At 37.9% G+C, this 51,059-nt stretch carries 55 protein-coding genes and 1 pseudogene (1 of these 56 cut by a window edge); 21 read left to right on the forward strand and 35 right to left on the reverse strand.

The window, feature by feature from the left end; translation table 11 throughout:
- From JCM14932_RS02280 to JCM14932_RS16905, 14 genes are all read right to left on the reverse strand, one after another.
- On the reverse strand, positions 1-162 hold the 5' portion of the coding sequence (locus JCM14932_RS02280) for a hypothetical protein (RefSeq protein WP_003678268.1). Its footprint begins 60 nt before the window's first position; only the first 162 of its 222 coding nucleotides appear in the window; its start codon is at positions 160-162; the stop codon falls past the left edge of the window.
- A 111-nt stretch (positions 163-273) separates the two neighbouring features.
- Complete coding sequence (gene dcm, locus JCM14932_RS02285) at positions 274-1,311, reverse strand: DNA (cytosine-5-)-methyltransferase (RefSeq protein WP_025023436.1); 1,038 nt, start codon at positions 1,309-1,311, stop codon at positions 274-276.
- Between the two features lie 16 nt (positions 1,312-1,327).
- The gene (locus JCM14932_RS02290) at positions 1,328-1,651 is read right to left on the reverse strand and encodes a hypothetical protein (protein WP_034542383.1); all 324 of its coding nucleotides are present in this window, start codon (positions 1,649-1,651) and stop codon (positions 1,328-1,330) included.
- On the reverse strand, positions 1,626-2,831 hold the full coding sequence (locus tag JCM14932_RS02295) for a replication initiation factor domain-containing protein (RefSeq protein WP_025023438.1): 1,206 nt from the start codon (positions 2,829-2,831) through the stop codon (positions 1,626-1,628). Before JCM14932_RS02295 ends, JCM14932_RS02290 begins: the two co-directional genes overlap by 26 nt.
- 243 nt (positions 2,832-3,074) lie before the next feature.
- Positions 3,075-5,645 carry a DEAD/DEAH box helicase family protein gene (locus tag JCM14932_RS02300; RefSeq protein WP_025023439.1) on the reverse strand — a complete coding sequence of 857 codons (2,571 nt, stop codon included), beginning with the start codon at positions 5,643-5,645 and terminating at the stop codon, positions 3,075-3,077.
- Between the two features lie 127 nt (positions 5,646-5,772).
- On the reverse strand, positions 5,773-7,128 hold the full coding sequence (locus tag JCM14932_RS02305; protein ID WP_174520313.1) for an FtsK/SpoIIIE domain-containing protein: 1,356 nt from the start codon (positions 7,126-7,128) through the stop codon (positions 5,773-5,775).
- A 42-nt stretch (positions 7,129-7,170) separates the two neighbouring features.
- On the reverse strand, positions 7,171-7,431 hold the full coding sequence (locus tag JCM14932_RS02310) for a hypothetical protein (protein ID WP_025023441.1): 261 nt from the start codon (positions 7,429-7,431) through the stop codon (positions 7,171-7,173).
- A 93-nt stretch (positions 7,432-7,524) separates the two neighbouring features.
- A complete protein-coding gene (locus JCM14932_RS02315) occupies positions 7,525-7,908 on the reverse strand; it encodes a YdcP family protein (protein ID WP_025023442.1) in 384 nt (127 codons plus the stop codon).
- Positions 7,909-7,943: 35 nt separating this feature from the next.
- Positions 7,944-8,264: a DUF961 family protein gene (locus tag JCM14932_RS02320; protein ID WP_025023443.1), complete on the reverse strand. Its 321-nt coding sequence runs from the start codon at positions 8,262-8,264 to the stop codon at positions 7,944-7,946.
- A gap of 55 nt (positions 8,265-8,319) precedes the next feature.
- The gene (locus JCM14932_RS02325) at positions 8,320-8,568 is read right to left on the reverse strand and encodes a hypothetical protein (protein ID WP_051528053.1); all 249 of its coding nucleotides are present in this window, start codon (positions 8,566-8,568) and stop codon (positions 8,320-8,322) included.
- Between the two features lie 40 nt (positions 8,569-8,608).
- Positions 8,609-8,881, reverse strand: a complete 273-nt coding sequence (locus JCM14932_RS02330; RefSeq protein WP_153018166.1) for a hypothetical protein — start codon at positions 8,879-8,881, stop codon at positions 8,609-8,611.
- A 28-nt stretch (positions 8,882-8,909) separates the two neighbouring features.
- Positions 8,910-9,101, reverse strand: a complete 192-nt coding sequence (locus tag JCM14932_RS16895) for an LPXTG cell wall anchor domain-containing protein (protein WP_025023446.1) — start codon at positions 9,099-9,101, stop codon at positions 8,910-8,912.
- A complete protein-coding gene (locus JCM14932_RS16900; protein WP_235700506.1) occupies positions 9,098-10,828 on the reverse strand; it encodes a SpaA isopeptide-forming pilin-related protein in 1,731 nt (576 codons plus the stop codon). The genes JCM14932_RS16895 and JCM14932_RS16900 overlap by 4 nt, the downstream gene beginning before the upstream one ends.
- Before the next feature lie 2 nt (positions 10,829-10,830).
- Positions 10,831-12,825: an MSCRAMM family protein gene (locus JCM14932_RS16905; protein ID WP_235700502.1), complete on the reverse strand. Its 1,995-nt coding sequence runs from the start codon at positions 12,823-12,825 to the stop codon at positions 10,831-10,833.
- Between the two features lie 525 nt (positions 12,826-13,350).
- Here JCM14932_RS16905 and JCM14932_RS02345 point away from each other — a divergent pair.
- From JCM14932_RS02345 to JCM14932_RS02365, 4 genes are all read left to right on the forward strand, one after another.
- Positions 13,351-14,007 carry a hypothetical protein gene (locus JCM14932_RS02345; protein ID WP_025023447.1) on the forward strand — a complete coding sequence of 219 codons (657 nt, stop codon included), beginning with the start codon at positions 13,351-13,353 and terminating at the stop codon, positions 14,005-14,007.
- A gap of 153 nt (positions 14,008-14,160) precedes the next feature.
- The gene (locus JCM14932_RS02355; protein WP_025023448.1) at positions 14,161-15,054 is read left to right on the forward strand and encodes a YitT family protein; all 894 of its coding nucleotides are present in this window, start codon (positions 14,161-14,163) and stop codon (positions 15,052-15,054) included.
- Between the two features lie 203 nt (positions 15,055-15,257).
- On the forward strand, positions 15,258-15,449 hold the full coding sequence (locus JCM14932_RS02360; protein WP_025023449.1) for a type II toxin-antitoxin system HicA family toxin: 192 nt from the start codon (positions 15,258-15,260) through the stop codon (positions 15,447-15,449).
- Positions 15,450-15,483: 34 nt separating this feature from the next.
- Positions 15,484-15,882 carry a type II toxin-antitoxin system HicB family antitoxin gene (locus tag JCM14932_RS02365; protein WP_025023450.1) on the forward strand — a complete coding sequence of 133 codons (399 nt, stop codon included), beginning with the start codon at positions 15,484-15,486 and terminating at the stop codon, positions 15,880-15,882.
- 31 nt (positions 15,883-15,913) lie between these two features.
- Here JCM14932_RS02365 and JCM14932_RS02370 read toward each other — a convergent pair whose 3' ends face one another.
- Positions 15,914-16,573, reverse strand: coding sequence for an HAD family hydrolase (locus JCM14932_RS02370; RefSeq protein WP_025023451.1), 660 nt, complete (start codon positions 16,571-16,573; stop codon positions 15,914-15,916).
- Between the two features lie 174 nt (positions 16,574-16,747).
- Here JCM14932_RS02370 and JCM14932_RS15835 point away from each other — a divergent pair, with 174 nt between their 5' ends.
- Positions 16,748-17,746, forward strand: coding sequence for an Lreu_0056 family protein (locus JCM14932_RS15835; RefSeq protein WP_025023452.1), 999 nt, complete (start codon positions 16,748-16,750; stop codon positions 17,744-17,746).
- 87 nt (positions 17,747-17,833) lie between these two features.
- Here JCM14932_RS15835 and JCM14932_RS02380 read toward each other — a convergent pair whose 3' ends face one another.
- Positions 17,834-19,213: an SLAP domain-containing protein gene (locus JCM14932_RS02380; RefSeq protein WP_025023453.1), complete on the reverse strand. Its 1,380-nt coding sequence runs from the start codon at positions 19,211-19,213 to the stop codon at positions 17,834-17,836.
- Between the two features lie 313 nt (positions 19,214-19,526).
- Here JCM14932_RS02380 and JCM14932_RS02385 point away from each other — a divergent pair, with 313 nt between their 5' ends.
- Positions 19,527-19,751, forward strand: coding sequence for a hypothetical protein (locus tag JCM14932_RS02385; RefSeq protein ID WP_025023454.1), 225 nt, complete (start codon positions 19,527-19,529; stop codon positions 19,749-19,751).
- Here JCM14932_RS02385 and JCM14932_RS02390 read toward each other — a convergent pair.
- The gene (locus JCM14932_RS02390; protein WP_025023455.1) at positions 19,746-20,057 is read right to left on the reverse strand and encodes a helix-turn-helix domain-containing protein; all 312 of its coding nucleotides are present in this window, start codon (positions 20,055-20,057) and stop codon (positions 19,746-19,748) included. The genes JCM14932_RS02385 and JCM14932_RS02390 overlap by 6 nt on opposite strands.
- A 198-nt stretch (positions 20,058-20,255) precedes the next feature.
- Here JCM14932_RS02390 and JCM14932_RS02395 point away from each other — a divergent pair, with 198 nt between their 5' ends.
- The 4 genes from JCM14932_RS02395 to JCM14932_RS02410 all read left to right on the forward strand — a co-directional run bounded on the left by JCM14932_RS02395 (position 20,256) and on the right by JCM14932_RS02410 (position 23,173).
- On the forward strand, positions 20,256-20,801 hold the full coding sequence (locus tag JCM14932_RS02395) for a hypothetical protein (RefSeq protein WP_025023456.1): 546 nt from the start codon (positions 20,256-20,258) through the stop codon (positions 20,799-20,801).
- Positions 20,802-20,834: 33 nt separating this feature from the next.
- A complete protein-coding gene (locus JCM14932_RS02400) occupies positions 20,835-21,605 on the forward strand; it encodes an SLAP domain-containing protein (protein ID WP_025023457.1) in 771 nt (256 codons plus the stop codon).
- Between the two features lie 120 nt (positions 21,606-21,725).
- A complete protein-coding gene (locus JCM14932_RS02405; protein WP_025023458.1) occupies positions 21,726-22,319 on the forward strand; it encodes a type IV toxin-antitoxin system AbiEi family antitoxin domain-containing protein in 594 nt (197 codons plus the stop codon).
- Positions 22,316-23,173, forward strand: a complete 858-nt coding sequence (locus tag JCM14932_RS02410; RefSeq protein ID WP_025023459.1) for a nucleotidyl transferase AbiEii/AbiGii toxin family protein — start codon at positions 22,316-22,318, stop codon at positions 23,171-23,173. The genes JCM14932_RS02405 and JCM14932_RS02410 overlap by 4 nt, the downstream gene beginning before the upstream one ends.
- Positions 23,174-23,222: 49 nt before the next feature.
- On the opposite strand, the gene JCM14932_RS02415 is transcribed toward JCM14932_RS02410, so the two are convergent.
- From JCM14932_RS02415 to JCM14932_RS02430, 4 genes are all read right to left on the reverse strand, one after another.
- Complete coding sequence (locus JCM14932_RS02415) at positions 23,223-24,164, reverse strand: helix-turn-helix transcriptional regulator (protein ID WP_025023460.1); 942 nt, start codon at positions 24,162-24,164, stop codon at positions 23,223-23,225.
- Between the two features lie 2 nt (positions 24,165-24,166).
- On the reverse strand, positions 24,167-25,405 hold the full coding sequence (locus JCM14932_RS02420) for a hypothetical protein (protein WP_025023461.1): 1,239 nt from the start codon (positions 25,403-25,405) through the stop codon (positions 24,167-24,169).
- Between the two features lie 116 nt (positions 25,406-25,521).
- Complete coding sequence (locus JCM14932_RS02425; RefSeq protein ID WP_025023462.1) at positions 25,522-26,118, reverse strand: uracil-DNA glycosylase family protein; 597 nt, start codon at positions 26,116-26,118, stop codon at positions 25,522-25,524.
- Positions 26,119-26,202: 84 nt separating this feature from the next.
- Positions 26,203-27,363, reverse strand: coding sequence for a hypothetical protein (locus tag JCM14932_RS02430; protein ID WP_025023463.1), 1,161 nt, complete (start codon positions 27,361-27,363; stop codon positions 26,203-26,205).
- Positions 27,364-27,532: 169 nt separating this feature from the next.
- On the opposite strand from JCM14932_RS02430, the gene JCM14932_RS02435 reads away from it, so the two are divergent.
- The 3 genes from JCM14932_RS02435 to pepI are packed head-to-tail and all read left to right on the forward strand — an operon-like array spanning position 27,533 to position 29,673.
- A complete protein-coding gene (locus JCM14932_RS02435; RefSeq protein WP_025023464.1) occupies positions 27,533-27,985 on the forward strand; it encodes a LytTR family DNA-binding domain-containing protein in 453 nt (150 codons plus the stop codon).
- Between the two features lie 2 nt (positions 27,986-27,987).
- A complete protein-coding gene (locus tag JCM14932_RS02440; protein ID WP_025023465.1) occupies positions 27,988-28,731 on the forward strand; it encodes a LiaF transmembrane domain-containing protein in 744 nt (247 codons plus the stop codon).
- 57 nt (positions 28,732-28,788) lie between these two features.
- Positions 28,789-29,673: a proline iminopeptidase gene (pepI, locus tag JCM14932_RS02445; protein ID WP_025023466.1), complete on the forward strand. Its 885-nt coding sequence runs from the start codon at positions 28,789-28,791 to the stop codon at positions 29,671-29,673.
- Between the two features lie 45 nt (positions 29,674-29,718).
- Here the strand turns inward: pepI and JCM14932_RS02450 are convergent, their stop codons facing one another.
- The 3 genes from JCM14932_RS02450 to JCM14932_RS02460 all read right to left on the reverse strand — a co-directional run bounded on the left by JCM14932_RS02450 (position 29,719) and on the right by JCM14932_RS02460 (position 30,830).
- Entirely contained in the window at positions 29,719-30,072 is a 354-nt protein-coding gene (locus JCM14932_RS02450; RefSeq protein WP_025023467.1) for a type II toxin-antitoxin system PemK/MazF family toxin, read from the reverse strand.
- A complete protein-coding gene (gene mazE, locus JCM14932_RS02455; RefSeq protein WP_025023468.1) occupies positions 30,072-30,293 on the reverse strand; it encodes a type II toxin-antitoxin system PemI/MazE family antitoxin in 222 nt (73 codons plus the stop codon). Before mazE ends, JCM14932_RS02450 begins: the two co-directional genes overlap by 1 nt.
- 78 nt (positions 30,294-30,371) lie before the next feature.
- Positions 30,372-30,830: a nitroreductase family protein gene (locus tag JCM14932_RS02460; protein ID WP_025023469.1), complete on the reverse strand. Its 459-nt coding sequence runs from the start codon at positions 30,828-30,830 to the stop codon at positions 30,372-30,374.
- A 372-nt stretch (positions 30,831-31,202) separates the two neighbouring features.
- Here JCM14932_RS02460 and JCM14932_RS14290 point away from each other — a divergent pair.
- From JCM14932_RS14290 to JCM14932_RS02485, 4 genes and pseudogenes are all read left to right on the forward strand, one after another.
- Positions 31,203-31,981: pseudogene (locus JCM14932_RS14290) on the forward strand (zinc-binding dehydrogenase); the annotation flags it as partial.
- 527 nt (positions 31,982-32,508) lie between these two features.
- The gene (locus JCM14932_RS02475; protein WP_025023470.1) at positions 32,509-33,390 is read left to right on the forward strand and encodes a LysR family transcriptional regulator; all 882 of its coding nucleotides are present in this window, start codon (positions 32,509-32,511) and stop codon (positions 33,388-33,390) included.
- 86 nt (positions 33,391-33,476) lie between these two features.
- Positions 33,477-33,848 (forward strand): nuclear transport factor 2 family protein, encoded by a 372-nt coding sequence (locus JCM14932_RS02480; protein WP_025023471.1) that lies wholly within the window; start codon positions 33,477-33,479, stop codon positions 33,846-33,848.
- Positions 33,849-33,942: 94 nt separating this feature from the next.
- Entirely contained in the window at positions 33,943-34,986 is a 1,044-nt protein-coding gene (locus tag JCM14932_RS02485) for a zinc-dependent alcohol dehydrogenase family protein (RefSeq protein ID WP_025023472.1), read from the forward strand.
- Between the two features lie 41 nt (positions 34,987-35,027).
- On the opposite strand, the gene JCM14932_RS02490 is transcribed toward JCM14932_RS02485, so the two are convergent.
- The 3 genes from JCM14932_RS02490 to JCM14932_RS02500 all read right to left on the reverse strand — a co-directional run bounded on the left by JCM14932_RS02490 (position 35,028) and on the right by JCM14932_RS02500 (position 36,247).
- Positions 35,028-35,312, reverse strand: coding sequence for a hypothetical protein (locus JCM14932_RS02490; protein ID WP_025023473.1), 285 nt, complete (start codon positions 35,310-35,312; stop codon positions 35,028-35,030).
- A gap of 361 nt (positions 35,313-35,673) precedes the next feature.
- A complete protein-coding gene (locus tag JCM14932_RS02495; RefSeq protein WP_025023474.1) occupies positions 35,674-36,021 on the reverse strand; it encodes a hypothetical protein in 348 nt (115 codons plus the stop codon).
- On the reverse strand, positions 36,008-36,247 hold the full coding sequence (locus JCM14932_RS02500) for a helix-turn-helix transcriptional regulator (protein ID WP_025023475.1): 240 nt from the start codon (positions 36,245-36,247) through the stop codon (positions 36,008-36,010). Before JCM14932_RS02500 ends, JCM14932_RS02495 begins: the two co-directional genes overlap by 14 nt.
- Positions 36,248-36,386: 139 nt before the next feature.
- Here JCM14932_RS02500 and JCM14932_RS02505 point away from each other — a divergent pair, with 139 nt between their 5' ends.
- From JCM14932_RS02505 to JCM14932_RS14295, 3 genes are all read left to right on the forward strand, one after another.
- Complete coding sequence (locus tag JCM14932_RS02505; protein WP_025023476.1) at positions 36,387-36,623, forward strand: cytochrome b5 domain-containing protein; 237 nt, start codon at positions 36,387-36,389, stop codon at positions 36,621-36,623.
- Between the two features lie 557 nt (positions 36,624-37,180).
- Positions 37,181-39,715 (forward strand): M1 family metallopeptidase, encoded by a 2,535-nt coding sequence (locus JCM14932_RS02510; RefSeq protein ID WP_025023477.1) that lies wholly within the window; start codon positions 37,181-37,183, stop codon positions 39,713-39,715.
- 107 nt (positions 39,716-39,822) lie between these two features.
- Positions 39,823-40,203 (forward strand): hypothetical protein, encoded by a 381-nt coding sequence (locus JCM14932_RS14295; RefSeq protein WP_155832057.1) that lies wholly within the window; start codon positions 39,823-39,825, stop codon positions 40,201-40,203.
- A 70-nt stretch (positions 40,204-40,273) separates the two neighbouring features.
- Here JCM14932_RS14295 and JCM14932_RS02520 read toward each other — a convergent pair whose 3' ends face one another.
- From JCM14932_RS02520 to JCM14932_RS02555, 8 genes are all read right to left on the reverse strand, one after another.
- A complete protein-coding gene (locus JCM14932_RS02520) occupies positions 40,274-40,972 on the reverse strand; it encodes a Bax inhibitor-1 family protein (RefSeq protein ID WP_025023479.1) in 699 nt (232 codons plus the stop codon).
- Between the two features lie 76 nt (positions 40,973-41,048).
- Positions 41,049-41,696, reverse strand: a complete 648-nt coding sequence (locus tag JCM14932_RS02525) for a hypothetical protein (RefSeq protein WP_025023480.1) — start codon at positions 41,694-41,696, stop codon at positions 41,049-41,051.
- A gap of 141 nt (positions 41,697-41,837) precedes the next feature.
- Positions 41,838-42,920 carry a YdcF family protein gene (locus JCM14932_RS02530; RefSeq protein WP_025023481.1) on the reverse strand — a complete coding sequence of 361 codons (1,083 nt, stop codon included), beginning with the start codon at positions 42,918-42,920 and terminating at the stop codon, positions 41,838-41,840.
- Between the two features lie 116 nt (positions 42,921-43,036).
- Complete coding sequence (locus JCM14932_RS02535) at positions 43,037-44,878, reverse strand: FAD-binding protein (protein ID WP_025023482.1); 1,842 nt, start codon at positions 44,876-44,878, stop codon at positions 43,037-43,039.
- A gap of 161 nt (positions 44,879-45,039) precedes the next feature.
- The gene (asnA, locus tag JCM14932_RS02540; protein WP_025023483.1) at positions 45,040-46,047 is read right to left on the reverse strand and encodes an aspartate--ammonia ligase; all 1,008 of its coding nucleotides are present in this window, start codon (positions 46,045-46,047) and stop codon (positions 45,040-45,042) included.
- Between the two features lie 544 nt (positions 46,048-46,591).
- Positions 46,592-47,272, reverse strand: a complete 681-nt coding sequence (locus tag JCM14932_RS14300; protein ID WP_051528054.1) for a matrixin family metalloprotease — start codon at positions 47,270-47,272, stop codon at positions 46,592-46,594.
- A 73-nt stretch (positions 47,273-47,345) separates the two neighbouring features.
- On the reverse strand, positions 47,346-48,485 hold the full coding sequence (locus JCM14932_RS02550) for an ArgE/DapE family deacylase (RefSeq protein WP_025023484.1): 1,140 nt from the start codon (positions 48,483-48,485) through the stop codon (positions 47,346-47,348).
- A gap of 115 nt (positions 48,486-48,600) precedes the next feature.
- Complete coding sequence (locus JCM14932_RS02555) at positions 48,601-50,007, reverse strand: C69 family dipeptidase (protein ID WP_025023485.1); 1,407 nt, start codon at positions 50,005-50,007, stop codon at positions 48,601-48,603.
- Between the two features lie 318 nt (positions 50,008-50,325).
- Between JCM14932_RS02555 and JCM14932_RS02560 the strand changes: the two genes are divergently transcribed.
- A partial coding sequence (locus JCM14932_RS02560; protein WP_025023486.1) for a class I SAM-dependent methyltransferase occupies positions 50,326-51,059 on the forward strand: 734 nt, incomplete at its 3' end.

Consider the following 51,059-nt stretch of genomic DNA (forward strand, 5'->3'; position numbering starts at 1 on the left):
AAATACCAACCCAACGGCGATCAAAGCAATGATCAGAAAGCCGATCAGTTTAGAAAATTCACGTTTAAAGCCCAAGAAAACACCGATCACGGCAATTGCCATCAGCACTAAAGACTGGGCGTTGCTAGTGAACCAGTTAAAGAGATTTTGTCCGAAGTTCATAGAAGTTCATCCTTTCATTTAGAAAATATAGTCAGATTAAGATTGTTATGGAAAACTCCCTTGTAGATTGCACGTTTTTTGTCAGGGTAACGCACGACCATTCATAGATTATTATTGTTGTTGGTCACTCAATAGTTGAAAGCGTGATGCGATTGCTTTGATAATTGGCACCGTCACGCTATTACCGGCTTGCTTATAAAGCTGGGCATCAGATAGGCCAGAGTCCTTGGCCTTATAAAATACTGCATCGGGGAACCCTTGTAGACGCCAGTATTCAAGTGGCGTTAAACGGCGGATACGTAATGCTGGATCAACTACTGCTTCACTGCCATCAGTTAGTAAGGTATGGGCCTTTTTATGAGCAACGCGGCCACGGCGAGTTTGACTGGTGGGATAAGTCAAACTGATGCCATCACCACTATGTGCATTAGTGTAACCACGGTGAGTGGCATCTGATACCTTAAGTGATTTTTGTGTTGGTGTGATGATCTTTGTTCTAATGCCAGAGGTTGCAACCAGAGTTGGTGCGATACCATCAGGGTCATAAACGCGTTCATATTGATGCGTCACATTTGGATTGACTTGAGCTAGTCCTTTAGTAGTCGTTGTTCCATTGTCTGGGATAGGAAATACTTGTCGCTGACGTTTTGTTCTAAGATGTCCGACAATGAATAAACGCTCGCGGTGTTGGGGAACGAGGGCGGCAGAATCGAGAACTGACCATTCAACGTCATACCCCAATTGGTCCAATTCAATTTGCACTCTAAGGAAGTCAAGTCCGCCGTTAATACTAAGAAGGTTTTTAACGTTCTCAATAAATAGAATTGTGGGTCGGCGATTATCGGGTAGTTGCTTAATAAGGTTTGTAACTGTGAAGAACAGACTTGAACGATGGCCTGCGGTGAATCCTTGCAATTTTCCAGCAAGGCTGATGTCTTGGCATGGAAATCCGAAGCACCAAATATCTGCGGTTGGAAGTTCAGCAATTCTAACTGTTGTGATGTCATGGGCGGTCCATTCTCCTTTAGTATCAAAAATTGCTTCATAGCTTTTACGCGAAAATTTATCTATTTCGCAATAGCCAACACAAGTGTGCCCGGTACCAAGCCTAAAGCCACCAATGCCTGAAAATAGGTCTAAAAATTTCATGATGATACCTCAAAGTTCAAAAATATTTGCGAAAAGATTTGATGGTCAGTAAAGGCCAACCAGTTTTATCTGAAACCTGATAGAGCAATTGCAACAACTTTTCATTTTTAAGTGGCTTGCCGTACACATCTAAAATCGGTGCTGGCCAATGTACAGAAAAACGCCAATCAATATAGTCGGTTGGCGTTAGATACTTATCTAGTTCATGTAATTGTAGAAATTTGGGATCTTCGATAACACCGACTAATTGTAATCGGTAGTAATAAACATTGAAAATGTAGTCTTTAATGCCCGCGGGAAAGGTAGCGAGTGGCTTATTCAGTTCCTTGGTCGTTTTCAAAATAATCACCTCCGACTTCACTAATACCAAGGGTTTGTTGTTCAAGTATCGTTTGATGCTTTTGTTTTAATTCAGTGTTCTTGATCATGGCTATCGTGCTATTATTACCGTTATAGCCGTCAATGTTAAGCAGAACTTTAAGGGTTGGGGCGACTTGTTTTTTAATCCACGCGCGAGTACGGCGAAGATCAAAGGGCTCGGGGTCAAGGGTCAGTCGTAGCGGCTGCCGGCCTTTGCCACAAAAAGCAACCCAGGTTGGATTAAGCGGCCATTTAGCCCTGTCTTTATTTTTGCCCCGATTAACAAAACGAATATAGCGAGTAATAATGCCAAAAGCGGTTCGCTCAACGTCACGATAGGCGAGTAAATCTTCAATAGCTATTTTGGCGCGATCATTTTTCAAACGTATTTCAAAGCGATTTTTGATGCCAACGGCTTGATAGTCCGCACCAAATTTATGTTGCTGTTCAGCTTCCTTTTCATAAATACAGAAATAAATATCACTTTTCATCGACCCGACATATAAACTTGCACCATGATCTTCTGCTTGTTCGTCAGTCATGGCACCAGACTTTAAGCCTTCAAATCGTCGCATTACCGAAATACATTCGTTCTTTTCACACTTGGTAATGAGTTCAGGAATGCTGAGAATACCTGCATGGTCATTGATGGCTAAATCTAGTCGTTTAAAAACGGCCTTAATTTCTAAACACCGTCTAAAAAAGTCAAACCAAGTTTCATCGTTAGCCAATAAGATACCTTCAAACTCACGACACCCTTGACCTTTAAGTTCTAATAGTGTGCCAATTTTTTCAGTCGGGGTAGAGGCCATCACTTGAATATTGCTAAAAACGTAGCTAGAAGAATAACCGTACAGGCCCCAATCATTGAATAGCATGAAGTCCATTTTTAAATTGAGTACCTTTTCAATCAAGGCCTCCACATCATGGGTGGGGAAGCGAATCCGTACATAATCAAAATTGAGCGTTAATTCTGGATCTTCACCCCAGTGAGCTAATACATAGTCAATTTGCATTTGTAAAGAACTACTAGGACTACGCGTTCCGTTTTCTAAACGTTGGACGTGTCTCACGGTAATTCCGATGCGCCGAGCTAAGGTTGTTTGCGTGATATTCAGTTGCTTACGCTTAGTCCGTATTTGTTCACGCCAAATCGGCATTGAATCAGCTCCTTTCTTTTCGGAATACAAAAAGGCGACCTTACACAAGCTGGTCGTCTTTAGGTAAAACTATTAAGTTGTAGGTACGGCGACGTTTTTACGTTATTTTCGGCCGTGACGTGTCAGTTTTCTACCCCCGTGTTACATACCGGGGGTTGATGCGGCCGGCTTGCGCCGACCGCCGCCTCCGCTCGCGCTTTTCGCGCTGCACAGCACGGCGGGGCGAAGGTACTCATACCAAATTTAACTATGGAGTTCTGAGTAGGTTTCAGCAAAATGGTCAACTTCAAAATGATGAACTTTTACGAATTCAGCCATTTTTTCTGTCGATAGACTTTCAAAGTCTAACCCTTTAAATTCTTTCGCAAAATTGGTTAGATTTCTCTTTAGTGATTTTAAAGAATTTTTGCGTATTATTCTTACATTATCATTAAAACCACCTGCTGGATCTGGATATAGAGTGGGGATGACAAGGAATGATTCGAATTCTGATCCAGGGTAATTTTTTTTGAACCAAGCGGTAGAATTGTTCATTTGACCAGTCTCTGACTTATAAATTTTGTCACGAGTGGTGCTAGTTTCGCTTTTGTCTTCAATTACAAAAAATAAATTATCTTTAACTAGCCATAAATGATCAGGTCCTTTTTTGTAATATTTATCTGGTCGGTCAGTTATAAATCCCAATATTTTACCAAGTTCATCCATGGATTCTTCAAAGCGCTCAGATTCTGTATCAAACGATAAACTGCTGCAAATTTCTTCGACAGAGTTATATAAGTTCTCATACGTTCCATATGTTTTAATTTGAGTAGTCATATTATCTAAGCGCTTATGTGCAATTAGAGAATCTATTTTTTCTACCGGATTCCAATCATTGGGTAATAATAAATTATGGTTTTTCTTGTAAGCAGCCACTTGATATAACTTTGAACGACTTTTTGATGATCTATAGTTTACTTGAGCCATTAACTGTAGATACCATCCTCGTTCTTCTTCAGAATGACAATATTTATCGATAAATTCTTGTACTTTAGTGTCAAACTTTCTAATTTCTATAATGGGATCAGTGGCCATTTTCATCAATTTACTTTTTGCGACGATAAGTTCTATGTTTTGAGGTGTATTTTGAGAATAATCAACTAACGCCATTTGTTCCTGATAGTATTCTTTCCAATTATCATCACGTCCCAATGATTGATTAATGAGAGTTATTAACTCTCCAAAAGAAAGTTCTAATGGGCTTTTATTATCCGATTGTGAGAGATCACTTTCCTTTTTTGCTTCTCTTGAAATATCAACTCCAAGCTTAATTTGTTTTAAAGTTTGATTACTAAAGTATTTTTGCAGTTTTGGATTTCGAATGAAACGAACTAAATCTGGACCGACAAATAGGATTACTGAATAATCGGTATCTGCACGGACACTTCTTCCCATACCTTGTTCAATTTTTTGTGCTTTTCTTAGCAGTGATTCCGAGCTGTTGGGTACTACAGAATCTACATATCTATCGTAAAGAGATGTTGCATTAGGTAGGGAGTCTAATAATAGGATTCTTGTGTCATTATCAGGTAGGTCGACACCGTCGTAACGATTAACTAGAATAAGTGTGGAATCGAAAGTCCCTGAATGAAATTTTGCTAATGCTTGTTGTAATTTGTCAGTGGTTCCAACTGTTGAACCGTACGCTTCCCAATCCTTAGTTTTATAATAAGATGGAACAATAGCTGTTGTTCCAAAATTTCGTTTCTTTGATTTTCCAAAATTTTTAACAATTGTCGATCGATCGAGTTCTTCGGAAATCAAAGAGGGTATAATTACCATCTTTTCACCTGACCATTTTTCTTCAGGATCAATTAGTGGGTGCCGTACACTTTGTTCGTCAATATTTAAATCATTGATGAGGACAGAATCTGATGCAGTAGTTGCTGACATTAATATTCTTTGATTAGCGTTAGCAAAACTCGTGTAAAAGTTCAGAGGATACTTTAGCGGAGTAATTTCTATAGCCTTTGAAGAAACGATACAGTTACACATATTTAAATAGTCTCTTAATAACGGCCAAACAAACTTAATTTCGTTAGATTCATCACTTCTTGCAGAAATAAGTCGCGTGATATCTTGACACTTGTCTATCCAAGTCCAATATGGAACAGGAAGAAATGCTTGTTCATACTTAGTAGTAGATTTATCATTCTTTAAGTCTTCAAAAGTTCCTTCGCCTTGACTTGATAATCCATCACTCAGCAGATTAAATAAATCTGTATATAGTTGATTGTTATTGTCTTTAGTGATTTTTATTGTACATGAACGCTTAATTAATTCAGCACTTGCGTGGGCATCATCAATAACCATAGTATCAATTTCGGATGAATTGGCATGTTCAAAAACTGATCTACCATTGAATACTTTCTGTACTGATGTAATGAGTAGTTTTTCTCCGTTAATAACTTCAGGAGGTATATTCTTATCCACATCCATCTCAACTGGATGAATTCCGAACAAATTAGCTTGGTGAATTGTTTGACTGATTAAATTACTATCGTTGCAAAGAAAAACCTCAATACCGTGATTTTGCCGGCGCTTTGATTCTAGCATGAGAAGTCCTACTAGAGTTTTACCCGCTCCAGTATTTAACTTAAGAATTACGTCCTTATCTTCTAAACGTGAATCAAACCATTCTTGTAAAATTTTTTGTTGTGGTTTTCTTAATGGACCAACTTTTTCCGTCTGCCGATCTAGTGATTCATATATTTTGATTGGATTAGTTACAACTTGCTTTACTTGGTTTTTTAACTTTTTTGAGAAATCTACCATAAATTAATCACCTCATAAGATGTTTTAAACCAAGTATATAGCATAGGAAGTAATTAAATTCAAAAAAATAAAAATGGTGTCAAGAATAAATAATATCTTGAAAATTAATCTATTTAAAAATTGTTTATTATTTAGTATTACTTCCAATATAAGCTTGAGCAATTTCACCAAGAAAATCATAGCCCTTCGGTACCAGTGGCGTGTAAAACTCACTAATAACGCCAATACCAGTATCCACATAACCACGGCCCTTGATAGGTTTTAGGAAGAAGTCTTTATCGGTTTCGCCAAACATCATGGTATAACCAAGGTCTGACATACGACCGAGTGCGGCACGGAACATAAATTGATCACGAATGCCGTCACCTAGATATTTTGCATCAGGGCGCTGGCAGGCTAAGATAAGAAAGAAGCCTGACTGACGGCCAAGCATAACGATTTGTTTAAGCTTACTCATGACTTGTACCGCTTCACGTCCAATCATATCCATGAAAGCCACATACTCATCAAAAACTAGAAAATGGGCGGGAAGTCCGAGCGCGGCATAGTTATTGCCCGTTTGGTAACCGGCCATTTTTTTCATCTCTTTATTCCGTTCCATCATTTCTTGATAAAATTGACCTACAGCGGCAATCATATCGTCTTGTTCATAGTGAACATCTGGAATGACATCGGTTAAATCGGCTAGGTCAGAATTTTTTGGATCAAGAATGGTCAACTGATTACCATCGCGAATCAGCGCTTGGATCAACGTGAGAATAAAATAGGTTTTCCCACCACCAGTACCACCGGCGATTAGCATATGGGGCAAAACATCGTATTCCCAAGCAACATTGTTCATTAAATTGACGGCACCGTTTTGGCATTTCACATGTTCAATCGAGATTCGATTGCCAATCGTATCATAGAGTAGGGTATATTCCACAAATGAATCATGGAGGATTTTATCAACGATCTCACAGTATAAGCCAGATTCAAGTTTCTTTTCCAAATGAATCAATTGATCTTGATAAGGACTCATCACAATTTCCACTTGCACATGGATCAGACCATTTTTTAAACGGTAGTAAACTCGTGGGAACCGTGAAATGCGTTCTTTTGAACTGCCAAAGTCTAAGTCTTTGAAAAAGCCATCATTTTGCCTTGATTCACTCTCGTACCAATTATTGGTCATGAACATTCGCGCAATTTTTTGTCGATGTACCAATTTGCGGTATTGATCGGGAAATCTGATTAAAACTAGCAAGATAATCATTAGTGAAACTAGCAATGTAATGATGGAGCTGATAATCAATCCGTTAAACGACCAGGGCAGATCATGAATTGTCGGCCATGAAACTGTTTTAAGATTGATTTTAGACAGTAACGGCAAATAAAAGAAAATAGTCAATGGTAGCCAGATGAATAGAATCACGCTTAGCAACGATTGAAAAACTAGGTTCTGATCACGTGGATGGATTTGAGTGCCACGATACTGGAACATTGCTTTCAAATTATCACCTCATTTCAATGGCTTTAGGATCAACTAGGCGGCATCAGCTACGCCAATATAAATCATTGTTAGACCTTCTTCGGCCTGCATACTCTTGAAGGCAAATTCTTTAGCAACACCATCTTTAGTCACTTCCGGTAGAGCAGTTAAACTAAAACCAGAATCGGGTGATTCAATCGCAACTTCATGAGCTTCTTGGAGCTTTCGCTCGGCTTCATTAACGGAGCCTTCCTTGATATTGGCTACAAAATCATCCATAAAGCCGATTTCATTAATACAGACAAGTACATTCATAAAAAATCTCCTAACATCTTTTTTGTGACTACTAAGAAATTCTTAAACCGTCACAAAGACGGCGGGGAGCGTTGGGATGAAAGCTTACGATGATTACTTTTTGTCATTCGCATTTTTCTCTGTAGTTACTGGACCAGTCTTAGATTGATTGTTTTTGACTGGGACAATATCAGTTGCTTTGAGATACCAAGAAACAGTCACACCACGAAAATCTGCATTGGCGACAGTATCGATTTCCGGATTGACTAGTGCTACTTCTTGATCATATTCAAAATTCTTAGTCCCAGCTTCGGCCGGAATAGAGACCTGGACCATTTGACCTTGTACCGTACTCTTTAAATCAAAGGTACGTGAACGAACATTTGTTGTTTGGTTGCCTTCACCGTCTTCGATAAAGCGTTCACGGCGCTGAGCGGAGAATAATAATTTACCAAACGTTTTTGGTGTATCTAACTTAATGCCTTCTGGTAATCGCATATAAAGTTCCTTCTTTCTTTAATTTTGCTAAGTGGCTAGATTTTGACAAAGTCATCAGCCAGACAGGTATAATTTACAAACGCTGCTTCGCCAATTCGATAACCGACTGCGGCGATGCGTGGATTAATTAATTGAACTCGATCAAATGGTTCGAGCGTGTCGTTTTTTTCACCGGCCGCTACTGGAATCGTCACTTGAATGTTATCGGCACGTTGAACATTGGAGTAAAGGTCATAAGTTCGCGAGACAACTTTACGATTGGCACCAGAGCCTTCGCGAGTTTCACTGAAATTACCAGCAAAGGTGAGCTGACCGAAAGTTTCACGTACTTCGGGAATTACATATTTAAGATCCATAATTGGGTCCTCGCTTTCATTTTTTGAATTTTGGGTAAACTAAAAGCCAGATAATTTAACTATCTGACTTAGAATGTGCATAATATTCGATGACTTGGTTGAGCAAATATTGATATAGATCAGTATTGAGAGGATAAATAAGCCGCTGATCGCGAACTTGGGGGAAGTTTAAGAACAAACGATGGTGTCCTTGAATGAGTTGTACTTGTTTGATGATCAGACTGTGATTCAGAATGATCTCACCTTCAAGCAAAACATTCGGTTTCCCACTGGATGACATTTTAATGGAAGATACGTAAATCATTTGACCTCCTAAATTGTAATAACGATGATCCTGATATCACTCACTCGAGGAAAACACCGCGATAGCTCAAAAAAAGTTTATGTTCAATGAATCCTGAGCCAAACGTAAAGGACATGTTCGCGCCTAAAATACATTCATCTTTAGAAATTGGAAAATTGACTGATATTTCAGGTGTGGTCTGAACTTGTTGTTGAATGTTCTTTAGGATTTCTTTTTCAGTGGGTGAGGTAGGAAACATAGGATTAATAAATTTATTGAAATCATGATGGAATTCGGACAAGTTAAAAATAGGGTCAGTCTGTAATTCTGGCATACAACCATCCTTTCTTATTGCAAAACGATTAATCATTCCAAGTATCATCTTCATCATCGTCGTACAGATCATCACTAGATTTTCTTGAATGATGTATCCACCACACAATTAAGCCAGTAATTAATAGTAGAAACACACCAACAACGCTTAATAATTGATTGCGTTCTTCACCGGTTTGCGGTAGGCGGAGTAGTGGTGTATCGACAGCTTCATCTTTCATTTGGCTTTGACGATTTCACCATCTTTAGTAATCTCAAAATCAACTGGTGTTTCGTTGATCTTATAACCTTTTGGTGCGTCATACTCCACAAATTGGTATTTGCCAGCAGGCAGGTTGGCAAAACTGAAAATGCCTTTATCATTGGTTCGACCGGACACAACGATTTTACCGTCTTGATCAAGGATCTTGATACCAGTGCTTGGCAAGACTTTACCGTTGCTGACATCAGTCTTGGTTAATTCACCAGTACCTTTGATTAAACTATTTTGTAGCGTGAAACTAATTACCGGTGTTTCGGTGGTTTCCTTAGTTTCAGTTGCTGCTTTTTCGGTCGCCTGTTTTTTATCCTGACTAATTAATTTACCTTTAGCATCATAGGCGGTAATACCAGCTTTGGATGAAACAATTTTAGTTAAATTCTTAGTCAAAACGAGATTAGTCGCGGAAGGCGTCTTTTCCCATAAATAGAAGGTGCCGACTGGTACGTTCTTGAAAGAACCGATGGATTTATCATCAATTGTAGTGGTTTGAATGACTTTCTTATCCTTATCTAGTAATTCAAACACTGCACCTTTGGCGTTGCCATCAAAAGTAAATTGATAGCCTTTGTTCTCAACTAACTTAGCGGTCTCGTTGATTTTCTTAAAGGTAAATTCGTTGAAGTGTAGTTTATTTAGAATTGGGGCGTTCTTATCACCGTTGATTGTGAAATTTTTAGTTGCGGTGTTGTCAGTTGCCTTAAATTCAAAATCATAAGTTTGGTCATCAAGCTGGTAAGCTTCACAGGCATCTAGTTCTTGCACATAATAGCTACCTTCAGGCAATTGAATGTCGGCAAAAGTTGCTTTACCATTTTTGACGATTGCAGTTGCGACTAATGCCTTTGCCGGAACCTTGATGTCGCCATTTGTGTAGCCAGCTTTACTGAACAGTCCGAAGACTTGACCATTAGCAGCTTTATTTTCAATCGTGGGTTTGTTCTTATCCCAACTCTTGATTTGTTCTGCTTGTTTGTTAACAGTTACGTTCAACTTCTGGAAATTGTTAGTCGCTTTGAGCGAAGTTGAAGTGACTTCAACATTTTGACCAGCGTATTTCAATTCAAAATCAATTGGCTTGTCGTTAAGAATGAAGCCATTTGGTGCGGCGACTTCTTTAACTGAGTATTTACCGAGATAAAGTTGTGGTGTTTTGATTTGCCCACTAGCATTAGTTGTAGCAGTGGCGACAATTTCACCCTTTTTGGCATGGACGGTACCATCAGCGGTGGTGATGTTTTCGCTGGCAGTAAATTCAAACTTGGCACCGGCCAGTGGGGTGTAGTCATAGTTAAAACCGTATTGTTCGCCGTACTTGGTTGACTGTTTAGTCACTTCAACTGGCGTGGCACCAGTCTTATTCAAAGTGACAATACCCTTTTGCGACTTATCCGTAAATTTGACAGTCACAATACCATCACTATCTTTGCCAGTGATCGAAAATTTGGCTGGGTCTTTAGCAAGAACATAGCCTAATGGTGCTTGTGTTTCGACTAATTCATATTGACCATAGGGGAGCGCTTCGGTTGTGGTCAAGTAGCCCTCTTCATTAGTCATAAAAGTATCAGTTATTCCATCGTGATTGAGATTAGGCATGGAAACATATTTACCAGTTTGCAATGATTTGATTTTAAAACCGGCGTTAGCGCGCGGAATTGTTTTACCGGATTCGGCGTCAGCCTTGACCACTTTCAAACGTTCTTCCAATACATTATTGACGACTGAATAATGATGGGTCTCGTTTTGTTGATGAATCGTGACTTTGAATAGATCGGCGGTTTTATAGCCTCTGGTGTTTTTGTTTCTGTCACGGTATAAGTGTCATAGGGTAGATCAGTAAATTTGAGGTAACCTTCTTTATCGGTTGTCCCTGTTGTGACGACCTTGTTTGTTGTGTTGCTAGTAACCGTAAACTCAACGTTAGCCAGTGGATTAGACTTATTTTCTTTACCAGTTAAATGGCTAGAAAGTGCGGTGTGCCAATCATAGTTACCAATTTTGATTAAGTCGAAACCACCCGTAATAACTTGTTCCTTAACCGTTGTTGATAAGGTGGTCGTTTTAGTATTTTGACCGGCATAGGCTAGTTTAAATGCATGTTTTTCGATGTCTTTAATATAGCCAGTTGGTGCTGTCTTTTCGATCCAGTAGTAGTCATCCAATTTTAAATTGGCGACACTCGCTTGATTATTTTTAATTGTAACGGTATCAATCAGTTCATCATTTGAAGTTCGATGCAATTCATAAATGGCACCATCAAGTGAAGCAGCGCCCTGTGGTGTTTTACCGGTTTTAGTATCTTCCTTGATCAAAGTGGCAGTACCGAATTGTTCATCATCGGTCGCTTTAACCGAAGTAGCAGTGACCGCAACGTTTTGACCAGCATATTTCAACTCAAAAGGTACTTTCTCGTTGTTAAGGATATAACCGGCTGGAGCCTTTTCTTCAACGGCGTAGTAATTGCCAAGTTTCAGATTTTGTAGCGTGCCTTTGCCGGTGCTATCGGTAGTAATCGTTCCAACTTTTTTACCATCGGTTGAATAGATGCCATACATGGCGCCATTTAATGAATAGTATTTGTTAAACATATTGGTGCCAAATTGGCGGCCAATCTTCGTTAGATTTACATTACCAAGTTGTTCTTTGTTGCCAAGAACGACTTCGATGGTTTGATTAGGTGCGATCGTTGCCGTTTTGATTTCACCTTTATTAACGTAGCCATTAGGTGCGGTTACTTCGGAAACTTTGACTTGCGTACCCGCCTTGATGTCGTTTAAAGCGGCGTAGCCATCAGCGCCAGTGGTGACTTCTTTGATTTGACCATTGTACTCAAATTTGAGTTTCGCACCTGGCAAAGCTTTATTGGTATCCGCATCAACTTTCTTAGCTTTCAAATTACCATTAAGATTGACTTTAACGTTTAGATCAAAGTTATTTCCGTTTGGTAGTTTGAAATAGGCAATTTTCTGTTGATTACCTTTACCATAAAGGAGGGAAGTACCAATATTAGCAGCCTTAGCTTTAGCAAAGGAAACTTTACCAGATTCCTTGGAATTAGCTGTGGCAGTCAAAGTTAATTTATTACCAGATTTTGTGATGTTCAAGTTGGCAGTATTAGCAGTTTGTTCAATATATGAAGCCAAAGTGCCGTTAGTGTCGGTTAGAGTGATTGAATCACCAACATTTAAGGTGATATTTTGGCCATTGAACGATGGTTTGGTATTGAACGCTGCAACTTTTGTCATCACAGATGCTTTCTTATTTTGATAATCTGGATAGTCGGTGGTCAATAGTTCATTACCTAAGGCTTCCCAGATCATGATTTGTGCTAGCCCATAATTGGCGTCGGTCGGGTTTTGTTGATAAGCAAAATAGGCAATTTCGGCTAGCTTGTCTTTCTCAGCCGCTGAATAATCAGTTGGTGTCCAACCTGAACCAGAATTTTCAATATCGATCCCATGTTCGACACAGAAAGTGATTTGTCCATCAACAACTTTTTTGTAAATACCGGTGTCAGTCCAATGAAGACCATTCAACAAGCTGAGATGCCAAGTTGAAACCCAGTCGCCAGCTTTAATGTTGGTCATGTCGGCCGCAAAAGCACTTGTGATCGGGGTCATAAAAATTGAAGTGAATAAGGTCAGCAAGGCTAACCAGACAGAAACTTTAGGGGTTGCTGTTTGCAAGTAGATTACCTCCATCTTGATCAAATGGATTAGCCAGCAGTGAAAAATATAGAACAAAAAATGGGTACAAAAAAGGTAGACCAATATATATATCGGACTACCCGTAACTGTGGTTTTGAAGTTTAGATTTCTCAATACTGCTGGCACTAAAATGGCACATCGCATTTGATTTTTTAGTTTTTTATTGCTAATATTTGGTTAGATAAACGCCTTAAACACGCTGATTCATCCTGATACTGTTAAGGCGAAGTATAGAGTGGGAATAGTATTTTCAGTTATTGCTTGGGTGTATTAAAGGCGTAAGTCTTTACACTTATGGTGACTGTTCACTGATTTGATAGTGTTTCTAATTAAATATGATATTTGATACCTTAGCCTGATTTTGGGTTAAGGTATTTTTTTTATTTGGTATTTAGATGAATTATTTATAAAAGTATTTTCATAATTTTTCGTATACGACATATAGTGACGTGTGTGTTTGCTAAAATACACTTAAAGTTGTTTTTTATGAAATGGGGAATAAATATGAGAATGGGAATTAATAAGCTTTACAAAAAGGTTGCTTGTAGCTCATTGGTAGCTTTATCTTTGTTAGGTGCTGGGGCTGTGGGTATTACGGGTGTTTTGAGCAATCCGACAAATGTTGAGGCTCAGTCACTTGACTATGAGATTGGCTCTGATCAAGGACCAGTTACTGTTGGTATTTATGTTAACGTTGATGGTCAGCAAAAAGAAGTATGGACACAACATATAGTTTGGGCTAGAAATGTTGGTGATATTGCTACTCAAGATGCTCCATTGGTTGATGGACACATTGCTACTCCAAGTAAAATATCATTCCAAAAGACGGAAACTGGTTATAAATTGTTGCAAGTTCCAACTTATACCAAGAGCGGTGCTGACGCTAGTGTTGCAGCAAAAAATGCTACTACCCAAGTTTTCTATGAGAATGTAACTGTCAAAAACAAGAACGGTTCATATTGTCCAATCGTTGCATTTTCAAAAACGACCGGTGTAATTTCTAACGTAACAAATCGTGCTTTGTTGAATAATACTGTATGGTACTCTGACAAAATCAAGACTTACGATGGTGCAAAATATTATCGTGTTGCTACCAATGAATGGGTCAAAGATACTTACTTTGCTGGGGCTGAAAGTGGTGGGAATATCGGACCTCAATAATTAAAATGATAAAATTAATCCCTTAGTTTGGATATAAAATTCAAGCTAAGGGATTTTTCTTATGGTTAAATTTAATTTAGATTTCAAAATCAAAATAGTAATTCAGTGTACACTAGGATTAATAATAAAAATTATTATATTGGAGGGGCAAATATGAATTTCAAATGGTGGACCAAATATAATAGTTTGGAAATATTGATGATTACCCTGGGGTGTGCCATCTATTCGTTTAGTTTGGATATGATTTCTATTCCTAATGGTTTGGCCGATGGTGGTTTGAGTGGTATTACGTTGATCATTCGATATTTTTTACACATTAATCTTGGTGTTAGTACTTTAATTCTTAATATTCCGCTGATACTAATTGGTATTCGTTTCTTAGGTAAGCGTGCTATGCTCTACACGCTTTATGGAACAGTTTGTTTGTCGTTATTTTTAATACTGTGGTCGAAGCAAACCTTCATTAAGCCGTTACCATTACATCATGACTTGTTACTGTCATCAGTTGCGGCCGGAATATTATCTGGATTCGGTATTGGATTAGTCTTTCGTTTTAACGGAACGACAGGTGGTAGTGATATCATCGCTCGTGTGGGACAGGTAAAGTACGGTGTGTCGTCTGGTAAAGGGATTCTAATTATGGACTATGTTGTATTATTCTTGTCACTGTCATATTTGGACTTCTATCACATAATGTATTCGTTGATCGTTAGTTTTGTACTCGCAAGAGTGATTGATGCCGTACAAGAAGGTCCCAATCGTGCCAAAGCTTTGTTTATTATTTCTGATAAATACCAAGAGATTGCTCAGATAATTGATATTACGTTCGATCGTGGCTGGACATATCTGAATGCTGAAGGTGGCTATCAAAATGATGAAAAGAAGATTATTTATCTGATTATTCAGCCGCGTGAAGTGCCGCAATTAAAGCAGCTGATTCGATCCGTTGACTCCAAAGCCTTTGTTACAGTACTCAACGCTCATGAGGTGATCGGTGAAGGATTTAGTTATGAGCGGAAGAGATATCACATTGGTTTACATAAATGATTAAATTTAAAGTTAAGACATCTAAATCGTAATTGGTTTAGATGTCTTTTTAGATGTTCTGACAAATTAGTTATTTAAAAGAATAGAATCTTTTTTCCGTAATTTAATATATAGGATAATTTAATTCATAAAAAAATAAAAAGTTAAATAAATTGACGGTACGCGCTAAATGCGTATAATCATAATTGCTTATAGGAGTTAATATGGAGCATACGGCAAAGGAAATATTAAAATTATTGGGTGAACATGGTTTTTATGAAATACGTATAATTGGTGATCATCATAGATTGACGGATGGTAATGGCAGGTTCGCTACTGTTGCGTATTCTAGATTAAAAGACAGTATTCCTCCGAAGACATATAACTCGATTTTGAAACAGTCAGGATTGAAATGATATGAATCCAATAACAAAAATATGGAGAAGAAAAATGAAAAAAAGATTGGTAGTATACCCAGCTATATTTGATGATTCGGAAAATAAAAAGGGAGTTTACAGTGTAGAGTTTCCCGATGTACCTGATGCATTAACATACGGCAATAGTTTGGCTGAAGCACTTGATAGAGCGCCTGAAGCTCTCGGATTATCGCTGTATGAATTGGAGAATCTTCCTGATCCGTCTGATATAAATGATATTAGAAAAAAGAATCCTCAAGCAATCGTCAATTTGGTTAGTGTGGATCTTGAAAAAATCAGATTAACGGTTAAAGTGCCGTACGTAAGAAAAAATACTACTTTGCCCGCAGATATTGCTCAACAAGCGGAAGAAAGAAATATTAATTTCTCGGAGACTTTGCTTGAAGGCCTCAAACAAAAATTAAAGCCCTGACAAATGTCAGAGATTTTTTAGTATTTAAAAATTATTCAAACAAACTCGCAGCCTGATTCAAACTATCTAACACCGCAACAGCCTGTTCAGCCAACTCATCTTTTGGCTGTAACGAATCAGGCACAATCACGACATCGATTCCAGCAGCCAGTCCAGCTCGAATACCACTTTCAGCATCTTCGAACACAACTGCTTCTTCAGGCTTGGCATGAGTAACGTCCAGAGCGTGCAAGTATATATCAGGTGCAGGTTTATTATTCTTGATATCATCCCCACTGATCAGAGCAGTGAAGTAATCTTCAATCCCAACGTTTTTGACATTGGTCATCAGAATTTCATGTGTGGAAGATGATGTAACGTATCTATCAATCTCATGATCCTTCAAGAATTGAAGAAACTCAATTGCGCCAGGTTTAAGAGTCACTTCACTAGCCATAACTTTATCGTGATAGAGTTGCATGGATTCGTCGAACATTTTTGCACCAAGTTCCTTATCACTAGCGAGTTCTTGAAGTCGGCGCTTAGTATCTGGGAAGCCCTTGGCAATGTAATGTTGATTATCTTCTTTGGTGAATGAGAAGCCATACTTAGCCAAAACGGTTTTGCGCGTTGAATAGTACAGACCTTCCGTGTCGATCAATAGTCCGTCCATATCGAAGAAGACGAATTTTTTATTATGCAGATTTGTCATGAGTACACCCCTTATGATCATGTTATATCTTGATTGTACACTAATATCCACCTGCTTAATTGCCAAGTTATAATGCTGGTTTGCCCAATAATTCCATTGATAAAAGGCAGAGAAGTAATATGATGTAACTGTGAGTTACATTAGGGAATTATCATATATTACAGGGGGATAGGTATGAAAAGTAAAAGAATAAAATTGGCAACTTTGTTATTCACAGGGGCGCTAGTTTTGGCGGGATGCAGCAGTCAAAACGAAAGTAAAAGTGATACATCTAGTAAGAAGCCAACGACGACAACGGCAGTAAATTCTAAGAAGAATCACAAGACTCAAACGACTACAGCTAAAAAGTCAGATACTCTTTGGGATACAAACAAAGATAATCGCTTGAAGAGTTTCATTGATCAATGGGCTCCAACTATGAAACAGTCATATGTTAAATATGATGGAACACATTCTCTAAAGACATCGACTGGGACAGTGTATCCTGACGATTTGTCTAAGGTAAATGTTGAAGGTTCTAATGCTTCGATTGGTTGGAGTAAAGATGGTAGTGGCAATAATGAATATAACGTTGTTGCTATTTATAATTACAATGGTACAGTTCCACCATTGCCAAACCACATTACTTATTTCTTCGCCTTTCACGATAATCAGCCGATCGTCTTAGTTGACCAAAGCCGTGATGGGACCCCTGACTTGACTGAAACCGAGAATTCCAAAGTTAAATTGAGCTTTGCGGCTATTGTTGCAGGTAAGAAGATCAATGCGGGAACAAGTACAAACTCAAGTAGTGATCGGTCGAAGTCTAATAGTAGTTCTTCTGTAGAAACTACTGATCCTAAGCTAATCGGAGTTATGGTTCGTCAACTAGCTATGCCAAGTGATGACTTATCTAAAGAAATCAATCTTGGTATTTTTATTAATGATGGTAGATATTGGATTGGAACAGGTACAGCTATTTCTGATGTTGGATATAAGATTAACGGTGATACTGTAAGTTACTATATGTTGGATCCTAATAGTGGTGATTCTACTGCTGATGAAAGTTACATCGAGCATAATATCAGTTTGAGTGAGTTGGAGAGTAAATATTACTCAACTAATGATCAAAAGCAGACAGTGCAATCGGTAGCTGGTAAAATACCTGCAATTGAAAGCGAAGATAACGAATAAAACGTATTACTTAACACCTCAACCTAACAATGGGTTGAGGTGTTTTTGTGCAAAAAAAGAACTCCCGAAGGAGTTCTGTAATAAATTCTAAATCGAATCTTTAGAAATAAATTGAGTATTAGGATTTGTACCAGTGTAATTGTAAAGCTTGTTTTGTGCGTTCAATGAACCGTCATTCCAGTCAGCATCGAAGGCGGCATCACTGTTAGTAATACCTAGACCAACTGTAGGACCAGAGTAGATCAATGCAGCACGGTGACCGAAGTGACCTGCTTGCCCTAGAGGAGCATAGTTGTTAGTTTCGTCATACCAATCTTTCAATAGGAAGTATGCAGCATCCTTATCAGACTTAACACCAGCATAATTCATGTAGTTGAATCCGGCGCTTGTTAAGTTTTCGGAAGTATCTTGTTCAGCGGTTGAGTGATCCAAGTTACCACCATTTTGTTGACCGGCACGTTGTTGAGCATAACTGATCATAGAAGCTGATGAGTGTACTGGTGCAGTGCCGTTAGCTCTGTGCAAAGCATTGAGGTATTCAACGAAGTACTTGTTGATGTTGGCAAGATTTGGTTGATATGAACCAGTGTTGTCAGTGTTATTTGTGTTTGTATCTGTCGATGTATTGTTATTCGTATCAACAGTTGTAGAACCATTGTATCTAGTTGGGTTCTTACCATATTCAGTACCATCTAGTAGGGCTGGTCCGAATGAATTAACAAAGTCAGGATTTGGTCTCTGACTAACCTCAGCGTGACCGCCCTCGATCCATTGATGTGATCCAATCTTGAAGTAGTATGGACCATTGTTAACCGTTACTACACGGCTGACTTTCCATTGAGAACCTTCTGGAACAGTATTAGAAGTTGCTAGACCGGTTCTATCATCATAAATGTTAGCAGCACCGGCATGAATTGTTACTACAAGTCCATTGTTGCTCTCGTTAGCTGGGCCGAAGCTTCCAGTAGCGATTGGATCATTGTCGGATGTAACACCGAAATCGGCGTTATATGTGGCACTGATAGGGTAGTTAGTCATCATATTTTCAGCGAATGCCCATTGGTTCTTAGAGATTTGATAGAATGTTTGTCCATTCTTGTTTGTGACAGCTTTTGATACGAGCCATTCACTTCCACCATCTAGCAATGTAGGGCTAACGCTGTTGGTTGCTGTGTTGAAAACTCGATCAGAACCCATGATGACACGTCCGACCATCTTACCCTTGTTAGGATCTACGGCTGTGTATGGATTAATGATTTTAACGTCGTTATTCTTTACATATTCGTTAGTAGCAACTTGTGTGTAAGATTCACCACCTAGAGAGATGACCTTACCAGTCAGCCAATCAGTATTAGGTGCTAATGCACGATTGGTTACCAAGTTACCTTTCTTATTATAAATACGCGTTGTTCTAGAAGTACGTGCGATTGGAGAAGCTGAAGCTTCTGCCTTTTGAGGCGTTGCCAATACTCCTGCTTAGAGCAGTGTGATTGCGGCCAAACTAGTGACGGCTGACTTTGTAAATAGATTCATAATAATCCCCCTAGATTTATTTGATAATTCCCTGTGTATTAGATGTTGATAATGCATACACACCTATAATAGTATTACTTTTTTGCCGTATATCAATGCTATTACCGGGCAAAAAAGCATTGTTGATGAATCGGCTAATTTTTCAATAAATATATTTTGGGATTATTATAATACGACGTGATGTGTCGTATTAGAATGCTAAAGTAACCTCATGAATATTGAATAAGAGATATGAGGGGGGATATGTATGGAAGCAGATGATGAGATTTTCAATAATATGAAGAAGTTACAAGATCTGAAATTCCTGATATATGAATTAAGTCATCATCGAGTAGATTTTCATAATTTTGATATTTTAACGTTAAATCATCTACCGGATCCAATCAAATTGGACGATGAATATAAGGCATTAAAAAAAGACCACACAATTGAACAAATTGCATGGTCGATCATTCAAAAATATAAGCTATAGATTTTTGAGTTTCATGATAAGCTTGGCCAGATTCCTACGTTTGTCCTCCGGAAGAGTCGACAAGTAATTGATCAGGTTCAGCGTATCAGGATCTTGGAGATTTTCGTTTAAGAAGAAGTCTGACAATTGAAGATTGAGCGCTTGGGCAATATCACTTAGTTTCTGCATTTTGATATTGTCTAACTTGCCACGTTCGATGATTGAAATCAAACTTGGTGATGATCCTGATTTTTCAGCCAGTTGCTCGATCGTCATGTTCAGAGCTTTTCTTTGTTTGCGAATGGTTTTGCCAATTTCTTCAAGCATGAACTTCCTCCAATCATTGATTCTTATATGTAAGTTCAACTTTTTATTCTTATGAAAGATTAACACATATAAGTTTATATGAAAAAGTGGAATGACATGTTATTGATGAAATTTGGCAAAACTGTCTTGATTATATGTAATTGCATATATATAATTAAGACGTTTTAAATATATAATTACATCTAGGGAGATTTTATTATGAGAAAAAGTACTTTGGGAAGTCTAGTAATTGCCGGATTCGCTGCCGTTTCAATCGGTGCCTTCAGCAATATGACTAATGTATCAGCTGCAGGTGTCGCAACCACACGTAGCAGCATTGTTAGAATCTATAATCCACAAGGCAATTTGGTAACAAATCGTGCTTTGATGCCACATACACCTTGGAGAGTTGGTAAGACAAAACTTATCAATGGTGAAAAGATGTATCAAGTTGCTACATACGAATATGTTAAGGCCTCAGAAACTGACTATGATGGACCAGCTAGTTCAGTTGTAACTAAAGAGGATGTTTATGCAAGATGGATAGGATCTAATTCTACTTTATCCTTTGATAATATGGGTGTTTATAGCCTAGAGAACGGTAAATTCCAAAATGGTGAGTATAGTATCGCATCTATTAATGGTGATCAAGTTACTATTGCTTTCGAAGGTGGTAGCTATTCTGGAAATAATAGTGTAAGTACATTCACTTTGACAGGGAATAAACTAGAGTCAAACTCTACTCATGAAGTTTGGTACAAATAAGCTTAATAAAAATACATACTATGGGGAAAACAAATGAATAAAAAACTAATCGGTAGTTTAGCAATGGCAGGATTTGCGGCCATTTCACTAAGTGCTGTAAGCAACTTAACAAACGTGTCAGCTGCAGGTGTCGCAACAACAGGAAGCAGTATTGTTCGTATCTACAATCCACAAGGTAGCTTGGTAACAAACCGTGCGTTGATGCCAAATACACCTTGGAGAGTTGGCAAAACTAAGACAATCAATGGCGTATCAATGTATCAGGTTGCAACTAGTGAATATGTTAAGGCTAGTGAAGTTACTTATGATGCTAATGCGGGAAGCTCTAACAGTTCTAATACCTCTAGCAGTACTAGCAACAGGGGCGTAGTTATTTATGCTAATAATGCTGTGGTTTGGGATGACAGAACCGGAGTTGTGGAACCTCAAACCATAACCGGTGAATTCCAAATGGGAAAGGCCATCACTGATGGTCAATATACCTTCTATCAAGTTTCTAATCATGGTTGGGTAGAAGCTGGTGGAGACATTGTCAAAACTAATATGGCACCAAAGAACTTACAAACTGATGCTAACTTTGTGCCTGGTAATGGTTATGTAAATGGTATGAGTATTAAGGAACTTAGGGATATGTTGATTGATCCATATAACTGTGATCCCACTATATTAGCAAGTATTCCAGATCATAATTTGTTGCTCTCATATGGTAGAGCAGTAGGACTTAAAATGACCAATCTTTACTATGTAAGTACCATTTTGGAAAATGATTATCCTGGTGTTTGGACAAGTCGTAATAGTCTTTAATCAAAATGTATTTATAAGCACATCGAAAGATGTGCTTTTTTAATACCATTTTATTCCTTGTCATACACGCTATATGGTATTATATGTGCACAGTAAGGAACTACGGAGGTGATAAGTATGATAACTCAGACAGAAATAATCGATGAATTCTTGAAACAAAATCAAGGACAAATAAATACTAAAGAGGCTAAGGAGAACGGCATCTCCACCAAAATGTTGAGTTGGCTATATAGTAAAGGTAAGTTGGATAGGATAGCTCGAGGAGTATATATTAAACCTTATGAGTTTGGGGATGACGTTTCTGCACTGCAGTTCAGATTTTCCAAGGGGGTTTATTTCAAAGATACTTCTTTATTTCTTCATGGAATGATTGATCGAACACCTGACACGTACGAAATGAATTTTCCTTTAACATACAGCTACAGTGCTGATTTAGATGTACCGTTAAAAATTTATCGACAAAAAAATGAGTTGTACGATATTGGAATCGAAGAAATTAAAAGTCCTGGTGGACATTATGTAGTTGCATATAATGTTGAAAGAACTTTGTGCGATATTCTGAGAAGTAGAGACCGCTCTGATGCTGAAACCATTAAACAGGCTATGAATAGCTATGTAAAAATATCTGACAAGAAACTAGATAGACTGACTGAATATTCAAAAATCTTCAAAGTTCAAAAAGAAATTAGTAATTATATGGAGGTTCTACTTTGAAACTCGACTTTTCTGATAAAAAGCAATTTTTGTATAATGTTAGGAAGATAGCCAAAGAAAAGAAAGTAACGCCACAAATAATGTTGCAGGAAGTAATACTGGATGACTTATTGGATCGAATTTCATGTTCTAAATATTGTGATAATCTCATATTAAAAGGTGGGTTTTTAATTGGATCTATATTAGGTATTAGTACCAGATCTACCCGTGATATTGATACTTCCGTTACAGGTATTTTAGTCAGTAAAGAAAAAATGAAAGAAGTATTTACGGAGATTTGTGCAATAAGGGTTCCAGAAGATATTATTAATTTGAAAATTAGAAAAATTGAAGATATTCGTGAAGAGGCAGAATATTCCGGATATCGTATCTATATTGATGCGTCTGTGTATTCCACAAATGTAGATATTAAAATAGATATTTCTACAGGAGATGTAATTACAGAGCATGCGATTAGTTATGGCCATAAATTGTTACTAGAAGATAGAGTAATTAATATTATGACTTATAATGTTGAAACAATCATTGCAGAAAAATTAGAAACTGTTGTTAGTAGGATGGATCTTAATACCAGGTTAAAGGATTTTTATGATTTATATTTATTTTGTACTAGCGATAAATTGGAGATTGATTTCAATTTACTACACAAGGCTCTAGTAGCTACGAATAATAGTAGGAATACTGGTATTCTTTTGGATAAGTATTATGAACGATTAAATATTTTAAAGAATAACGAAGAAATGAATAAAAAATGGAAGTTATATCAGGCAAGGAATGTTTATGCCCAGGGAATAAATTTTAAAGATACATGTGATGCATCTATGAAGTTGATTTTGAGAGCTATAAAAAAATAACACATTAGAATTAGGAATTTTGATTTCCGATATTCTTAATGTGTTATTTTTATTCGTAATACTTCATAGTCTTCTCCAACTCATCCTTAACAGCACTAACAAGTGAAGCTGGTGACTTAACCCGAGCTCGGGAACCTTGTCCCATGATCCAGAGGACTAATCCTTGAGTATAAGCATCCCCCTCAATGAGAACTTCATTATCCAAGGTTTGCTTGATCTTAGAATTAGGGAATCGATCGAGTGCAGTTTGCGGATAACCAGAATAATAGAATTCGAAGTGGACGTTATTGCCAAAGCTCAACAAGTAAGTATTGTTACGTTCGGTTCCGTCATCCTTTTTTAATTGTTGCGGCATTTTGATTTTGTTAGCCTTTGAAGCGTTGTATGATTCGAATCGGTCAAGTCGGTAAGGGCGGCTCTTGTTGGATTCTTCACTGTACATGACAACATAAAAATAAAAAGTGTCGAAGTAGATACTTACAGGTAAGGCTAGTCCTTGCCCTATGATTCCAGTACTACTGTGGTATTTATAGTCAATGGTAAGATTACCGTCGATGTAGTTTGAGAAGTCCTTGATACGACTTAGCAAGTTATATTTGGATTTAACAGGTATATATTTGGCGACGGTACTATTAGTTAAACGAGTGGCTTTATTACGATCTTCTTTTGAGAGCTGACCGAGCAGGCGATTACGTAATTGAGCAAATTCTGGTTTATTGAAGGAACGGGTTCCAATGATTATTTTTAGGATGGCAAGAATTTCTTCAAAGGGAATATCGGTATTCTTAGTAATGTAGTAGCGAGCAGGCTCAATCTTTCTGACGAAGTTAACATTTGCACCACTATCTTCGATGTACTCCCGAATGGATTTCATATCTCGTCCGATGGTAGTAGGGGTTTTGCTGTAGCGAGACGCTTCTTCATCACGATAAAGCGTCTCGCCTTGAATCATACGGATGAACATTGAAGCAACACGGTCATTTACACTCATATTTATTCCTCCAAAGATGGGTAATCTAATGACACGATGTAGGAGAATAGTTGACCTATTGTCATATCATACATAACCTGATTTTTAGTATCTTTTTCAATAACATTGAAGACAGATTCGATCCAACAATTATTTCCGTAGTCCTGGACTAGTTCGCTGTCGTATGAAGTTAATTTTTTATTCTCGAAGTCAATATGGTTGATTTGACTGATAGTTGATTTACGACGTAATTGACGTTGAATTGACAAGTTATGCTTATCGGCAATATCAATTAAGGCGTTGGTTAACTTGTGCTGATCAGCGTTCAGCTCAGGATCGTATTCTTTGTGGTAGATATAAGTTAATGCGGAATCGATATCGTCGTGGGCTATTAATGTAGTTAGCTCCTCACTGTCAGGGTTGTAGAAGTAACAGTCATATGTAGCAGGATTGGAATCATCATCATCAGGAGCGTAATATCCAATGTCTTCAATAGCAGTTATTTCATAGACTTCAAATAACTTTGTGTGTATATCCTTTGAATATATTAGTTTCACATTAGCAAGTTCGTCTGGAGTAAGCGTAGGATATAGAATTAATTTCTTGATATTCTCAGCATTAATACCTAAATCAAGAGCGTAGAGTACTGCACTTAAAGAATTAGGTGTTACGATATTAAAATTTTTGTTATTAAATGGTGGGATAACGTAGTATAGCTCTCTGAAACAAGCCATACGATGATACATTTGTTTCATTACTTTATTGTATTCAAGGTCAACAAGGAATTTGTCATCGTCTTCTTTAACGGGCACTAATTGTTGGTAATGATTAGTTTTGGCTTTTTGTAATGCCGTAATCAGTAGATTATCATTTAATACTTCATAACATTCAGTAGAATCTTGAGTGAAGTTATATACATCAGATCCGTTGCCAGCGCCATGAGCTGGATTATTAATAAATTGTAAAACGAGATCAGGATTTAAACCCGGGAAACGAAATGTTGGAATGTTATATGAATCGTGAAGTTCATTAATAGAATATTCGAAATCGCTAATACTTATTATGTCTGATTCTAGACTCATGTCTATGTTTTCTATCTTAAAGCGATTAACGTTATGGCTCAAGCGCCAATTCTCATCAGAGAATAATGTAATCAAGCTATCTTTAACCAGTGTTACAGGTGACGAATAGTTATATGTGTACAGATTTAAGATCATTCTATCTTTCATTAGTCCATTAATGTAATTGCTTTTGTCACTCATATTATTCGCTCCCTCTATTTAATAATAATATTTTATCAATTCAATACGACATATTATGTCTAATTTAAAAACACCTTTGGAACAATATCGTTCGAAAGGTGTTTTTTGATGATTGTTTATTTAGTAATTTCAAGGATCTTAGCGTGTGTGTTTTCGGCCTTCCAATGACCGTTAGCACCTGAATAATGAGGAATTGTTACAACGTTTCTCTTGGCGTGTGCAGATAAGGCTTCATATGAAGCACCGCCTAGGGCAACAATCGTGGCATCTTTTGGAATATTCAATTCATCAAGATGAGCTTCAAGAGCATCAACGTCGCTTTGATTAGGATTTACCTTTGTACTGTCACTTTCGATAACGGGTGTTAGGTCAGTCATGAAGGCCCCCCACATGTCAGTGTTATATAGAGCAGCAGCTAGGCGATAGTCCATGCTCTTCTTTGCTCCGTGGAAGTTGAGGAAGTTAGTATTAGGATCTTGCTTTACTGCGGCATTACCAGGGTTTAGACCAACTAGAACGTATTTAACTTGTTTTAGTTGTTCAACGATATCATCAGATAAGGCATTTTTTGGAAAACTTTCAGGTTGATAAGATGCACCGAATAGTTTTTCTCTTTCACTATCGCTTTTATCGGCTAATGATTCAGTGGGTGTGTCCCAGATAGCCCAGCTATCAACAGTATTGAATGGTAATTCGTTAGTATTGTTTGTCATAATTTAATCTCTCCCTTATTTGATAATGCTATTTTAATATTTCAATACGACATAATATGTCGTTTTAGATATTCTTTTAATGATTTAGAATTCTTTTATTAATAGTGATAATAGGTAAGTTACTAGTTCACCGAATGAAAGATCATAGCGCATTGATTCTTCAGTTGAGCTATTGAAGACCTCGAAGACAGACTCGTGATTGTATTCTGGATCAGCTAATTGTGTGTTGCCAATCAAGTCATCGATCGTATTGTTTTTGATGATGAAATGTTTGACGAGATAGCAGTTATCTTGTCGTCTTTCGCGGCGTTTAATGTAGACGTGAGCTTTGTCAGCGGTTTTGATAATCCAGTCAGATAGTTTCTTGGCATCGTCTTTACTAGTGTCAGGCAGATCATAGGAGACATGTATCAGAGCATCTCGAGCATCACTTTCAGCGAATGGACCACCATATTCGAGGCTATTCTGGGAATTCAAGAATTGAAACTTCTTTATTATGTGATCTTCGTCTTTTTTTATAGGAATATTTTGAAGCAATTTGATGTCGGAAATAGAAATGACCTCTCTGAAGTCAGAACAATAGTGATTTTCTAATCTCAGACGTGTGTCAGGGTTGGCGGCAATATCACTAGATATTTTAGGAAATAGTAACATTTGTTTGATATTGTAAGGCTTTATTTTGAGCACTAGACTAAGTAGTACTGCACCAAGCATTTTTTCAGGAATTTGTTTGAGAATGAAGTTATCATTAGAATCAATAATTTCATAAAAGACATGGTCCCAAGTAAACTTTTTTGGTACAGGCTTCTTGCTTAATACGAGATCATGATTTTCTAAATCAGGAATTACATTATCGTAGATGCAATCCCATGATTCCTTGAGTTCTTGATGAGATCCAACGACGTGCAGTCCCATCTTATTAATTTCATCAATTAGATCAATAATGATTCGTAAGTTGGGTGTGCCTTGCGGTAGGATTTCAGATTTTTTTTCAGCCAATCGTTTGAAGAATTGAGATCTGAAATCATCCAGATCAGCATCGTCAATATATAATTCGCCGTATTCATTAAATAGTTGGAACCGAGCCTCACGCTTGGTCAGACGTCGTCTTTCATCTGACAATAAGGTGACTAATGTGTCATCTGAAATTCTGGTTGGCTCGCTGTAGTTGTAGATCAACATGTTGACAGCCCAGCGCTTTTCGTCAAGGTATTTCTCGATATCAAGGTTTATTTTTCCTGCCATCTTATCCACTCCTCTTATTTGATGTGACTATTATAAAATTTCAATACGACATATTATGTCGTATCTGTGATTAGTACCACTTAAACAACAAAAATAACCACTCATACGTAATATCTATACAGAGTAACTTGGATGTGGTGTAATACATTTAACGAAAGGGTTGTTGGGTATGAAAATCAGGGTGGACGTATCTTCGGATTATCCGGAAAGGGAGATTATTATCAAATCTCCATTGGATGATGACGAATTGAAAAAGTTAGTTAAACAAATAAAAATAATTCAAAACGAACTCAGTCAGATCAATGGTTATATTGGTGAGACGGTTTATTCGTTGGAACTCAAAAATATTTTGTTCTTTGAAACTAATGATCGAAATGTCTATGCCCATACTGTCAATAATGCCTTTTTGATCCATTATCGTCTCTATGAATTGGAAGAGAAGTTGCCAGATAATTACTTACGTATCTCCAAGTCATCAATTTTGAACTTGAACGAAATAAGTTCATTGACTAGGTCAGTAACTGGTAATTTGGTTCAATTCAAAAATACCTATAAGACGTTGTATGTTTCGAGGCGATTCTTGAAAGATTTAAAAAACAGCTTAGATAAAAGGGAGTTTTGAATATGAAAAATAGGAATGGAATATTCTGGGGCTTATTCTTACTGTTGAGTGCTGGAATCCTAATAGTCAGTCAGTTACATTTGATCACTTATACATTTAGTTTTTGGACAATCGTCGCAACGATTTTTCTTGTGGCGATGTTAATTAAGAGTTTGGTGTACTTCATGGTACCAGGGACGGTGTTCTCGCTGGCATTCTTAGCTATTTTGTATGCCAAACCGTTGCACATCACGGCAATAGTTCCTTGGACAGTCATCGGTGCAGCAATTTTGATCTCGATTGGATTGTCATTGATCCTCCGTCCGTTCTTGATGAAGCATCATCCTTGGATGCGGTATGGTCATCACGGTGGTTATAATTGGCATGAACAACGCGGATATGATCACAACATTGACGTTAAGACAGTTGATGAATCGGACGTTGATGTCACTGTCAAAATGGGTAGCAGTGTTAGATATGTGACATCACAAGATTTCAAACAAGCTGATATCGATGTTAAAATGGGCAATGCCAAAGTTTATTTTGACAATGTGACTGTTCAAGATACCGCTACTATCAATGTCAATGTGTCGCTTGGCGGGGTTGAGTTGTATGTTCCTAGGAATTGGAATATTGTTAAGCAAATTGACAATAATAATATGAGTGGTATTAGTGAAGAGGGAAAACCAGTCGTTACGGAGGATAGCCCAAGTATTACGCTTCGTGGCTATTACTCATTAGCTGGATTGAAAATTTGTTATATATAATTAAAAAACAATTACAAATTATGATTTTGTAATTGTTTTTTAGAGGAGATAATTAAATTGAAAATTACAGATGGATATGTGCCATTCCATGAATACAAAACTTACTATCGAGTAACTGGTGATTTGAGTTCAGGCAAGACGCCATTACTATTACTTCATGGTGGTCCGGGTTCAACGCACAATTACTTTGAAGTATTCGATCAATTGGCTGAAGAGACAGGACGTCCAATTGTTATGTATGACCAAATCGGCTGTGGCAAGTCGAGTATTCCTGATGACAAAAATATTTATACTGCGGCTACATGGGTCGATGAATTACAAACATTGCGCGAGTATCTAGGATTGAAGTCGGTTCACCTCTTGGGTCAATCATGGGGTGGGATGCTGGAGATTATCTACATGTGTGATTACGCTCCAAAAGGCATTAAGAGCATGATTCTCGCCAGCACTTTGTCTTCATCACAACTTTGGGCACAAGAACAACATCGGATGATCAAGTTCATGTCGCTAGTGGATCAGACCGCGATTTCACATGCAGAGGCGACTAATGATTTCACAGCACCAGATTACTTAGTCGCTAATGATCACTTCATGGAACAACATGCGTCAGGACCAGTTACAGATGAGTCGCCTGAGTACTTGCGTCGTGAAAAAATCTTTGGAGACGTAGCTTATGAAACAGCCTGGGGACCAAACGAGTATTATCCAACTGGTAATTTGAAGGATTATGATTATACGAATAAGTTACAGAAGATTGATACACCAACGCTAGTAACTAGCGGAACGGATGATTTATGTACACCGCTGATTGCCAAGACTATGTATGATCAATTGCCAAATACGGAGTGGACCTTGTTTGCCCACAGTCGTCATATGGCCTTTATTGATGAGACTGATGCTTATCTGAAACGATTGAATAAGTGGTTGGAAGAGAATGCCTAAAAAATAAACTAGAACAGATTTTTAAAATTTGTTCTAGTTTATTTTTTATTTAAGCATATTAAAATTAAAATTGAATTCTACTAGCTGCATGACTATTAGGAATTCGTTTATATTCATTTTTTCTATAAATACCGGATTTCTTTTTCCATTTTTTGTTGCATCTAAAGAATATACCTGCTGAGTTACTACCTGTCCTTCGGTAGCATATCCACTTAACGTGAAATATCCAGGTATAGAACGTATTGTATGTGTTATTGGAGAAACTATTATAAAGTTTGTTGCACTGTTGTAATCATCACTACTTATCACTAACGCTGGTCGTCTTTTTTTGATTTCATGACCACGAGTTGGATCAAAATCAATCCAAACGATGTCTCCCTGTCGGGGTTTATAATCCATTATTCTACCTCATCAAAGGATATATCAGACCACTCTTCGGGTGTGTACATTGATCCAGGCTTGGCATCTTTATAAGGATTTTTAATTTTAGGTACAAGTATGTAACCACCATTACTTTTATCCTTTACCATAAGCCAAGTATCGCCTTTTTTTATGTTGGCTTCTTTGGGTAGGGCAAGTGCTAGAGAGTTTCCTCTTTGTACGGCTTTGACTTCTAACATAACAACCAATCCCTTCTTCATTTAGTATAACGAGTATAACTTGTTATACTAATAAAAACAAACTATTGAAATGAGCTTTTATTTAACAGTATTAGTTTTGATTCTACCCAAAGAAATCTTACGATCAACAAACTTCTCATTAGTTTGTCCTAATGTCACAGCGAACAGTGGCTTAAAGAATTCTGGAACAACACCATCGGGAATTGAACTAATGCATGCCATATTGTAATTGGCGCCAACACCTTGATCTTCAGCAGCCAGTTCAATGTTATGAGCGATTGCACCGGATGAAATATATTCCATGCGACTAGGATTCTTAGCTGAGATCACGATAACAGTTGGTGCATCGTAAATATTATTTAGTTTAGCTAGTACTTTTGAATTTTGAATTACAGTCAAACGATAATCATCATAATTACCCATACCAACGGGACCGGCGTTTGCGGCAATGAGAATTTTGTTCAATTGTTCAGCGGTCATTTGTCCAGAGTACTCACGAATAGCCTTGCGCGAACTGATCATATTTAATGTTTCCATGACGACGACACTCCTTTTGTTTACATGTATATCATAGTATATTTCAGTGAAAATAATCCATAAGTTTAACTTATCAATTGATGTAATAATCGGAATTGGTTAAAAGCACTTCAGCTTGTAATATAGACCTCGAATAGAAAACGGAGGTTACATGTTAATGAATAATGAAGTAGTTGTATTGTTTGGTGCCGGTGCAATCGGTGAAGCAATCGTAAGTTATTGTTGGCCGACTATAGTGAAGATAAATTAGAAATGATGAAAAAAGAATTAAGTGAAGCAGGTTTTTCAGTTGAAACAATCAAGGCAAATCTTTCTTCGAGAGATTCCATCAAAGAAGTAGTTGCCAAGGCTCAATCACTTGGCGATATTATGGGCTGTGGTCACTGTGCTGCCTGTCTTGCCGGATTTGATGGCGATTGTTTGAACCAAGAAGCTGGTGGTAACGGTGGTTATCAAGGTGAGTATTTGAGATTTACTAACGCCAACTGGGCTTTGGTCAAGATACCTGGCAAGCCTGAAGATTATTCTGACGAAATGCTTAATAATTTCTTGGCATTAGCTGATGTTATGGCTACTGGTTTCCACGCTGCAACGAGTGCTGAAGTCAAAAAAGGTGATACAGTCGTTGTTATGGGTGACGGAGCTGTTGGTCTGAGTGGTGTGATTGCGGCCAAATTGCTTGGAGCAAAGCGTATTATTGCTATGAGTCGTCATGAAGACAGACAAAAATTGGCTAAAGAATTCGGTGCAACTGATATTATCCCTGAACGTGGGGATGAGGCAGTCACAAAAGTTATGGAATTAACTGGTAGTGGTGCTGATGCAGTTCTTGAATGTGTCGGAACAGAACAATCAGTTGATACGGCTGTTAAAGTTGGTCGTCCAGGTGCTATTGTTGGTCGTGTTGGAGTACCACAGAAGCCTGAAATGAATACTAATAATTTGTTCTGGAAAAATATTGGTTTACGTGGCGGAATCGCTCGGTAACAACTGATGATAAGAATATTTTGCTTGATGCCGTGTTGAATGGTGAGATTAATCCTGGCAAAGTATTCACTAAGAGATTTGATCTTGATCATATTCAAGATGCATATGAAGCCATGGATAAGCGTGAAGCTATTAAGTCATTGTTGATTATTAGTGATAAATAATTTAAAAAATTAAAAGGAGTTACAGAATAATTTCTGTGACTCCCTTTTTGTTATATAAAGATAATTATTTAATAATATACTAACTTGCCTGTATGATTGCTATTTATAATACCTCATAATTAAACTACGCAATTTGTTAGTGTGGTTGTCGTAGCTGAGTAAAGGAGGTGTCGCCATAGTTAGTAGCCTGGTGTTAATCCAATCAGAAAGGAACGACTTTTGTTTGTCTATTTAGTGAATTATTCTTGTGATGTTGGTATATCTAAGAGCAATTGTCACAGTAACTCATTCGTTACTGATTGCTACATTTAAGCTAATAATCACGTTAAAGATAATAATTCGTATACTAAAAAAACGAACCCCATTGACCTAGCCGCCAGTTGGTTCGTTTTTTAAATGTAATATCGGCTACCGCACTGCGGAATTGCCAGCAGACTACTGACAATAGTCTGCTTTTTTTGTTATCTTTTAGTACAATTGCATTATAACAAGGAAAGATTTGCAGTTCAAATTAAGAGGTCTTAATTATGTTTCAACAAATGCAATATTTTATATCAATCGTAAAAAATCACAGTTTTACCAAGGCTGCAGAGGAATGTAACATTTCCCAATCAGCTATCTCTCAACAAATGAAAGAGTTGGAAGGCAGCCTAGGAATTAAACTTTTAGATCGTAAAGGCCGCAGTTTTGAAGTTACCAAGGCTGGTAAATATTTTTACACGCACAGTCAAGATGTTCTGGACACCGTTGATCAGTTAATCGACAATACTGTCAAAATCGTCAAAGATGAACAAATTGAATTGAAAGTGGGTTACCTACGTAACTTTGGTACAACCGAATTTTTAAAAACAGTTTCACAATTTTCTAAATCATTTCCACAAGTTAAGATAAATATTACTAGTGGCAATCATGAACAATTGTTTGAATTGTTAAAAAATGGTCAGATCGATATGAACTTTTCCGATCAGCGTCGGGCGCTGTCTAATGAGTATGTGAATGAATACTTGACCGACAGTAAGTTTATGTTGGCAGTCAGTCGGTCAGCTTTTGCGGATGAAAACACTCAGATGTACATTGCCAAGTTGGCTGACATTCCGTGTGTCTTAATCGCTGACAATGATCAACGTGAAGCTGATGAATCATATTATCGAGAGATCTTAGGGGTCAAAAGTGATTTTGTTTTGGCGCAAAATTATGATGAAGCTCAGATTCTTGTCGCTTCAAATCAAGGGTACCTGATAGTAAATGACCGTACTCAGAAACAATTGAATTCTGAAATCGTTAAGACATTCGATATGATAAATGGTAAGCAACAGATGATTCAAAAATACTATGCTTATTGGAAGGCTGATAACTCTGGTTACTATATCGAATCGTTTGCGGAATTACTTAAGAAGAGTTTTGCATAAGTAACACTTATCAATGAGTTGCTGATTTGAAATAGCTCTATATCAGTCTGCAGAGTATCATTCTAGTTAATCAAGGAGTGATACTTATGACTGATAAAGAACAAATCATTGAATTATATAGAACAGAAAACCGTGCTATGGTTGCAAAAAACATTAGTAAATTGAATGAAATTTTATTACCATCAATGAATTTGACTCACATGACAGGATATGTGCAGAAAAAACTTGAATGGATCGATCAGATCCAAAACGAACAGATGAAATATTTTGATTCAGTTGAAGATAATATCAAAGATATTAAAATTGATGGCGATAATGCCAGTTTAGTCGGACAAAATCAAGTTAGAGCAAGTGTTTGGGGTGGTGGGATCAATACCTGGCCACTACAGATGAAGATGTATTTTGTTAAAAAGAACGATCAGTGGTTTATTTCTGATCAAGTTGCCAGCACATATTAAAATTATTTCCCCCAAATATTGGTAACGTTTCGTTTTAAATTGTAAGATATTCTTGGATATGGATTACAAATAAAGAATAATTGGGGGAAGTAGTATGAAGGCAACAGTATTTAGAGGACCAGGTAGAGTTGAAATTGAGGATGCACCAAAGCCAACACTTCAAAAGCCAACTGACGTAGTAATCAAGATTATTCGCGCTTGTGTTTGTGGATCAGACTTGTGGTGGTATCGTGGACTTGCTGATCGTCCGATTGGATCAATCGTTGGTCACGAAGCATTAGGTATTATCGATGAAGTCGGTTCAGATGTTACAGATCTCAAGAAGGGCGACTTTGTCATTGTTCCATTTACTTGCGGATGCGGGCACTGTCCAGCATGTTTGGCTGGATTCGATGGCGACTGTATGGATCAAGAACCTGCAGGTAATACTGGCTATCAAGCTGAGTATTTGAGATTTTCTAACGCCAATTGGGCCTTGGTCAAGATTCCTGGCCAACCAAAAGATTATTCAGAAGAAATGCTTAATTCACTATTAACTTTGGCAGATGTCATGGCAACCGGTTATCACGCCGCTAGAACTGCTGAGGTCAAAGACGGTGACACTGTGGTTGTTATGGGTGACGGTGCCGTTGGCTTATGTGGTGTGATTGCGGCCAAACTTCGTGGAGCAAAGCGAATCATTGCTATGAGTCGTCACGAAGATCGCCAAAAGTTAGCCAAAGAATTTGGAGCAACAGATATTGTTCCTGAACGTGGTGATAAAGCGGTTGAGCGCGTTATGGCCTTGACTAATAATGTTGGAGCTGATGCGGTTCTTGAATGCGTCGGAACAGAGCAATCAGTTGATACAGCTGTTAAGGTTGGTCGTCCAGGTGCTGTTGTCGGACGTGTCGGTATTCCTCAAAAGCCTGAAATGAATACTAATAACTTATTCTTCAAGAATATCGGATTACGTGGTGGAATCGCTGCTGTTACTACCTATGATAAGAAAATTCTCTTGGATGCAGTCTTAAAAGGTAAGATCAATCCTGGAAAAGTCTTTACTAAGAAGTTTGCTTTGGATGATATCAAGGCTGCTTATGATGCAATGGATAAGCGTGAAGCTATTAAGTCACTAGTTATTGTTAGTGAAAACTAGAGTGTTAAAAAATCCTCTTCAATTAATTGAAGAGGATTTTTTTATGCTTGCGCGTTAATAGCATCAGCTGTCTCTAACATATGATAGGTTGCTTCAAATACTGGGCAAACATCATTTGGAATCGCGTAGTTATTAGTTGTTTGACGCAATTCGGCAAAGTTATCATCTAAGTTATCTTTGGCATCAAGCGCCAGTTGTAGTTTTACATATTCATCTCTGACATCGAATACTTCGGGATGATTCTTGCCATGCGCATTAGTAATTGCTTTGGTAAAAAACTCTAATTTTTCTTGGCGCTCATCTAAATAATCTTTAACTGCAGTCATTGTAGGAACCTCTTTTCATTTGATAATTCTATTTTAAGAGGTAACGATCTTTTTTAACTTGATTCAAATCAAGAAAAAAGATACCAAAAATTAGTTTCTGGTATCTTTACGTATTTCATGTTTTATTTTTCTAGTTGCAAGTTTCGATGTATCTTCTTTAATAATAGGCTTTTCTAATTCTTGAATTCGATCACGTTCATTTGGTAGTAGGGCAATCATTCGTTCAAAAAAAGTGTTCTTAGATTTTTTATCTAGTGCTTGTTTTGTTTGATAAACGGTACTTCCCTAGCTATTTAATGATCCTAATGATGCTATGGATCTTGCAAGTGCAGTGTTATACATATAGTAAGCCTACTATCTTTTAACTCAAATCTCTATGATATTGCCACATCAAATATATTCCTCCAATAAGGAAGACGATTGAATATTTGAGTAAGAAAAAGATTTGCCACATGTAGGCATGTGGTAAAACAATGTCGCAAATTATATATCCTACAAACATAAATGCAGCAGCACTAGCGATAATTTTGTTAGTATGTTCGTCGCCACTACTAAAAATATTCCAGCCATAAAAGAGATGATACCCTCTCAGGATGATAGCGAAGCTAATAAAGAATAGGACAAAACTACCACCAACAAGTTGGTTCCAGTTGGCAATGGATTCCGCAGCCCATAAATGAAGTGCGGTAAAGAAATTAATGTCGATCATTATTGTTTCCTTCCTCATATTGAAAAATTTCGTTCATTGGTACTTGGAAATAATCTGCGATTCTAAATGCTAACAAGAGTGTAGGGACGTAGTTGCCTTTTTCCATAACAAAAATCGTTTGTTTAGAAACGCCGACTTTGTCTGCCAATTCTTGTTGCGATAGTCGTGCTAGAACTCGATGTTCATAAACCTTATTCGAGATGTTGTCGCCAAAATCTTTTTTCATGTATTTCACCTCATGGATAGATAGTAACTTATAGTTTTATAAAAGTAAAGTAAACTTATACAAATTCAAATTACTGTTTAAATTCAGGTAAACATGTAATAATGTGCTTATGAAATAATTTTGATGAGGGAGAGAGATTATGGCAGACAAAGAATTTACATTGGATGAGTTGAAACAATTTGACGGGCAAAATGGAAACAAGGCTTATGTAGCAATCGATGGTGTTGTTTATGATATGACTAATGTAGGACCATGGGAAGGCGGCAAGCATCATGGTAATGTGGCCGGAAATGATTTGTCAGAAGTGATCCCACATGCTCCACACAAGAAGTCAGTTTTACCTAAGTTGCCGGTTGTTGGAAAATTGATTAAATAGTTTTTGGGGAATCCGTTATTTTTTAGCGGGTTCTTTTTGGTGTTCGATTCTTTTCGCTTCCGATTGTCAGTGACTCCACCTGCTGTGGGACCAGTCCCAGCCTGAGGTGCGGTCTGGGACTTCGACTTTAAGCTTTGCATAGTTCGCAAATCTTAAAGTTTGTCCATTTTGTAAGGCCGGTAAATCACCGACCTAACAAAATTTTCACAGCTGGTTCCTTCACTGACAATCTCCAGCTAGGATATTACGGTTAATCCGATGTGTTGGTACATATGAGAACAGTAGAAGGATTCAGTGGAGTCAGGCAGATATGGTATCCGTGTCGATGCAGTTAGTCAGCGTTTTATGCTGACTTAGTGCATGGGACGATCTTGAAGACGTGATTTTCGGCTTCAAGGCGAGGTCATAGACCGCATTGTGGCTATGACCGTTCCCCACGGATACCATATCTGAATGGCAGAACGGAATAAAAATGCAAATTCACATCATATTATAGAAACTCTAATAAAAGTCGTATAATGGAATACGAATATATTTTTTAAATTACGGAGGAACTTATGACTGGAATTACACATGCTTATGATACATTTCAACCCACACATTACGATATCTTTATAGATATCAATCGTGGAACTAAACAAATTTCTGGAAAATCCGTTATTGACGGTGATGCTAAACAGAAAGATATCTTTATCCAACAAAAGAATATGGAAATTGAATCTGTTCAAGCCGACGGTAACGATGTTCCTTTTGAAGTTGATAATAAAAAAGAAGCTATCAATATTACTTTGCCAAAAGCCGGTGAAACAACTTTGGCTGTCACATATAAAGCTACACTAACTGACTCAATGATGGGAATCTATCCTTCATATTATGAAGTTGATGGCGTTAAGAAAGAAATCATTGGTACACAATTTGAAACAACTTTTGCTCGTCAAGCCTTCCCAAGTGTTGATGAACCTGAAGCTAAGGCTAAGTTCGATCTTGCTATCAAGTTCGATGAGAAACCAGGCGAGACAATTTTGGCCAATATGCCAGAAGTTCGTAAGGAAAATGGTGTGCACTATTTTGACACGACTGTTCGTATGTCGACATATCTTATTGCCTTTGCTTTTGGTGACCTTCAAAGTAAGATCACGACAACTAAGAGCGGTGTAAAAGTTGGTGTCTTCGCTACTAAAGCTCACAAAGCTAATGAATTAGATTTTGCTTTGGATATTGCTAAACGTGCTATCGAATTCTACGAAGATTTCTACCAAACACCTTATCCACTACCACATTCATGGCAATTAGCACTTCCTGACTTTTCAGCTGGTGCAATGGAGAACTGGGGTCTGGTAACTTATCGTGAAGCTTACCTAACACTTGATCCAGATAATACTTCACTCGACACTAAGCAATTAGTTGCCACAGTTATCACTCACGAATTGGCTCACCAATGGTTCGGTGATCTAGTAACTATGAAGTGGTGGGATGACTTATGGTTGAACGAAAGTTTTGCCAATATGATGGAATATGTTTCTGTTGATGCCATTGAACCTGACTGGCATGTATGGGAAATGTTCCAAACTTCAGATGTTCCAGCTGCTTTGCAACGTGATGCTACTGATGGTGTGCAATCAGTTCACGTTGATGTTGAAGATCCAGCTGAGATCGATGCCTTATTCGACAGTGCCATTGTCTATGCTAAGGGTGCCAGAATGCTGGTTATGATGCGTGCCTTGGTCGGTGACGATGCCTTACGTAAGGGATTGAAGAACTACTTTGCCGCACATCAATATAACAATGCTCAAGGTAATGATCTTTGGTCAGCCGTTGGTGAAGCCGCTGGTATGGATATCGGTGGAATTATGAATTCATGGTTACAACAACCTGGTTATCCAGTTGTTAGTGCTTCAGTCGTTGACGGTAAATTAGCATTGTCACAACAACAATTCTTCATTGGTGCTGGTGAGGACAAGGGCCGTCAATGGCAAATCCCTCTAAACGGTAACTACGATGCTGTTCCAACAATTGTGAGTGACAAGACAATCACACTCGGTGATTATGCTGAGCTACGTCAAGCTGCCGGCAAGCCATTCCGTGTCAATGTTGGTAATAATTCACACTTTATCGTTAAGTATGATGATACTTTGCTACAAGATATTTTGGATCATCACGAAGAGCTAGATGCTATTTCACAACTTCAAATCTTACAAGACTTGCGTTTGTTGGCAGAAGGAAAACAAATTTCTTATGCATCAATCGTGCCATTGTTGCCTAAGTTTGCGGACAGCCATTCGACAGTTGTCAATGCTGCTTTGTATCGTGTTGCTAATGACTTGAAGAAGTTTGTTACTCCTGGCTCTGACGAAGAGAAACAACTACAAGTATTGTTTGACAAGTTAAGTGCCAAAGAAGTTGCTAGATTAGGCTGGACTCCAAAAGCCGGTGAATCAAATGATGACCAATTGACTCGTCCGTATGTTTTGAACGCAGCATTGTATGCTAAGAATGCTGATGCAATTGCTTCAGCACATGACTTATTTACAAAGAATGCTAGTGATTTATCAAACTTGTCAGCTGATATTCGTCCATATGTTCTTCGCAATGAAGTTAAGAATTATGGTAGTGCTGACTTGTTCAATAATTTATTGAATGAGTATCGCAAATCATCAGATGCTAGTTATAAACAAGACCTATGTGTTGCTTTGACAGCTACACCTGATGCTAAGCTGATTGCTGAATTGATTGAAAAATTCGAAGATGCTGAAACTATCAAGCCTCAAGACTTACGTGCTTGGTATCGCGGTGTCTTATCAAACGATGAGGGTCAACAAGCTGCTTGGGATTGGATCAGAAATGATTGGCAATGGCTTGATGATACAGTTGGTGGAGATATGGAATTCACAACTTACATCACTGTTACATCAATGGTATTCCACACTCCAGAACGTTTGGCAGAGTTCAAAGCCTTCTTTGAACCTAAGTTGAATACACCTGGTATGACTCGTGAAATCAGCATGGATATCAAGGTTGTTGAAACTCGTGTTGCTTTGATCGAATCTGAAAAAGCTGCGGTTAATGCTGCTGTTGCTGAAATTGTTAAATAAAATATGAATAAATAAATAAGCTTTAGAAATCCTTTTGTGATAGGGTTTCTAAAGCTTTTTTTGTTTACTGAATTTGTAGTTGTATAGCAGCTTTGTGATAATAATAGTTGGTTAGTTCAAAAAAGCAAAAGGAGGAATTTAGAATTAATCAAGCAAAAATGAACGAAGTCATATCTTCTGTAAATACACTGTTAGGGGAATTTAATTCTACATTCTCCGATTCAGCAATTGAAATGGAGATTAAAAAGAAAATTTCGAAAGCATACATATCTATCAACAAGTTGGAATCGACGAAAGAAAAATATAATGAAATTCCACATGCCTTGATTCCGTTGGATGATTTTTTGATGCAGGCGGCAGTTAGTAAGAAATATCACTTCAGCCCGGAACAGGATCGGATAATTAAAGAATACAAACATGCTTATTCCAAATCACATTCGGGTTCACTTGGTGCAGTTTTGAATGCTGCAGCTTTGTTTCATCCTTAAAGGTGTTTGGAAAATAAAAAATCCTAGAAAATCTGTAGTTATACAGACATTTCTAGGATTTTTATTTGTTCTAGTTACTATCACCAAAGATAGAAAGAATGCTCAAGAAAATGTTAATGAAGTCCATTACCAAACTAATTGAGGCTACCAATGCGATAGCACCAAGATTTTCTGAACCTTGAGCATTGGCGTAGATACGTTTGATGTTTTGTGAATCAAAGGCGATGTAGAACAAGAATACAATGATAACAGCGATGTTGACTAGTAGAGCCGCAACAGTACTGTGGAAGATAACAATGTTTAGGAATGAAACAACGATGATTGAGATCAAACCAATCAATAAAGTTCTGTTCCAACTTGTTAAGTCCTTCTTAGTGAAGAAACCAATTCCGGCAGATACGATGAAGATAACCGAAGTTACTGCAAGGGATTGAACGATACTTTGAGCTGAGTACATGTAGAATACGGGAACACCGAAGACTGACATTGTTAGTAAGAATAATACGTAACTGATGAACGTCATTGGATACGATGTTGCCGCAAATCGATTTGCCATATTGATGAATGCAAATGCGACGGCGATTGTTACTAGTGAAAAGATAAGAGCGTGTCCACTCATCATATTCATAATTGCATATGAGAGCGATGTGTTTCTGGCAATAGCATTAGCTGCTACAGTCCAGAAAGCAACACCCAGTCCAGTGTATAAGTACACTAGAGAAGTGAAACGAGCCAAACCAGTGGCTCTTGCTTTGTCTATTGATTGCATTTATTGCCCTCCTTTTAGTATTGAATATTGTAACAAATATGGCGAGGGATTGCAGGGATGAGGAGCATTATATAAGTTAGTTTGTTATATCTTTATACGAATCATTAACCTCATCGTCCATTTGAGTAAATTTATCGTAAAAATTATTATAACTTCCAGTAGGATTAGAAATGTAATCATACATTTTATCTATTTTTTTATATGCATCTTTATATTTGTCAATATCGTAAGAATTAGTATCATTATCATCCATTTTTGTAATATATTCTTTTAACTTTTCTGTTCCTTCTTTTGTGGTATCAATATCTTTCTGATTGTCTTCCACTATTTTATCTACTTCTGTATCTACATCAAAATCACCCTCACTGTCATCTATTGCCTTTCCCCAACTCTTGTATTCCTTATTACCTATAGATTCTAAAGTTACAGCTGTTGCTATATATAAATCGTCAAACTTGTACATGGTTTTGGATACAGTGTTGTCCATTTTTTTAACTAATGTTTCTTCTTTTTGTTTTTGCTGTAGCTCTTTGTGGTATGACACTCCAGTGCCGGTACTCAAAATAATTAAAATTGGTAAAGAAATTATGAGTCCCCATTTTCCCACTTTTAAAACAGTTTTCTTCTTCACGAAAAATCCAATAGACCACGTAATAACAAATCCTAATACTACAAGTCCTATAATTGCTGATGCAATCATTAATGCTAATGTTACTTTGTTCATAAAGCCCTCCAAATATTTAATTCCATTTTTTCTTTCTAATAAAAATTACGTAATTTTGGAAGAAATCATTTTTATTTCTAAAAAGAATTTAAAAAAAGCTAGGTATCATTAGATATCTAGCTAAATATTTTTTGATTTATATTATTTTCCACCATAGCGATACTCGATCCAAGTTAGCACACCAGATAAAATAGCAATCAGCACAATAGCGGCAGCGTGCCAATATTTGTTACGCATGAATATCGCAATGTACTCACGAATGATCGCATTGGGTAAGAAGAATCTAGCAGTATGAGCACCGATGCCATCAGCTTTTAGACCAGCTTGCTTAGCAACCATTCCGGCACGGAAGGTATGATAGCCGTTAGTCACGAAGATAGTTTTAGGATTATCGGTTTTTTCCTTTTCAATCAATTTCTTAGAGTACAACATATTTTGATAAGTATTCTTCGATTCGGTCTCGGCAAGTCCATCAATTTCTGGCAGGCCTTGTTTCAGAGCATAACCAAGCATGGCTGTACCTTCAGGCAACTTTTCATCGCCACCTTGACCACCAGAAAAAATCATTTTGGCAACTTTACCGGTTTTTTTGATTTGTTTCTTATAAAACGCCAAGCCACGATCGATTCTCTGTGCCAATAATGGAGAAACTCGGTCACCATTCAACAATCCAGCTCCAAGAACGATTACGTAATCTTGGTTGTATTTTGGATGGTTAAATTGGTATAAGACCAACATGGTCAAGTAATTGTAGAACCAGAACAGTACATAGAACAGTATCATATTTGAAGTTAGTACTATATAAGATGCGGCCGCGGCTGGTAAGTGTTCAGTTAGCCAATTGTCAAAGAATGGTAGGATCAAAATTGCTATTCCTAATACTAATGTCAGCATATTAGCTAACGAATGGCTCTCGCGTTTCCAGACGATCCATGCATTCCACAGTAATAGCAGTGCTTGAAGTGCAAACATGAAGCCCACTAGCATTATGAAGACTACAAAAATCGCTACACTGGCTATTATCAGTGGGTGATTGTCAGTTCCCAGAATTGTCATTGCGAGAACTGGTAAGAATGTGTACAAAAATAAATTGAACCAAATTCCGTTACTTAATCGACGTTTTTCTCGATGATAAACAAAAGTAAAACATCCCCCGAAGAACAATGGTACTAGCCAAAGCCAGTAGAGTACGGCGGGTATTGGAACCCAAGCCTGTTGATTCATATTAGCCCCTCCCTGAACTAAATAATTATTGCATTATTTTTAAGCATATCATAAATATTGTTAAACGAAAAAATACCGAACTCCTAGTAGGGGTTCGGCATTTTTATAATTATAAACTATTCTTTAACTTCATCTTGTGCATGTTTCAAAGCATCGCTGACGGCCTCTTTGATAGCCCGGCTCGATGCGGAAGCACCAGAGATAGCATCGACATCAACTGAGTTTTTAGCGACAATATCCTTTGGCAATTGTTCAACAGCTTGTTTGCCATAGTCATCGGATTCGCTCTGTTTCAAAACTTCGACGTTTTTAATATCGTTATTTTCATCAACAGTTACACGAACGACGATTTCATTGCCCATGCCGGCAGTTGATTTACCAATATATTGGTTAGGCCCAGCTTCAAAATTTTCTTCGACAATATCTGAACCCAATCCGGCGGTACCATTGTTATGAATGCTTGCGGATGTTTCAGCATCGTATCCAGTTAAATCAGCAGTGACACCTTTGGCGGCATTGTCACCAGCAATTTTACCGATGATCAAATCTTCAGCAAGGTTGCTACCACCGTTGTACTTGCGTCCCATCATACTACCTAGTTCTCCGGCAGCGAATAGGTGAGGGATGATATTACCATCGACATCAACAACCTCAGCCTTGGCGTTATGAACTGGTCCGCCTTGAGTATTTAATAGTCCTTGAACCATTGCAATAGCATAATATGGTCCATCATCGAACCCAGTTAATGTATCGGCATCACGATTAAAGGCATAGTCGCGTTTAATTTCAGCGAAGTGGTTAAAGTCATCAATAGTGCCTTGTAGTTTGTCCTCGTCAGCACCTATCTTATCAGCTAGTTCTGATAAGGTATCAGCCTTAACAGCTAACTTCAAGAATTCAGGATAAGGTGCATTCTTGTCGTTTGATAGTTCATTGAACTTTTTGGCATCGAAGATAACATAAGGATGCAATTGAGCATTTAAGATACGCCATTGTCCGTGATCTTGAATGTGTCCGTGTCTGTGCATCTCATTCTCATCAAAGTAACGAGTTCCATCGTCACCGACAACGATAATGCTGCCCTGATGGAAGGCTGGCCAATCAAATGGTAAGAATTGTGAACGTTGACCGTCTTCAGGTTTTGGGGTCAGTCCATGGAAGATACCGTAAGCTTCATAGTTGGCCATGTTGTACATCTTAGCACCAACATCTTGCGCCATAGTTACACCGGCACCCTTGTTATATAGGGAACCTATGGGGTTCAAACTAGTTTCACCTAAGTATGTTTCAACCATTTGAGGATTATTTTCGAAGCCACCAGTCGTCATAACAACACCATTGTTGACTTTGATATCAAGTAACTTGCCATCACGTTCGATTTGAACACCAATGATTTCTTTGCTGTTCTCATCTTGGATCAAGTGCTTGGCAGGAGTTTCGTATAGTACATCGATCTTGTCTGCACGGTCGATAACCTGTTGTCTTAAGTTCTTCCAGAGTGCTGAGTCAGCGACGCCTTCGTGCAGTGCAACTAACTCGTGAGTTGCTTGACCAGGTAGTTCAGGGTATTCGTGAGCCATGAAGTAGAGTGCCTTAGAAACAGGTGAATCAGGATGCTGTCCCATAATAAATGGTTTAACGTCCAAATATTTTTCTAAGAATTCCGGAATGTGATATAGTCCCTCGGCATAGGTGTCCATCAGTTCTTTGTCGTATGAGAGTGGATAAGCAAGACTGTCATAGTATTTTTTCAAGTCATCGAGATCGTCACCTGATGAAATAACTTGTCCAGCATAGCGAGTATTACCGCCCTCATGGCCTTCTGGAGCTGAATCAACTAGCAATACCTTGGCACCATTATCAGCCGCAAATCTAGCTGCAGTGGCACCGGCACCACCGAAGCCTAATACAGCAACATTGTACGTTGCGTCCCAACTTGTATATCTATCTTTGAACATTTCCTTCACTCCTTTTTTGTAATCTGTATACGATTAGTATAAATCTATTTACAATTTGTAGTAACGATTACTGGAATTTTGAATGTTAAGAGTTTGGATACAAAAAGACATCAGAAACGTAATAGTTTCTGATGTCTTTTTTAGGGAAGGATCGTATTTAATTACAAAATTTGAATATGGTTTTCATAACATTTATCGATCATATCTTGTGGCCATACACTGGCTTGAACTTCACCAACGTGAGCCTTGCCAAGTAGTAACATACATAGACGTGATTGTCCGATACCACCACCGATTGTGTAAGGTAGCTCACCTTTTTCAAGCATTTGGTGATATGGAAGTTTGAGACGATCTTCGGCGTTAGCGTCTTTTAATTGTGCCTTCATTGATTCTTCACTGACACGGATACCCATACTTGAGATTTCAAGTGCCATTTGTAGAGGTTCGTACCAGAATAAGATATCGCCGTTTAGTTTCCAGTCATCATAATCAGGGGCACGGCCGTCATGACGTTTTCCTGATTTCATTTTGCCACCGATTTGCATTAAGAAGACACAACCAAGTTCTTTGGTAATGGCATTCTCACGTTCTTTAGGCGTCATGTCTGGGAATCTGTCTTCTAGTTCTTGAGTTGTAACGAAGTGAATTTCGTCTGGTAAGTGATAAACAGCTTCGGGGAATTTGTACCAAACTTCGTGTTCCATATGTTTGATAACTTTGAAGATGTCGCGAACAGTACTCTTTAGAGTATCGATGTTACGTTCATCTTTGGAGATGATCTTCTCCCAGTCCCATTGATCGACGTAGATTGAGTGGATGTTGTCCAAGTCTTCGTCTTTACGGATGGCGTTCATGTTTGTGTAGAGACCTTCATGCATTCCGAAACCATAACGTTTCAAAGCAACACGCTTCCACTTAGCAAGTGAGTGAACGATTTCGATAGTTTGGTCAGGCATATCTTTCATGTCGAATGAAACAGGTTTTTCAACACCGTTCAAGTTATCGTTCAAACCAGTTGATTTTTCAACGAACATTGGTGCTGATAGACGTGAAAGGTTAAGTTCCTTACCGAATTCATCCTGGAATGTTTCACGGATGTAGCGGATAGCTTTTTGTGTATCGATGATTGATAGTTTTGGATCATATGATTCTGGAATTGTTAGATGCATAAGATTATCTCCCTTGGTTTGTAGTTGATTGATAGAAGACGGGCAACAAAAAAAGTCTTCCATCCCTAATAAAAGGGACGAAAGACTTTCGCGGTACCACCCAAGTTGCTTATGTAAAATAAGCCACCTCAATAAGAGTACAAAACTGCTATACTCTGCCGATGGTAACGTACCGGTTACGTCTAAACCTACTTTGGACAAGCCATTTCAGCTAGAAACATAAGAAAGTGTTATTCGGATGATTCAAGCACTGGTTGGGTTCTCACTAATCCCAATTCACTGTCAGGCTGAAAGGTCTTACTCTTCTTTCTTGTCGTCTTTATCTTGTGACACTTATAATAAGCATTTGTTTTTAAAAAGTAAAGCCTAAATTAAAAGAATACTAATAAATTTCAAATATTTGTAATTGGTTTGTATTGATAGGACCTACTATGTCAAGGTTGAGGACGTTTTTTGAAGTATTAGTATAATCAAATAATTTTATTTATTATAGATATTCTTCAATCCAGCAACATCGTCTTCAGACAATGATTTAACCCCCTGATTAGTAGTACATGATCGAGCTAGTTTCAGTACTGTGGTTCAATCCTAAGGCGTGTCCGAGCTCATGCATCGTGACTGAGTCGCTGACTGATTCAGGATAAGTCATATTGATCTTGGCTGAAGCATGGTTAATAGCTGCCTTAGATGGATCATTAGTCTTATAAGTCAATTCAGGGCCACCCGTTCCGAGTTCTAATGTCTGGGCACGTTGTCCCTCGTCTTTGTAATAAACTGAGAAGGCTACTGTGTTGACACTGGAATTACCTTTACCTGCGATCAATTTGACGACACCTGTTTGGTTGTAGGCATAGATAGCGTCATTGAAAGCCTGGCGAGCTGCCTTAGGTGTTTTTTTGGTGAAGTGATAGTAGTAAACATTACCTAGAACAAATTTGTTTACCATCGAGAATGCCGGAGTACCATTGGCCGATCCAGTCTGTTTATCTTGGGATGTAGCCGTTTCTTGTTTGGTCGTATCCTCAGTAGCAGTATTCGTAGAGTTAGTTAGTGACTTGATTTTTGGAACATATTCGTCGAAGGCTGACTCTAGGTAGTTTTTTGACTTGGATAAATTAGTAACGATTTGTGCTTGCAGAGTTGTGGGAAGAACGTCGGTATATTCAGCTAAAAATATTCCACTCAAAACAAATAACAGCACTAATGACGTAATGTGTCTTCTCATTTATAACTTCTTTCCTTAGACATTTGTCTACATAGTCTACAAGTAAAGTTAATGATTGTCTATTGATTTAATATTACAAATATTTAACAAAGATATCTTTGTACATGTCGATAAATTTTAGATACATTTCTTTATTAACGTATTCATTAACTTGGTGCGGTGTGTCGTTTCCTGGACCAAACATGACGAAGGCAAAATCGTCTGGTTTGTCACGTAAGAACATTGCGGCATCAGTCGTTCCAGCTACACCGTACTTGCCGACATCGAGGCCGGTATGATCTTTGGCTACTTCGCCAGCAATTTTTAGTAGTTTGGAATCCTTGGCAGCTTTAACAGGATTCAATTTCATAATGACTTTGATACTCAAATGATAGTCGTTGTTTGCGGAGTTTAATTTGTCTACTAATGATTGAATGTCGCTCAAAACTTGATCACTAGTGTATTCAGGCAAAGTTCGAGAGTTTATTTCTGCTTCAGCGTGGCCGGGGATGGCATTAACTTGAGTTCCGCCCTTGATAGTCGTGACGTTGAAGATGAAATCACCCATAACGGGATCACTCTTACCAGTATCCTTGAATTGAGAATTGGCTTGAGATAAGAAGTCCAATAAGTGGTCGATAGCATTATTACCAGAGTCAGGCATGGAACTGTGAGCGGCCTTACCCTCGGAAGTAACTTTGATATCGAGTGAACCCATGTGTGTATAAACGAAGTTATAACCGCCTGGTTCACCGATCAATAAAGCGTCGGCATCGTCCATATACCCTTGAGTAGTTAGTTGGTCAGCACCGTATTCACCGACTTCTTCGGCAATGGTTGCCAATAATCTGACAGTACCAGACTTGGGATGATTATTTTCGTGAAGCTCGATCATGGCGATAACTAATGCGGCCAGACCACTCTTCATATCGACAGCACCAAGACCATAAAGGTTGCCGTCTCTTTCTGTAAGCTTATGTGGATCAGTGTCCCATTCTTTAATATCACCAGCATCGACTGTATCCATGTGACCACTGACAGCCAGCACTGGTTTTCCAGAACCGATTTCCGCTACTAAGTTGTAACGAGTATCCGAGTACTTGATCATCTGCGATTGAATACCGTGATTAGAAAGCAAGTTTTGGAGATATTCCGCAACTTCTTTTTCATTATCGTTAGCCGTATTGATAGCAACTAGGTCAGATAAAACTTGAATTTTTTCTGTCTCGTCCATTGTTTGGACTCCTTTGAAATATGTATTTGGAACAGTTCACATATGATAATTGTAATACATAATTTGTCTGGGAACTAAAAAAGGTCGCCATCAAAAAAGATGGTGACCTATTTAATTAATCATTCAAGTTGTATCTAAGTTTCATATGTTCAGAACCCATGATGACCATATCGCCGAGTAACTTAGTTTGGAGTTTCAAAGCTGTGTCAGCTAATTTCTTATTAGCATCTTCAAGGGCTTTAGAAACATCTGCACCATTAATTGCGGCATCGGTCTCGTTTTGAATCTTACGATATGCACTCATGGCATCGAGTTCATAATCGTTACGCATGTCGACGTATAAGTCATAGTCAGTATCGCCAAGTAGAGCAGTTGTTGTGCTCAACCAGTACATGTTGTTCAGATCAAAAGTTCCAGTGGCATCTTTGTAAGGTGCTGGTGTGTCATTGATGTTTGTGTAGAAAGGAACAACGGTATTGAAGGTATTAGCACCATAGGCTAGCCATTGTACACCAGCAATTTCAGCGGGTACGTTGTTTCTAACTTGGAGGATGTGGACGTTGTGGTTACGGTTGATACCGATTGGACGGAATAATTTCTTATCAGCTTCAGAACCATTACCATAAGGGTCGTACTTAGTGTTTTCAAAATGAGAGCTCAGTACGAACTTCACATCTTCAATTGAGATCTTACGATTTGCATGACAGATGAATGGTAGATCTTGTTCCATTGGATCTTGTGTAATCTCAGGATTGAAGTATTGTTGACCATACCAAGTACGAGGATTGTTGTAGACAGTATCTTTGATCGTGGCACTACCAAAGATATGACGTAAGTTGTATTTGCCATCTAAGTCGGGATTAAGATTGTATTTTTCAATCATATCCTTTAAGTCAGCTGAACTCATTGTGTCATCAGAGTCAAAGTCAAAATTGTCAATGTTCATACGATTTGGAGCAACGACGTAGGCATCGTCAGGAATACGTTCAGCGGCCCAGTGATGTCCACCGATAGTTTCTAACCACCAAACTTCTTGATTGTCAGAGAAGGCAATTCCGTTTGTTTCATATGTTCCGTATTTTGCAACGATATCACCGAGGCGTTGTACACCTTCGCGAGCACTGTGAACATAAGGTAGGACTAATGTTACTAAGTCTTCTTCACCAACACCGCCGTCAACTAGTGGATCAGCACCAAGAACGCGTGAGTTAGTTGTAATTGTTTCAGTCGCCGACATAGTGACGTTGTCACTGTTGATACCAGCAGCTGGCCAAATACCGTTGTCTAAAATGGCATTAGGGATAGATGTGTAACGCATTGGATCATCAGGCAAGTCGATTTCGACCTTGCTGATAACAGATTGATAGTGTCTAGGCTGGTCATCTGGTTGAACGACTACGAAACGTTGAGGATCAAGGGCCTCATGACCATCGTCATTTCTTGAGATAATCGTTGAGCCATCGATGGAGGCATCTTTACCGACTAGGATCGTTGTACATGAACCTTGGATTCTTTTTTTCATTATGAAGGAACACTCCTTTTTTGAGATTATTAGATTCCATTATAACCTTTTTAATAAAACTTCGAAATTAATTGCTACGGAAGTACATTTAAAATATTTAAATTATTTTATATGAATATATATAATTTTATTATCATACAGTACAATATGATTCATGTGGTTTAAAAAAGGGGACTTTCATTTATTGAACTAGATTATTACAGACGATTAGTTTTTGAATATGAAATCAAGTTTTGAAAGAGGTAAAAAATGATTGCATTTAAGAGAGTATTACTCCATGTGGTATAAAAATAAAAAACTAACTACATGGAGATAAAAATGAAAAATATATATGATAATGAAGAGTTTTTTGAAAAATACAGTCAAATGAATCGTAGCAAAAATGGCTTGTCTGGTGCTGGTGAATGGAGTACCTTAAAACCAATTTTACCTGACTTTGAAGGCAAAGTAGTTCTTGATCTTGGCTGCGGTTATGGCTGGCATGACCGCTATGCAATTGAACAAGGTGCTGACACGGTTGTCGGAGTAGATATGTCCGAGAAAATGCTTGAAGTAGCTCGAGCTAAAACAGAGACTGACAAAATCGTTTATGTGCATGATGATATTTCCAAGATAAACTTTGCTGATAATAAATTTGATATCGTGATCAGTTTCCTGGCCTTACACTACGTTGAGTCGTTCGAGGAGGTCGTTCAAAAAATAAGTAAGTATCTTAAACCTAATGGAATCTTGGTCTTTTCAGTTGAACATCCAATTTTTACCGCTCAAGGTAGTGAGGAATGGGACTATGATGCCGATGGCCAAATAAAGGACTTCCCGGTTGATAATTACTTCTATGAAGGCAAGAGAGAAACAGATTTCTTAGGTGAGACGGTGGTCAAATATCATAAGACCTTAACTACTTATTTGGATGGTCTTTTGACGAATGATTTTCAGATAAGTCGAGTTGTGGAACCAATGCCTCCGAAGGGTATGATGAATATTCCCGGAATGAAGGACGAAATGCGCCGCCCAATGATGCTGATTGTATCCGCAGTTAATAAAAAGTATTA

It is taken from the genome of Companilactobacillus nodensis DSM 19682 = JCM 14932 = NBRC 107160 (assembly GCF_000615905.1).
GTDB lineage: Bacteria > Bacillota > Bacilli > Lactobacillales > Lactobacillaceae > Companilactobacillus > Companilactobacillus nodensis.

Bases quoted from the DNA above. Each gene is read 5' to 3' on its own strand.
- dcm (WP_025023436.1), bottom strand. From the start codon at position 1,311: ATGAAATTTTTAGACCTATTTTCAGGCATTGGTGGCTTTAGGCTTGGT.
- JCM14932_RS02295 (WP_025023438.1), bottom strand. From the start codon at position 2,831: ATGCCGATTTGGCGTGAACAAATACGGACTAAGCGTAAGCAACTGAAT.
- JCM14932_RS02300 (WP_025023439.1), bottom strand. From the start codon at position 5,645: ATGGTAGATTTCTCAAAAAAGTTAAAAAACCAAGTAAAGCAAGTTGTA.
- JCM14932_RS02305 (WP_174520313.1), bottom strand. From the start codon at position 7,128: ATGTTCCAGTATCGTGGCACTCAAATCCATCCACGTGATCAGAACCTA.
- JCM14932_RS02310 (WP_025023441.1), bottom strand. From the start codon at position 7,431: ATGAATGTACTTGTCTGTATTAATGAAATCGGCTTTATGGATGATTTT.
- JCM14932_RS02315 (WP_025023442.1), bottom strand. From the start codon at position 7,908: ATGCGATTACCAGAAGGCATTAAGTTAGATACACCAAAAACGTTTGGT.
- JCM14932_RS02320 (WP_025023443.1), bottom strand. From the start codon at position 8,264: ATGGATCTTAAATATGTAATTCCCGAAGTACGTGAAACTTTCGGTCAG.
- JCM14932_RS02325 (WP_051528053.1), bottom strand. From the start codon at position 8,568: ATGATTTACGTATCTTCCATTAAAATGTCATCCAGTGGGAAACCGAAT.
- JCM14932_RS02330 (WP_153018166.1), bottom strand. From the start codon at position 8,881: ATGCCAGAATTACAGACTGACCCTATTTTTAACTTGTCCGAATTCCAT.
- JCM14932_RS16895 (WP_025023446.1), bottom strand. From the start codon at position 9,101: ATGAAAGATGAAGCTGTCGATACACCACTACTCCGCCTACCGCAAACC.
- JCM14932_RS02345 (WP_025023447.1), top strand. From the start codon at position 13,351: ATGAGAATGGGAATTAATAAGCTTTACAAAAAGGTTGCTTGTAGCTCA.
- JCM14932_RS02355 (WP_025023448.1), top strand. From the start codon at position 14,161: ATGAATTTCAAATGGTGGACCAAATATAATAGTTTGGAAATATTGATG.
- JCM14932_RS02360 (WP_025023449.1), top strand. From the start codon at position 15,258: ATGGAGCATACGGCAAAGGAAATATTAAAATTATTGGGTGAACATGGT.
- JCM14932_RS02365 (WP_025023450.1), top strand. From the start codon at position 15,484: ATGAAAAAAAGATTGGTAGTATACCCAGCTATATTTGATGATTCGGAA.
- JCM14932_RS02370 (WP_025023451.1), bottom strand. From the start codon at position 16,573: ATGACAAATCTGCATAATAAAAAATTCGTCTTCTTCGATATGGACGGA.
- JCM14932_RS15835 (WP_025023452.1), top strand. From the start codon at position 16,748: ATGAAAAGTAAAAGAATAAAATTGGCAACTTTGTTATTCACAGGGGCG.
- JCM14932_RS02385 (WP_025023454.1), top strand. From the start codon at position 19,527: ATGGAAGCAGATGATGAGATTTTCAATAATATGAAGAAGTTACAAGAT.
- JCM14932_RS02390 (WP_025023455.1), bottom strand. From the start codon at position 20,057: ATGCTTGAAGAAATTGGCAAAACCATTCGCAAACAAAGAAAAGCTCTG.
- JCM14932_RS02395 (WP_025023456.1), top strand. From the start codon at position 20,256: ATGAGAAAAAGTACTTTGGGAAGTCTAGTAATTGCCGGATTCGCTGCC.
- JCM14932_RS02400 (WP_025023457.1), top strand. From the start codon at position 20,835: ATGAATAAAAAACTAATCGGTAGTTTAGCAATGGCAGGATTTGCGGCC.
- JCM14932_RS02415 (WP_025023460.1), bottom strand. From the start codon at position 24,164: ATGAGTGTAAATGACCGTGTTGCTTCAATGTTCATCCGTATGATTCAA.
- JCM14932_RS02420 (WP_025023461.1), bottom strand. From the start codon at position 25,405: ATGAGTGACAAAAGCAATTACATTAATGGACTAATGAAAGATAGAATG.
- JCM14932_RS02425 (WP_025023462.1), bottom strand. From the start codon at position 26,118: ATGACAAACAATACTAACGAATTACCATTCAATACTGTTGATAGCTGG.
- JCM14932_RS02430 (WP_025023463.1), bottom strand. From the start codon at position 27,363: ATGGCAGGAAAAATAAACCTTGATATCGAGAAATACCTTGACGAAAAG.
- JCM14932_RS02435 (WP_025023464.1), top strand. From the start codon at position 27,533: ATGAAAATCAGGGTGGACGTATCTTCGGATTATCCGGAAAGGGAGATT.
- JCM14932_RS02440 (WP_025023465.1), top strand. From the start codon at position 27,988: ATGAAAAATAGGAATGGAATATTCTGGGGCTTATTCTTACTGTTGAGT.
- JCM14932_RS02450 (WP_025023467.1), bottom strand. From the start codon at position 30,072: ATGGATTATAAACCCCGACAGGGAGACATCGTTTGGATTGATTTTGAT.
- mazE (WP_025023468.1), bottom strand. From the start codon at position 30,293: ATGTTAGAAGTCAAAGCCGTACAAAGAGGAAACTCTCTAGCACTTGCC.
- JCM14932_RS02460 (WP_025023469.1), bottom strand. From the start codon at position 30,830: ATGGAAACATTAAATATGATCAGTTCGCGCAAGGCTATTCGTGAGTAC.
- JCM14932_RS02475 (WP_025023470.1), top strand. From the start codon at position 32,509: ATGTTTCAACAAATGCAATATTTTATATCAATCGTAAAAAATCACAGT.
- JCM14932_RS02480 (WP_025023471.1), top strand. From the start codon at position 33,477: ATGACTGATAAAGAACAAATCATTGAATTATATAGAACAGAAAACCGT.
- JCM14932_RS02485 (WP_025023472.1), top strand. From the start codon at position 33,943: ATGAAGGCAACAGTATTTAGAGGACCAGGTAGAGTTGAAATTGAGGAT.
- JCM14932_RS02490 (WP_025023473.1), bottom strand. From the start codon at position 35,312: ATGACTGCAGTTAAAGATTATTTAGATGAGCGCCAAGAAAAATTAGAG.
- JCM14932_RS02495 (WP_025023474.1), bottom strand. From the start codon at position 36,021: ATGATCGACATTAATTTCTTTACCGCACTTCATTTATGGGCTGCGGAA.
- JCM14932_RS02500 (WP_025023475.1), bottom strand. From the start codon at position 36,247: ATGAAAAAAGATTTTGGCGACAACATCTCGAATAAGGTTTATGAACAT.
- JCM14932_RS02505 (WP_025023476.1), top strand. From the start codon at position 36,387: ATGGCAGACAAAGAATTTACATTGGATGAGTTGAAACAATTTGACGGG.
- JCM14932_RS02510 (WP_025023477.1), top strand. From the start codon at position 37,181: ATGACTGGAATTACACATGCTTATGATACATTTCAACCCACACATTAC.
- JCM14932_RS02520 (WP_025023479.1), bottom strand. From the start codon at position 40,972: ATGCAATCAATAGACAAAGCAAGAGCCACTGGTTTGGCTCGTTTCACT.
- JCM14932_RS02525 (WP_025023480.1), bottom strand. From the start codon at position 41,696: ATGAACAAAGTAACATTAGCATTAATGATTGCATCAGCAATTATAGGA.
- JCM14932_RS02530 (WP_025023481.1), bottom strand. From the start codon at position 42,920: ATGAATCAACAGGCTTGGGTTCCAATACCCGCCGTACTCTACTGGCTT.
- JCM14932_RS02535 (WP_025023482.1), bottom strand. From the start codon at position 44,878: ATGTTCAAAGATAGATATACAAGTTGGGACGCAACGTACAATGTTGCT.
- asnA (WP_025023483.1), bottom strand. From the start codon at position 46,047: ATGCATCTAACAATTCCAGAATCATATGATCCAAAACTATCAATCATC.
- JCM14932_RS14300 (WP_051528054.1), bottom strand. From the start codon at position 47,272: ATGAGAAGACACATTACGTCATTAGTGCTGTTATTTGTTTTGAGTGGA.
- JCM14932_RS02550 (WP_025023484.1), bottom strand. From the start codon at position 48,485: ATGGACGAGACAGAAAAAATTCAAGTTTTATCTGACCTAGTTGCTATC.
- JCM14932_RS02555 (WP_025023485.1), bottom strand. From the start codon at position 50,007: ATGAAAAAAAGAATCCAAGGTTCATGTACAACGATCCTAGTCGGTAAA.